Source organism: Asticcacaulis sp. P2_B1 (assembly GCF_056404915.1).
The window spans coordinates 1-57671 of sequence record NZ_JBFUDD010000014.1 but is presented as its reverse complement, the minus strand read 5'-3'; the positions used below and the strand labels follow the sequence as shown (position 1 = coordinate 57671).

Annotated in this window: 45 protein-coding genes and 1 tRNA gene (1 of these 46 running past the window's edge); 25 read left to right on the top strand and 21 right to left on the bottom strand. The window is 62.0% G+C overall.

What is annotated here, in order from left to right; all coding sequences use genetic code 11:
• Together metC and AC1DX3_RS20645 are read right to left on the bottom strand one after the other, a co-directional pair.
• Positions 1-785, bottom strand: the 5' portion of a protein-coding gene (gene metC, locus AC1DX3_RS20650) for a cystathionine beta-lyase (protein ID WP_476991230.1). 382 nt of this gene lie to the left of the window's left edge; the window shows 785 of its 1167 coding nt (coding positions 1-785); the start codon lies at positions 783-785; its stop codon lies off the left edge, out of view.
• Between the two features lie 82 nt (positions 786-867).
• Positions 868-2265, bottom strand: a complete 1398-nt coding sequence (locus AC1DX3_RS20645) for a pyridoxal phosphate-dependent decarboxylase family protein (RefSeq protein ID WP_476991229.1) — start codon at positions 2263-2265, stop codon at positions 868-870.
• Between the two features lie 113 nt (positions 2266-2378).
• Here AC1DX3_RS20645 and AC1DX3_RS20640 point away from each other — a divergent pair, with 113 nt between their 5' ends.
• Entirely contained in the window at positions 2379-3749 is a 1371-nt protein-coding gene (locus AC1DX3_RS20640; protein WP_476991228.1) for a tetratricopeptide repeat protein, read from the top strand.
• Positions 3750-3786: 37 nt separating this feature from the next.
• Here AC1DX3_RS20640 and AC1DX3_RS20635 read toward each other — a convergent pair whose 3' ends face one another.
• Together AC1DX3_RS20635 and AC1DX3_RS20630 are read right to left on the bottom strand one after the other, a co-directional pair.
• On the bottom strand, positions 3787-6006 hold the full coding sequence (locus AC1DX3_RS20635) for a 3-hydroxyacyl-CoA dehydrogenase NAD-binding domain-containing protein (protein ID WP_476991227.1): 2220 nt from the start codon (positions 6004-6006) through the stop codon (positions 3787-3789).
• A gap of 11 nt (positions 6007-6017) precedes the next feature.
• Positions 6018-7235: an acetyl-CoA C-acetyltransferase gene (locus AC1DX3_RS20630; protein WP_476991226.1), complete on the bottom strand. Its 1218-nt coding sequence runs from the start codon at positions 7233-7235 to the stop codon at positions 6018-6020.
• A 165-nt stretch (positions 7236-7400) separates the two neighbouring features.
• Here AC1DX3_RS20630 and dgoD point away from each other — a divergent pair, with 165 nt between their 5' ends.
• The 6 genes from dgoD to AC1DX3_RS20600 all read left to right on the top strand — a co-directional run bounded on the left by dgoD (position 7401) and on the right by AC1DX3_RS20600 (position 14320).
• Positions 7401-8582: a galactonate dehydratase gene (dgoD, locus tag AC1DX3_RS20625; protein ID WP_476991225.1), complete on the top strand. Its 1182-nt coding sequence runs from the start codon at positions 7401-7403 to the stop codon at positions 8580-8582.
• A gap of 281 nt (positions 8583-8863) precedes the next feature.
• Complete coding sequence (locus AC1DX3_RS20620; RefSeq protein ID WP_476991224.1) at positions 8864-9724, top strand: SMP-30/gluconolactonase/LRE family protein; 861 nt, start codon at positions 8864-8866, stop codon at positions 9722-9724.
• 32 nt (positions 9725-9756) lie between these two features.
• The gene (locus AC1DX3_RS20615) at positions 9757-10674 is read left to right on the top strand and encodes a 2-dehydro-3-deoxygalactonokinase (protein WP_476991223.1); all 918 of its coding nucleotides are present in this window, start codon (positions 9757-9759) and stop codon (positions 10672-10674) included.
• On the top strand, positions 10671-11309 hold the full coding sequence (locus tag AC1DX3_RS20610; protein ID WP_476991222.1) for a 2-dehydro-3-deoxy-6-phosphogalactonate aldolase: 639 nt from the start codon (positions 10671-10673) through the stop codon (positions 11307-11309). The genes AC1DX3_RS20615 and AC1DX3_RS20610 overlap by 4 nt, the downstream gene beginning before the upstream one ends.
• A 105-nt stretch (positions 11310-11414) precedes the next feature.
• Positions 11415-13787, top strand: coding sequence for a PAS domain S-box protein (locus tag AC1DX3_RS20605; protein WP_476991221.1), 2373 nt, complete (start codon positions 11415-11417; stop codon positions 13785-13787).
• Between the two features lie 149 nt (positions 13788-13936).
• Positions 13937-14320 carry a c-type cytochrome gene (locus AC1DX3_RS20600; RefSeq protein WP_476991220.1) on the top strand — a complete coding sequence of 128 codons (384 nt, stop codon included), beginning with the start codon at positions 13937-13939 and terminating at the stop codon, positions 14318-14320.
• A gap of 3 nt (positions 14321-14323) precedes the next feature.
• On the opposite strand, the gene AC1DX3_RS20595 is transcribed toward AC1DX3_RS20600, so the two are convergent.
• From AC1DX3_RS20595 to AC1DX3_RS20585, 3 genes are all read right to left on the bottom strand, one after another.
• Positions 14324-15931: an ATP-binding protein gene (locus tag AC1DX3_RS20595; RefSeq protein ID WP_476991219.1), complete on the bottom strand. Its 1608-nt coding sequence runs from the start codon at positions 15929-15931 to the stop codon at positions 14324-14326.
• A 1-nt stretch (position 15932) separates the two neighbouring features.
• Positions 15933-17495, bottom strand: a complete 1563-nt coding sequence (locus AC1DX3_RS20590) for an ATPase domain-containing protein (protein WP_476991218.1) — start codon at positions 17493-17495, stop codon at positions 15933-15935.
• A gap of 145 nt (positions 17496-17640) precedes the next feature.
• On the bottom strand, positions 17641-18087 hold the full coding sequence (locus tag AC1DX3_RS20585) for a winged helix-turn-helix transcriptional regulator (RefSeq protein WP_476991217.1): 447 nt from the start codon (positions 18085-18087) through the stop codon (positions 17641-17643).
• 97 nt (positions 18088-18184) lie between these two features.
• Between AC1DX3_RS20585 and AC1DX3_RS20580 the strand changes: the two genes are divergently transcribed.
• Both AC1DX3_RS20580 and AC1DX3_RS20575 read left to right on the top strand, forming a co-directional pair.
• Positions 18185-19054, top strand: coding sequence for an SDR family oxidoreductase (locus AC1DX3_RS20580; RefSeq protein WP_476991216.1), 870 nt, complete (start codon positions 18185-18187; stop codon positions 19052-19054).
• A 45-nt stretch (positions 19055-19099) separates the two neighbouring features.
• Positions 19100-19651 carry a GNAT family N-acetyltransferase gene (locus tag AC1DX3_RS20575; RefSeq protein WP_476991215.1) on the top strand — a complete coding sequence of 184 codons (552 nt, stop codon included), beginning with the start codon at positions 19100-19102 and terminating at the stop codon, positions 19649-19651.
• Here the strand turns inward: AC1DX3_RS20575 and AC1DX3_RS20570 are convergent.
• The 5 genes from AC1DX3_RS20570 to AC1DX3_RS20550 form a co-directional block, all read right to left on the bottom strand.
• Positions 19596-20039: an NUDIX domain-containing protein gene (locus AC1DX3_RS20570; RefSeq protein ID WP_476991214.1), complete on the bottom strand. Its 444-nt coding sequence runs from the start codon at positions 20037-20039 to the stop codon at positions 19596-19598. The two genes, AC1DX3_RS20575 and AC1DX3_RS20570, sit on opposite strands and share 56 nt — an antisense overlap.
• 1 nt (position 20040) lies before the next feature.
• Positions 20041-21045 carry a phospholipase C/P1 nuclease family protein gene (locus tag AC1DX3_RS20565; RefSeq protein ID WP_476991213.1) on the bottom strand — a complete coding sequence of 335 codons (1005 nt, stop codon included), beginning with the start codon at positions 21043-21045 and terminating at the stop codon, positions 20041-20043.
• Between the two features lie 113 nt (positions 21046-21158).
• Positions 21159-21488 carry a 2Fe-2S iron-sulfur cluster-binding protein gene (locus AC1DX3_RS20560; RefSeq protein WP_476991212.1) on the bottom strand — a complete coding sequence of 110 codons (330 nt, stop codon included), beginning with the start codon at positions 21486-21488 and terminating at the stop codon, positions 21159-21161.
• An 86-nt stretch (positions 21489-21574) separates the two neighbouring features.
• A complete protein-coding gene (locus AC1DX3_RS20555) occupies positions 21575-23626 on the bottom strand; it encodes a M13 family metallopeptidase (protein WP_476991211.1) in 2052 nt (683 codons plus the stop codon).
• Between the two features lie 254 nt (positions 23627-23880).
• Positions 23881-24234, bottom strand: a complete 354-nt coding sequence (locus tag AC1DX3_RS20550; RefSeq protein WP_476991210.1) for an Hpt domain-containing protein — start codon at positions 24232-24234, stop codon at positions 23881-23883.
• 133 nt (positions 24235-24367) lie between these two features.
• Between AC1DX3_RS20550 and AC1DX3_RS20545 the strand changes: the two genes are divergently transcribed.
• Positions 24368-24443, top strand: a tRNA-Lys gene (locus AC1DX3_RS20545).
• Positions 24444-24562: 119 nt separating this feature from the next.
• Here the strand turns inward: AC1DX3_RS20545 and pobA are convergent.
• A complete protein-coding gene (gene pobA / locus AC1DX3_RS20540) occupies positions 24563-25723 on the bottom strand; it encodes a 4-hydroxybenzoate 3-monooxygenase (protein ID WP_476991209.1) in 1161 nt (386 codons plus the stop codon).
• A 121-nt stretch (positions 25724-25844) separates the two neighbouring features.
• On the opposite strand from pobA, the gene AC1DX3_RS20535 reads away from it, so the two are divergent.
• From AC1DX3_RS20535 to AC1DX3_RS20495, 9 genes are all read left to right on the top strand, one after another.
• Positions 25845-26735, top strand: a complete 891-nt coding sequence (locus AC1DX3_RS20535) for a helix-turn-helix domain-containing protein (RefSeq protein WP_476991208.1) — start codon at positions 25845-25847, stop codon at positions 26733-26735.
• A 143-nt stretch (positions 26736-26878) separates the two neighbouring features.
• A complete protein-coding gene (locus tag AC1DX3_RS20530) occupies positions 26879-27250 on the top strand; it encodes a GntR family transcriptional regulator (RefSeq protein ID WP_476991207.1) in 372 nt (123 codons plus the stop codon).
• 2 nt (positions 27251-27252) lie between these two features.
• Positions 27253-28125 carry an ABC transporter ATP-binding protein gene (locus tag AC1DX3_RS20525; protein ID WP_476991206.1) on the top strand — a complete coding sequence of 291 codons (873 nt, stop codon included), beginning with the start codon at positions 27253-27255 and terminating at the stop codon, positions 28123-28125.
• On the top strand, positions 28122-29036 hold the full coding sequence (locus AC1DX3_RS20520) for a hypothetical protein (RefSeq protein ID WP_476991205.1): 915 nt from the start codon (positions 28122-28124) through the stop codon (positions 29034-29036). The genes AC1DX3_RS20525 and AC1DX3_RS20520 overlap by 4 nt, the downstream gene beginning before the upstream one ends.
• Before the next feature lie 48 nt (positions 29037-29084).
• On the top strand, positions 29085-29909 hold the full coding sequence (locus AC1DX3_RS20515; protein ID WP_476991204.1) for a DUF2306 domain-containing protein: 825 nt from the start codon (positions 29085-29087) through the stop codon (positions 29907-29909).
• 224 nt (positions 29910-30133) lie between these two features.
• Positions 30134-31540 (top strand): GntR family transcriptional regulator, encoded by a 1407-nt coding sequence (locus tag AC1DX3_RS20510; protein ID WP_476991203.1) that lies wholly within the window; start codon positions 30134-30136, stop codon positions 31538-31540.
• 169 nt (positions 31541-31709) lie between these two features.
• Positions 31710-33911: a TonB-dependent receptor gene (locus AC1DX3_RS20505; protein WP_476991202.1), complete on the top strand. Its 2202-nt coding sequence runs from the start codon at positions 31710-31712 to the stop codon at positions 33909-33911.
• Positions 33912-33953: 42 nt separating this feature from the next.
• Positions 33954-35675: a tannase/feruloyl esterase family alpha/beta hydrolase gene (locus AC1DX3_RS20500; protein ID WP_476991201.1), complete on the top strand. Its 1722-nt coding sequence runs from the start codon at positions 33954-33956 to the stop codon at positions 35673-35675.
• Between the two features lie 14 nt (positions 35676-35689).
• Positions 35690-36919: an MFS transporter gene (locus AC1DX3_RS20495; protein ID WP_476991200.1), complete on the top strand. Its 1230-nt coding sequence runs from the start codon at positions 35690-35692 to the stop codon at positions 36917-36919.
• Here AC1DX3_RS20495 and AC1DX3_RS20490 read toward each other — a convergent pair.
• On the bottom strand, positions 36888-37625 hold the full coding sequence (locus AC1DX3_RS20490; protein ID WP_476991199.1) for a GntR family transcriptional regulator: 738 nt from the start codon (positions 37623-37625) through the stop codon (positions 36888-36890). The two genes, AC1DX3_RS20495 and AC1DX3_RS20490, sit on opposite strands and share 32 nt — an antisense overlap.
• A gap of 130 nt (positions 37626-37755) precedes the next feature.
• On the opposite strand from AC1DX3_RS20490, the gene AC1DX3_RS20485 reads away from it, so the two are divergent.
• Complete coding sequence (locus tag AC1DX3_RS20485) at positions 37756-38808, top strand: aromatic ring-hydroxylating dioxygenase subunit alpha (protein ID WP_476991198.1); 1053 nt, start codon at positions 37756-37758, stop codon at positions 38806-38808.
• On the top strand, positions 38808-39752 hold the full coding sequence (locus AC1DX3_RS20480) for a PDR/VanB family oxidoreductase (protein ID WP_476991197.1): 945 nt from the start codon (positions 38808-38810) through the stop codon (positions 39750-39752). The genes AC1DX3_RS20485 and AC1DX3_RS20480 overlap by 1 nt, the downstream gene beginning before the upstream one ends.
• On the opposite strand, the gene AC1DX3_RS20475 is transcribed toward AC1DX3_RS20480, so the two are convergent.
• From AC1DX3_RS20475 to AC1DX3_RS20465, 3 genes are all read right to left on the bottom strand, one after another.
• Positions 39747-41885 carry an acetate--CoA ligase family protein gene (locus AC1DX3_RS20475; RefSeq protein ID WP_476991196.1) on the bottom strand — a complete coding sequence of 713 codons (2139 nt, stop codon included), beginning with the start codon at positions 41883-41885 and terminating at the stop codon, positions 39747-39749. The two genes, AC1DX3_RS20480 and AC1DX3_RS20475, sit on opposite strands and share 6 nt — an antisense overlap.
• A gap of 97 nt (positions 41886-41982) precedes the next feature.
• Positions 41983-42840, bottom strand: a complete 858-nt coding sequence (locus tag AC1DX3_RS20470) for a p-hydroxycinnamoyl CoA hydratase/lyase (protein WP_476991195.1) — start codon at positions 42838-42840, stop codon at positions 41983-41985.
• Between the two features lie 21 nt (positions 42841-42861).
• Positions 42862-44256: an aldehyde dehydrogenase gene (locus AC1DX3_RS20465; protein WP_476991363.1), complete on the bottom strand. Its 1395-nt coding sequence runs from the start codon at positions 44254-44256 to the stop codon at positions 42862-42864.
• 232 nt (positions 44257-44488) lie between these two features.
• Here AC1DX3_RS20465 and AC1DX3_RS20460 point away from each other — a divergent pair, with 232 nt between their 5' ends.
• On the top strand, positions 44489-44938 hold the full coding sequence (locus tag AC1DX3_RS20460; protein ID WP_476991194.1) for a MarR family winged helix-turn-helix transcriptional regulator: 450 nt from the start codon (positions 44489-44491) through the stop codon (positions 44936-44938).
• Between the two features lie 6 nt (positions 44939-44944).
• Here the strand turns inward: AC1DX3_RS20460 and AC1DX3_RS20455 are convergent, their stop codons facing one another.
• Together AC1DX3_RS20455 and AC1DX3_RS20450 are read right to left on the bottom strand one after the other, a co-directional pair.
• Positions 44945-45421, bottom strand: a complete 477-nt coding sequence (locus AC1DX3_RS20455; protein ID WP_476991193.1) for a helix-turn-helix domain-containing protein — start codon at positions 45419-45421, stop codon at positions 44945-44947.
• Positions 45422-45481: 60 nt separating this feature from the next.
• Positions 45482-47488, bottom strand: coding sequence for a DUF4231 domain-containing protein (locus tag AC1DX3_RS20450; protein WP_476991192.1), 2007 nt, complete (start codon positions 47486-47488; stop codon positions 45482-45484).
• 332 nt (positions 47489-47820) lie between these two features.
• Between AC1DX3_RS20450 and AC1DX3_RS20445 the strand changes: the two genes are divergently transcribed.
• Genes AC1DX3_RS20445 through AC1DX3_RS20435 form a run of 3 tightly spaced genes read left to right on the top strand, consistent with a single transcriptional unit; the run spans position 47821 to position 54534 of the window.
• The gene (locus AC1DX3_RS20445; protein ID WP_476991191.1) at positions 47821-50250 is read left to right on the top strand and encodes a tetratricopeptide repeat protein; all 2430 of its coding nucleotides are present in this window, start codon (positions 47821-47823) and stop codon (positions 50248-50250) included.
• A 4-nt stretch (positions 50251-50254) separates the two neighbouring features.
• On the top strand, positions 50255-53515 hold the full coding sequence (locus AC1DX3_RS20440; protein ID WP_476991190.1) for an nSTAND1 domain-containing NTPase: 3261 nt from the start codon (positions 50255-50257) through the stop codon (positions 53513-53515).
• The gene (locus AC1DX3_RS20435; protein WP_476991189.1) at positions 53488-54534 is read left to right on the top strand and encodes a DUF2272 domain-containing protein; all 1047 of its coding nucleotides are present in this window, start codon (positions 53488-53490) and stop codon (positions 54532-54534) included. Before AC1DX3_RS20440 ends, AC1DX3_RS20435 begins: the two co-directional genes overlap by 28 nt.
• A 58-nt stretch (positions 54535-54592) precedes the next feature.
• Here the strand turns inward: AC1DX3_RS20435 and AC1DX3_RS20430 are convergent, their stop codons facing one another.
• Together AC1DX3_RS20430 and AC1DX3_RS20425 are read right to left on the bottom strand one after the other, a co-directional pair.
• Positions 54593-56167 carry a type II secretion system protein GspD gene (locus AC1DX3_RS20430; RefSeq protein WP_476991188.1) on the bottom strand — a complete coding sequence of 525 codons (1575 nt, stop codon included), beginning with the start codon at positions 56165-56167 and terminating at the stop codon, positions 54593-54595.
• A gap of 223 nt (positions 56168-56390) precedes the next feature.
• Complete coding sequence (locus AC1DX3_RS20425; protein ID WP_476991187.1) at positions 56391-57116, bottom strand: glycoside hydrolase family 12 protein; 726 nt, start codon at positions 57114-57116, stop codon at positions 56391-56393.
• Between the last annotated feature and the right edge of the window lie 555 nt (positions 57117-57671).

Sequence of the window (57671 nt, the reverse complement as noted above, 5' to 3'; positions counted from 1 at the left end):
GCGCTGTCGCCGCTTTGCTTGAGGCGAAGATGCAGCGAGCGCAAACCACGCAGGCAGAGATAGCTTTCGTCGGCCGAGGTGAAGAAGCCCCACGCCTTGATGCAGTCGTAGATCTTCGTCGCCAGTTTCGGATCACTCACGCTGACCGAACCCATCAGGATATCCGAGTGCCCGCCGGCATATTTGGTCAGGGCCTGCATCGACATGTCGATGCCGTGCTCCAGCGGCTTGAACAGCACGCCGGCGCCATAGGTATTGTCGCACAGGGTCAGGATGCCGCGGGCCCTCGCCGCCCTGGCAATACCCGGCAGATCCTGGATATCGAAGGTCAGCGAGCCCGGGCTTTCGACATAGATCATTTTCGTCTGCGGCGTCGCCAAGGCGATAACCTCGTCGGCCGATAGCCGCGGATCGTAATAGCGCGTCGTCACGCCGTATTGCTTGAGCTGCGTTTCGACGAAGCGGCGCACCGGCTTATAGGCGGAATTGACGACCAGGATATCGTCGCCGGCCTTAAGACAGGCGAAGATCGGCACGGTCAGCGCCGCCAGGCCCGTCGGCAGGATAAAGGATTGCACCGCGCCTTCGAGTTCGGCCAGCAGGTTGCACAGGTCGCGCTGGGTCGACAGGCCGTCCGTGCCATAGGTCGGCTTGATGTCGTCATTGTAAAGGACTTCGGCGCTTTCCATCAGCACGGTCGAGCCGCGTTCGACGCCGGTATTGACCGGGCGGCGGCTATGCTGGCGGCCCAGGGTGGCGCTGGTCAGGCGGGTGCGTTCTTTCATGGTCGAGGCCTTTCAAATCCGCCCTTCTTCAACAGCGAAACGGCCGCCGTTGCAAGCCAGAAGAAGTTGCGCCAGCGATAAGTCAGGCTGCTTTGACCGCCCGCCACGCCGCGATGATGGCGTCAGCCGAGACATCGACATCGGCTTCGGTCGTCGCATGGCCGCTCAGCGACAGGCGGATGATCCACGCGCCCTGCCATTGCGCGCCGCCAACGAAACAAACGCCGTCCCGCTGGATGCGGGCAATGGCCTCTTTGGTCAGCCGGTCGGCCGTGGTGGTGTCGAGGTCGGTGCCCAGCCTTACCGCCACCTGGTTGAGCACGACATCATTCAGGATGGCGATGTCAGGCTCGGCCGCCAGGCGGGCGGCGAAGCGTTGCGCCAGGTCGCAGGCGCGCGTCACCATCTCGGCAATACCGTCGCGGCCGAGATGGCGGATCATCGCCCAGGTGGCGAAGCCCCTCGCCCGTCGCGACAGTTCCGGCACATAGTCCGAGGGGTTGCGCTCGTCGCCGTCCGAGGTCGGCAGATAGCTGGCGGCGATCTGCATGGCGCGGTGATGGGCGGTCTTGTCGCGGACGATGGCATAGCCACAGTCATAGGGAGTTTGCAGCCATTTATGGCCGTCAACCGCCCACGAATCGGCGCCGTCGACCCCAGCAGTCAGATGCCGGCGCGCCTTCGTCGCCCGCGCCCATAGCCCGAAGGCGCCATCGACATGAACCCACCCGCCCTTGGCATGAGCCATGGCCACGATGTCATTGAAGGGATCGAAGGCGCCGGTATTGATCTGGCCGGCCTGGGCAATGACGATCAACGGACCGGAGACCGCGTCCATAACGCGTTTAAAATCGCCGGCCAGCATGGCGCCGTTATCGTCGGTCGCCACGCGCACGACGCGCTTGAAACCCAGTCCGAGGAATTTCAACGCCGCGAAGACAGTCGAGTGCGCGTCGTCACCCATTACCACCGTAATGGCCGGCGCACCGAACAGGCCGTCGGCTTCGACATCCCAGCCGACACGGCGCAGGACTTCACCGCGCGCCGCGGCCAGGCAGGTGAAATTGGCCATGGTGGCGCCGGTGACGAAACCGACAGACGACTCACGCGGCAGGTCCATCAGCTCAAGCAGCGCTTGGGCCGACGCCTCTTCCGCCGCCGCCGAGGCCGGCCCGGCAAGATGATTGCCGGCATTCTGCCCCCAGATCGCCGTCAGCCAGTCGGCAGCCATGCCGACCGGGTGGCTGGCGCCGATCACCCAGCCAAAAAAACGCGGGCCTGTCATGGCGGCGAGACCCGGTTCGGCGCGTTGGCGTAAAGCGTCGATCACCGTCGCGCCGTCCTCGCCATCCAGCGGCAGATCGAACGCCGCCAGGGCCTCGGCATAGGTTTGCATCGGCCGGTGCGGACGGCGGGCATCGCCTTCGCGGCGAATAACGGCGTAGTCGGCGATATCCGATAAAACGGCGTGCAAATCCATGATGCCTCTCCCTGCTCTTCACCTGTTCAAACGCGAAACGCCGGTTCTGACAAGTCGCGAAAGTGTAGCGGATCGTTTGACCTGATCGCATGGCGGGGTTAGGTCTGGTCGTTATGAAACACTCGTCAGGCTTTTTTCGGCGCTACCAACAGTACGGCGTAACAATGCTTGCCTTGGCGACCTTCGCCAGTCCCGTGGCGGCGCGGCCGTTTCCCTTGCTATTGATGCCGGACGGTATCGCAACTCCTTACGAGGCGGCGAAGACTCGGTCGTCTCGAGGCGATGCCGCGGCAGAGTTCTGGATGGGTGAATATGCTGCGGGTTACGGAACGGATTTGAAAGAGCATTCTGCCGATTATGTTGCGGCACTTTCGTGGCTCATCAAAGCGGATACGCAAGGCTACAAGCCGGCCCGCGGGCCGCTGGCCTATCTTCAAGGTCAGCGTGCTGAGTATGAGAGCCATCTTGCGGCCGCGCAAACCGGCAATCCGCAGGCGGAATACGACCTCTCCATTTATATGCAGTCCGCCGACGAAGGTTGGCATATGAGGGACAACGCCCCACTGTGGCTAAACCGAGCGGCAGAACACGGACAGCCCGATGCCGAATATGCTGTCGGAACGGCAACGATTGACAAGTGGGCCGCTGGCGATCGCTCCGACATAACGTTTTTACAGACAGGATTTAGGTGGTTGGAAAGCGCCAGTCAGCAAGGCCATATCGACGCGCAAATGTACCTCACTGCCCTGTACGCGCAGGATACTCCTTACAAGAATGACGAGAAGGCCTTGGCCTGGATGCAGGTACTGTCGGCTCACAGTTTCACAGTGCCAAAGACGCGCGACGATAAGGAAGCGTGGGCGTTCTTCCGGATTGCCCGAACCACGGAAAACCTGTGCAACCATTACGAGGGCGCAAGCGTAGATCTGGCAGTTCGGGTAAACTCAAAGTATATCGAGACAAGCTTTCCAGGTGCTTACGACGTGACGAAGGCGTTTGCCTGTCATACGCGTTTGGCACAAACGACAAACTGGAAAGGCGAATACGCTCTGGGCTACGATTACCAGTACGGCCTTGGCACACCTATCGACAAGGATAAGGCGGTCGCGGCTTACTTAACTCAGACCACGGATAATGACGGCCGCTTGAATTACGGTGCCATGGAAGCGGCGATGATCAGGTTGGGGCTCATTTATGAAGAGCGCCAAGATTATGAGCAATCTTATCTTTGGTTACAGAGGGCACAACATGGTCGGAGCCATAAAGCCGGAGAACGCGATGATATAAGCCCTGAAGCTGCCCTGCCCTCGGTCTCGCCGGAGGTGGAATCCAGACTTCAGGTTTATGATCTGGGGTCCGCCGCACTGGTTAGGGTAAGCGACAAGCTTTCACCAGAGGTTCGCGCCGCCAAGGATGTCGAAGTCGCCAACACCATGCGGCAACGGTCCTACCAGGATAATATCTGGATAGTGCCAATCTATTAAAAAAATCCCCGCAGACGGACCTGCGGGGATCTTGATTTTACGCGGCTTTCGCTTCCTGTTTCCCGAAGCGGCCGTAGAAGGTCTCGCCCTTGGCCGCCATATCGCGCAACAACCGCGGCGGGGCAAAGCGTTCGCCATAGGTCGCCGTCATGCGGTCCAGTTCTTCGACGAACTTGGCGGCGCCAATCGCGTCGATCAGCGAGATCACCCCGCCCGACCACGGCGCAAAGCCCCAGCCGAGGATCGAACCGACATCGGCTTCGCGAGGGTCAGTAATGACACCCTCTTCGAAGCAGCGTGCCGCGGTTACCGCCTGGGTATAGAGCAGGCGCTTCTTCAATTCCTCGACCAGAACCGGATCGGCCTCCTCGACCTTGAGCGGGAACATGTCCTTGACGCCCTGCCAAAGGGTCTTGTTACCGCCGGCGGCCGGGTAGTCATAGAAGCCCTTGCCGTTCTTGCGGCCCAGACGGCCGTCGGCAACCATGCCGGCGACTTCCTTTTCGCCCGGCAGCGGCTTGTAGGACGCGCCTTCGGCCTTGGCAGTCTCCGAGGTGATCTTGACCATCAGGTCGAGCGCCACGTCGTCGAGCATTTCGAGCGGCCCGCGCGGCATACCGGTCATGCGGCCGACATTGTCGATAATGGCCGGCGCAATGCCTTCGGACCACATCATCATGCCTTCGGCGGTGAACGGAATGAAACAGCGGTTGGCATAGAAGTAGCGCGAATCATTGACTGAAATCGGCGTCTTCTTGATCTTCAGGACGTAGTCGATGGCCTTGGCCAGGGTTTCGTCGGACGTGTCCTTGCCCGAGATGATTTCGACCAGCAGCATCTTGTCGACCGGCGAGAAGAAGTGGATGCCGATGAAGTTTTCCGGCTTTTGCGAGGCGGTGGCCAGGATCGAGATCGGAATGGTCGAGGTGTTCGAACCGAAGATCGCGGTACCGGCCTTGTCGCCCGTGTAAAGGCGGGCCTCGGCCTGTTTGGTGACCGATTCTTTCAACTCGGTGTTCTCGAACACGGCCTCGATGACGAGGTCGGCACCCTTGATCTGGTCGTAGTCGGGCGTGGGGATTATCAGGTCGAGCGCGGCCTGACCGGCGTCCTTGCTCATCTTGTTGCGCGACACGGCCTTCATAATCAGGTCTTCGCAGTGCTTCTTGCCCTTGTCGGCCGATTCCTGGTCGCGATCGATCAGGATGGTCTGGATGCCGGCCAGGGCCTGGACGTAGGCGATACCCGCGCCCATCATGCCGGCGCCCAGCACGGCGACCTTGTTGAACTCGGCTTTCGGCACGCCGGTCGGGCGGCCCGAGCCCTTGCCGATCTGCTGCATCGAGAAGAAGAAGGTGCGGATCATCGCCTTGGCCTGGGGCGTCGCCAGGGTCTTGCAGAAGAAGCGCGATTCGACCCGGATGGCGGTGTCGAACGGCAGTTGCAGGCCTTCATAGACGCTGTGCATCAGGTTGATGACAGCCGGGTAGTTGCCGTAGGACTGCTTGCGCAACAAGGCATTGCCCATGATGAAGATCTGGGCGCCGGCGGGATGGTAGGGACCGCCGCCGGGGATCTTGAAATCCTTCTTGTCCCAGCGCGCTACCGGATCGCCCTTGGTCTTTATCCAGGTCTTGGCGGCCTCGACCACCTTGTCGTTATCGACGACTTCATCGACTATGCCGGCACCAAGCGCCTCGGCCGGCTTGAACGACTTGCCTTCCGACATGGCCATCAACGCCGCTTGGGCGCCGATCAACCGCGGCAGGCGCTGCGAGCCGCCACCACCGGGGAACAGGCCGATCTTGACTTCGGGCAGGCCGACCTGGGTCTTCGGGCTATTGGACAGGACGCGATAGTGACAGGCCAGCGACAGTTCGAGGCCGCCGCCCAAAGCCAGGCCGTTGATGGCCACGGCCACCGGCTTGCCGCAGGTTTCCAGCAGGCGATACACGCGGTTCATCTCGAACGCGGCGTCGAAGCTCGCTTTCAGCTTCGATTGCTCATCCTGCGGACCACCCTGGACTTCCCAGGCGCCGCCCAGCATTTCTTCCAGATCGGCGCCGGCGCAAAAGCCCGTCGTCTTGCCCGAGGTGATGACGACGCCCTTGACAGCCGCATCGCTCTTGGCCTGGTTGGCAATGGCTTCCAGGTCGGACAGGGCCGACTTGGTGAAGGTGTTCATGGTCTTGCCGGGCACGTCGAAAGTGGCGAGCAGGATGCCGTCGGCGTCGATATCGGTTTTGAAGTTTTGCATCAGATTTCCCCTTAAACGCGTTCGATGACGGTCGCGGTGGCCATGCCGCCGCCGACGCACAAGGTAACGAGCGCGGTCGACTTGTTCGTCCGCTCCAGTTCGTCGAGCACGGTGCCGAGGATCATCGCCCCGGTGGCGCCCAGCGGGTGGCCCATAGCGATGGCGCCGCCGCAGACATTGATCTTGTCGTGCGGAATATCGAGCACCTGCATGTACCGCAGCACGACCGCGGCGAAGGCTTCGTTCAATTCGTAAAGGTCGATGTCACCGACATTCATGCCCAGTTTCTTGAGTACCTTTTCGGTGGCGTAGGACGGACCGGTCAACATGATCGACGGCTCCGAACCGATCGAAGCGGTGCCCAGGATACGGGCGCGCGGCTTCATGCCGGTGACCTTGGCCGATTCGAGATTGCCGACCAGGACCGCAGCGGCGCCGTCGACGATCGACGACGAATTGCCCGGCGTATGGACGTGGTTGACACGCTCGGCTTCCGGGTAGCGTTGATTGATGACGGCGTCGAAGGCCATCTCACCCAGGCCGGCAAACGACGGGTTCAACCCGCCCAGAGTCTGCATGTCGGTCTTGGGGCGGATGGTTTCGTCGTGATCGAGTGCGATAATGCCCATCTGGTCCTTCACCGGCACGATGGCGCCCTTGAAGCGGCCTTCCGCCCACGACTGAGCCGAACGCTTATGGCTTTCAACCGAATAGGCGTCAACGTCGCTGCGCGAAAAGCCCCATTTGGTGGCGATCATGTCGGCCGAAACACCTTGGGGCACGAAATAGGTCGGAAAGGCCGCGCCGACATCGATCGCCCAGGCGCCGCCGTCGGAACCCATGGGCACCCGGCTCATGCATTCGACGCCGCCGCCGATGGCCATGGTCGCTTCGCCAGCGACCACCTTGCAAGCGGCGATATTGACGGCCTCTAAGCCCGAAGCGCAGAAGCGGTTGACCTGGATGCCGGCGGTCGACTGGGCATAGCCGGCAGCCAGAACCGCGGCGCGGCCGATATCGCCGCCCTGCTCGCCGACCGGAGTGACGCAGCCCCAGGCGACATCGTCGACGATCGCCGTGTCGAGGCTGTTGCGTTCCGCCATGGCGCGCAGCACCTGCGCCGACAGGTCGAGCGCGGTGATCTGGTGCAGGCTGCCGTCCTTCTTGCCCTTGCCGCGCGGCGAGCGCACATGGTCATAGATATAGGCTGAGTTTTCGGGACTGGGCATACAGACTCCTCCGGCATTTTTTGATCCGGCTTAGATGCGCTTTGTTTACGCGCGCGTCAAGATAATCGTGGAAATATTCTTCCCACCAATTCAATTATCATACAATTTGCTTGACCAATTTCGGCGAAAAGATTAGGTCATTTATAAGACAAATACGGACACGCCATGGACACGCTTTCTCCCGCCACCGAAACCCTCACCAAAACCGCTATCCGCAAGATCGAGACCTTCGCCGTCCCGCCACGCTGGCTGTTTGTCCGCGTCGAAAGCGCCGATGGCGCCGTCGGCTGGGGCGAGGCCTCGCTGGAAGGCCATACCGAGGCCACCCAGGCCGCCTTTGCCGAGATTCGCGAACGCTTTATCGGCCACGACAGCGAACGTATCGAAGACATGTGGCAGGTCTTTTACCGCCTCGGCTTTTACCGCGGCGGCCCGGTCCTGATGTCGGCCCTGTCCGGCTTCGATCAGGCCTTGTGGGATCTGAAGGCCCGCCGCCTCGGCGTGCCGGTCTGGCAATTGCTGGGCGGCCAGGTGCGCGACCGCGTCCAGGTCTATGCCTGGATCGGCGGCGACCGTCCGTCCGATGTCATCGATGCCGGCAAGGCGCGCCTCGCCCAGGGTTTCAAGGCGGTCAAGATGAACGCGTCGGAAGACATGGGCTGGCTCGATTCGCCCAAGGTCCTGGACGCCGTCTGTGAGCGCTTCACCTCGGTGCAGAGCCTGGGTCTCGATGTCGGGCTCGACTTCCACGGCCGCGTGCATAAGCCGATGGCCAAGCAACTGGCCCACGTTCTCGAACCGTTGCGCCCCTTGTTCATCGAAGAGCCTTTGCTCAGCGAACATATCGAAGCCATCGCGCAATTGTCGAAACTGACGACCACGCCGATCGCCCTCGGTGAACGCCTTTACAGCCGTTGGGACTTCAAGCCGTTCTTCGAGCGCGCCTGCGTCGACATCATCCAGCCCGATCTCAGCCACGCCGGCGGGATTTCGGAATGCCGCCGCATCGCCGCCATGGCCGAAGCCTATGACGTCGCGATCGCGCCCCACTCACCGCTCGGCCCTATCGCCCTGGCCTCGTGCATGCAGTTGGCGATCGCCACGCCGAACCACGTCATCCAGGAAATGTCGCTGGGCATCCACTATAACACCAACGGCCACGACCTGTTGTTCTATATGAAGAACCCCGAAATGTTCGACGTCGCCGACGGTTATGTCGAGGCCCTGACCGGCCCCGGTCTCGGTATCGAGATCGACGAGGATAAGGTGCGCGAAATGGCCAAGGATTGCCCGCCTTGGCGCAATCCCGCGTGGCGGGGACCGGATGGTTACGTCCGCGAGTGGTAGGGCTAAGGCGATTCAAGGGGCTGCAAAACGTCATCTTGCTGCGCTCCGGTGCTCACGTACTGAAGTACGCTCCGCTCCGGTGCTCCCAAGCTAACATTTTTCGCCGCCTCGTATCGCCTTATCCGCCGCCGGTGGGTGAAGGGGATGGAGGCGCCGAACAGGTCACAGGCACAAAATATCTGTTCTTATCTGGCTTATCTGTGGATCCCCTTTTCTGTCTTGCACCCGACACCGCCGCAGCCTAAGAAATCCCATAACTCAGACAATACGGGAAACGCATCATGACCGATATTATCCGCCGCTCAGAGCCGGGCGCCATCCTGGGCGAAGGCCCGCTGTGGTCGAAGCGCGACCAGGCCATCTATTGGGTCGATATCCTCAGCCACCGCCTGCATGCCTATTTCCTGAACGGCGAATCCAAGACCTGGCAATTCGACGAACCCATCACCTGGGTCATCGAACGCGAACAGGGCGGTTTCATCGCCGGCCTGATGTCGGGCTTTGCCGAACTGACGCTCGATCCGTTTACCCTCACCCACATCGCCACCCCCTACCCGCACGAACCGGAAAACCGCCTGAACGACGCCAAGGCCGACGACCTCGGCCGCATCTGGGCGGGCTCGATGCACAAGCCGATCCAAAAGGTCTCCGGCGCCTTTTACCGCCTCAATACCGACCGGACCTGGCAGGAGGTCGACGGCCCCTACAAGATCGCCAACGGCCCGACCTTCTCGGCCGACCATAAGCGCATCTGGCACACCGACACCGGCAGGAACGAAGTCTACGTCTTCGACGTCATCGACGGCGAACTGGCCAATAAGCGTCTATGGCTGACCTTCCCCGATGCCTGGGGCGGCCCCGACGGCATGACGACGGACGCTCAGGGCGGCATCTGGATCGCCCATTGGGGCATCGGCCGCGTCACCCGCTTCCATGAAGACGCCACCGAAGATTTCCATGTCGATCTGCCGGCCAAACAGATTACCTCACTGTGCTTTGCCGGCGACGCCCTCGATCGCGTTTTCGTCACCTCGGCGGCGGAAGGCCTGCCCGAAGATCGTGAAGCCGGCACGTTGTTTGAAATCCCAAGTGAGCTGTTGCGCGGCCATACCGGCCTTGAACCGCAACGGTTTAGGGGCTAGATGAGGCGCGACTGCAACCGATGGACCCAAGCATGACCTACGCCTCCCCTGCCCTGATCGCCTGCGACTGGGGCACGACCAATTTCCGCATGTTTTTGTTCGGCACCGACGGCCAGGTCATCACCAGCCACGCCAGTAATATCGGCCTGAAAAACCTCGGCGTCCTGACCTTCGAACAAGCCCTGAGTTCGGTCATGAAGCAGGAATTCGACCGCGTTGACCTGCCCATCCTGCTGTCCGGCATGGTTGGCTCGCGCCAAGGCTGGGCGGAGGCACCGTATGTCCCGGCCCCGGCCAGCGTCGCCGATATCGCAGCGAAACTGATCACCGCCCCGTCGGACAAGCTGAAGGTCAAGATCGTCCCGGGCCTGTCGGCGCAAGACCCCGACACCCAGATCCACAACGTCATGCGCGGCGAAGAAACCCAGATCTTCGGCCTGATGGCCAAGAACAGCAAGGACGGTGTCTTCATCCTGCCCGGCACCCATTCCAAATGGGCCAAGGTCGAAAGCGGCGTCATTACCACCTTCAACAGCTATATGACCGGGGAAATGTTCTCGGTCCTGAAGTCGCACTCGATCCTCGGCGCTCTGATGGCCGACGATATCGACGACGAAAAGGCCTTCCTGCTCGGCGTCGACCGCGCCATGCACGACAAGTCGTTCCTGTCCCTGGTCTTCTCGGTCCGCACCGAAGCCCTGTTCGGCAATATTGCGCCGGAAAGCCTGTCCTCCTACCTGTCCGGCCTGTTGATCGGCTCGGAAGTCCGCGCCGAGATCAATCGTCACGGCATTTCGCCGGTCGGGCTGATCGGCGACGGCACCTTGAGCAATCTCTATAAACGCGCCCTGGCCCACACGGGCTTCACGGACGTCACTGTGCACGACGGCGATGCCGCTTCGGCCGCCGGCCTGTGGTCGATCGCCCACCAAGGAAAGCTGGTTCTATGACTTTAAACCAACGTTGGCAGGACGCCCTGACCACCCTGCCCCTGGTCGCCATCCTGCGCGGCCTGCGTCCGGCCGAAGCGCTCGACATCGGTGAAATGGTGGTGAAAGCCGGCTTCAAGATCGTCGAAGTGCCGCTTAACTCGCCCGATCCTTTCGAGTCGATCAAACTTCTGGCCGATGCGCTGAAGGACCGCGCCATTGTCGGCGCCGGCACCGTCCTGACCGTTGCCGATGTGGAAACCCTGAAGGCCGTCGGCGGTGAAATCTGCATCTCGCCCAACAGCAATCCCGACGTCATCCGCCGCGCCAAGTCGCTGGGCATGATCTCCTTCCCGGCCTTCTTCACCCCGACCGAAGCCTTCGCCGCCATCGACGCCGGCGCCGACGCCATCAAGCTGTTCCCGGCCGAACTGGCGGGCGTCAAAGGCCTGAAGGCCATGAAGGCCGTCCTGCCGCGTCACATGCCGGTATTCCCGGTCGGCGGCGTCGATCCCGACGGCATGCAGGCCTATCTCGAAGCCGGCGCCACCGGATTCGGTATCGGTTCGGCCGTGTTCAAACCGGGCGACACGCCGCCCCAGGTCTACGCCAAGGCCAAGGCCTTCGTCGACGCCTGGGCGACTCTGCGGCATTAACCGCCGCCCTGAATCCGCAACCACATCGCAAACTTACAAATTAAAGCCGTTAGCTGATCCCGACGCCCCAGCCACGCCCGGAAACCGACTGAGGTTCGGATTATCATGACAATTCAACCTGTGCCGGCTCCCCCGGCCACCCTTGCGGACCACGCCGGTCGCAAAGCGATCAGCCATGCCCAGGAGGTTTTGCTGAAAGCGGACGCGCTGCAAGCCGCCATCTTCAACAGCGCCAATTTTTCGAGCATCGCCACCGACGCCAAGGGCGTCATCCAGATCTTCAATGTTGGCGCCGAGCGCATGCTGGGCTATGCCGCCTTTGAAGTCGTCAACAAGATCACGCCCGCCGATATTTCCGATTCCGAGGAACTGATCACGCGCGCCAAGACTCTAAGTGCCGAGCTGGAGACCGCCATCACACCGGGCTTCGAGGCCCTGGTCTTCAAGGCCTCGCGCGGCATCGAGGACATTTACGAGCTCACCTATATCTGCAAGGACGGCAGCCGCCTCCCCGCCGTCGTTTCGGTCACGGCGCTGCGCGACGCCGACGGCACCATCATCGGCTACCTGTTGATCGGCACCGACAACACGGCGCGCAAGGCGGTCGAGGCCGAGCAGAAACGCTCGGATCAGCGCCTGCGCGACCAGCAATTCTACACCCGCTCGCTGATCGAATCGAATATCGACGCCCTGATGACGACCGACGCCTATGGGATCATCACCGACGTCAACAAGCAGATGGAATCGCTGACTGGCTGCACGCGCGATGAATTGATCGGCGCCCCGTTCAAGGATTTCTTCACCGACCCCGACCGCGCCGAGGCCGGCATCAAGCGCGTGCTGCGTGAAAAATCGCTGACAGATTACGAACTCACGGCCATCGACCGCGACGGCAAGAAGACCGTCGTCTCCTATAACGCCACCACCTTTTACGATCGTTCGCGCACCTTGCAGGGCGTCTTCGCCGCCGCCCGCGATATCACCGAACGCAAGGCGGTCGAGGCCGAATTGCGCCAGGCCCGCGCCGTCGCCGAAAGCGCCAGCATGACCAAGTCGGACTTCCTGGCCAGTATGAGCCATGAAATCCGCACGCCGATGAATGCCATTATGGGCATAGCCGACCTGCTGGCCAGGACGCCGCTCAATGACGAGCAGAACAAATATGTCCAGATCTTCCAGCGCGCCGGCGACAACCTGCTCAACCTGATCAACGACATTCTCGACCTGTCCAAGGTCGAAGCCTCGCAGCTCGAGCTGGAACGCACGGGCTTCTCGCTGATAGGTCACCTCGAAAAGGTGCTGGAGATGGTGGCGGCGCGCGCCCAGGAAAAGGGCCTTGTCCTGCTCTTCGACATCGCGCCGAATGTGCCCGCGGACCTGGTCGGCGACCCGACGCGCCTGCGTCAGGTCCTCCTCAATCTGCTGGGTAACGCCATCAAGTTCACCACTGCCGGCAGTGTCTCCCTCTATGTCGACCTGGACGAAGCCGCCCAAACGCCGACGACCCTGCGCTTCGCCGTGACGGATACCGGCATCGGTATCGCCAAACAGAAGCTGGGGCCGGTATTCGAGCGCTTTACCCAGGCCGATTCCTCGATGACGCGCCGCTTCGGCGGCTCCGGACTCGGCCTGACCATTTGCAAACGCCTAGTCGAGCTGATGGGCGGCCGCATCTGGGTCGAAAGCGAAATCGGTGAAGGCAGTGTCTTCGCTTTTACCGTGCCCATGGAGATATGGGCCGTCGCCAACCGGCCGATGGCGACCCTGGTCGACGACGACGACACCTCACCCTTACCGGCCTTGCGTATTCTCCTGGCCGAGGATTCGCCCGACAACTGCGTCATCACCATGGCCTACCTCGAAGACACGCCCTATCACGTCGACATCGCCGGCAACGGCGCCGTTGCCTGCGACATGTTCGAAGCCGGCCAGTACGACATGGTGCTGATGGATCGTCAGATGCCGGTCATGGACGGACTGACGGCCACGCGGCAGATTCGTGCCTGGGAGAAGCAGAACGGCCGCGCGCCGGTGCCGATTCTCGCCCTCACCGCCTCGGCGCTGAAGGGGGATCGCGAAATGTGCATCGCCGCCGGCTGCACGGATTTTCTCACCAAGCCGATCAAGCAAGAGGTCCTGCGCCACGCCATCCGCGAGCACAGCCTGGCCGGACCGTTCGTCTATGCCAGGGAAGACTTCATCCGGCCGAAAAACGCCAAACTGGCCGACAGCATCCCCAGCTTCCTGCGCGACTGCCGCCTCAATGTCGTAGCTATGCTCCTGGCCGTCGACCAGGCCGATTTCGGCACGGTACAATTCATCGCGCACAATATACGCGGCGCTGGCGGCGGCTTCGGTTTTCCCACCATCACCAATATCGGCGCGGCCCTCGAACTGGGGGCGGTCAATGCCGATCCGGCGGCGTCACGGATGTGGATCGGCGAACTGTCCAGCTATCTTGGCACAATCGACGCCTGATCCTTATTTTTCCGGTAACGCACAGGCGGCCAAACCTGACGGCTATAGTGTGCCCATCACCAATGAATCGCGACCTTGGACCGCATGGTATTGACCGCTGTTTCCGGCCATGCTGAGGTGACGATCCAGTCCGACCTTAAAGGCAAACCATGACGACCGGTGATATTTTCCGCTGCGCCACAACCATATTGGCCGCGGCCGCCTTAATCGCGGCGCCGCAGGCTCAGGCTGCAGGTGACGCCTTGCGCGGCAAGGCGGCGTTCGCGGCTTGCGCCGCTTGCCATTCGGTCATCGCCAGCAAGAACGGTGTCGGCCCTTCCCTGTTCGGCGTGGCGGGGCGCAAGGCCGGCACGGCGCCGGGCTATAGCTATTCGGCGGCCATGAAGGCGTCCGGCGCCTGGACCGCACAACAGCTCGATGCCTATCTCGCCAATCCGAAGGCGGCCATACCGGGCAACAAGATGCCGTTCTCAGGCGTCAGCGACCCGCAAAAGCGCGCCGACATCATCGCCTATCTCGCCACCCTGAAATAGCCGTCAGGCGACCAGGGCCGCCAGCTTCTTTTCCAGATCGGCCGGCACGAACGGCTTCGACAGATATTCGTTCATCCCGGCGGCCAGGCACTTTTCGCGGATGCCGTCGAGAGCGTGCGCCGTCATGCCGATGATAGGCGTCTTGGCGTTGTGGCCGGCGCCGTTCATCTTGCGGATCGTGCGGGCCGCTTCGAAACCATCCATTTCCGGCATTTGGATATCCATCAGGATAATGACATACGGATTTTGCGCCGCCTTGTGCACGGCCTTGACGCCGCTTTCGGCCAGGTCGACCTCATAGCCGAACATTTCCAGGAACGTCTTGGCCACCAGAATATTCGGCGGGTAATCCTCGACCAGCAGCACGCAGCCGCGCGACGGGCGCGTCTCGTCCGGCGTCGAGTCTTCGCCGTCGCCGCTGCCGCCGTCCGCTGGCGGCGTCACCTCGGGCAAGGGCAGGATCACGGTAAAAGCCGAGCCCGAACCTGGGGTGCTCATGACGCTGATCGCACCGCCCATCAATTCCGCCAGGGTCTTGCTGATGGCCAGGCCGAGACCCGTACCGCCGAATTTGCGGCTGATTGTATTGTCGGCCTGGGTGAACTTGTCGAAAATCTTGTCGAGCTTGTCCTGGGCGATGCCGATACCCGTGTCGGCCACCGTGATGGCGATACGCCCGCTGGTATCCTCGGCCAGCACGGTTTCGATGCTGATAGAGCCGCTATCGGTAAACTTGATGGCGTTGCTGCACAGATTGCTCATGATCTGATGGACGCGGGTCGGATCGCCGCTGAACCACTTGCCCCGGATATTGTCGATATTGAGCTGAAGGCCCAGCGCTTTCTCGCCGGCCCGTACCGACGCCACGTCGATAATGGCCTCCAGCAGTTTGTCGAGTCGAAACGGTACCTGTTCGATTTCGATGCCGCTGGCCTCGATCTTGGAAATATCGAGCAGGTCGTTGATCAGCATCAGGAGACTTTCACCGGATGTGGCCAGGGTCTCGATATATTTCCTCTGGTTGGCGGTCAAAGGCGAACTGCGCGCCAGAATGGTCGACAGGCCGATAATGGCGTTCATCGGCGTGCGGATTTCGTGGCTCATATTGGCGAGGAATTCCGACTTGGCGACATTGGCCGCCTGGGCCTTTTCCGCCGACGCCTGCAAGGCCTCCGCCTGGCGGGTCCGCTCGGCGAGAAAATCGCGAATGCCGTATTGCCTTTGCCGGTCGCGCAGGGCCGAACGGATAGTCGTCATGAAATTGTTGAGCTGAACCGGCCGCTTGATCAGGGTCATGTGGCCGACGGCCTCCAGTCTTTTCAAACTGGCCAGCGTGTCCGGCCCCGGCGGCGTCAGGACAATGATCGGCAGATCGGACCAGTCTTCCTGTTCGAACAAGGCCGATTGCAGCAGATTCTCGCGGTCGGCCAGCACGTGTTCCTGGGTCAGGATCAGGGCTGCCGCCCCCGCTTTCATCTCGGCGCAAATTTCGGCCAGGGTCCGGTAGACATGGACATCGATACCGTCCTGCGCCAGCAGGCTAGCAGTCACTTCACCGTCCTTCTGCGTCGGCGGCAGAATCAGCACACGCTCTTCCAGGGCGTCTTGCATATCAATGACCGAGTTGGTCGAGACGGGTCTGATCCAGCGCGCCGGAGTCCGGCTTGTCGTTATTCATGCGTTCGATCAGCGGGTCCGCGCCGACGACAAAGGGCGTGCCCGACAAGACGCCCTGGAACTGACGTAACGGCTCACCGATGCGGATGCCTGTTTCCGTCATGGTAAACTCCCGAATCGTCCGTTCATGACGGCCGTTGCGCTTTTTCACGACCGAGATCAGTTGTTTGACCTCGCCGTGAGCTTCGAAATAACGAAACAGGATGACCGTATCGGCCAGGTAGCTGGTGTCGATAACGGTTTGCATGGAGGTCCCCAATAAACCGTGCTGCGCGACCACCAGGAAGGTGATCACCCCGAGGTGGCCGAGATAGGTCAATAATTCATGTAGCTGCGCCGTCAGGAAGCGCTCCTGCGGCATGGCGTTGAGATAGCCGTTGAGGCTGTCGATGACGACGATCTTGACCGGCTTGCCGTTTTGCCCCTCGGCCGCCTTGCGGACCTTGTGGGCGAATTCACCGGGCGACATTTCCGCCGGATCGATGGCGCGAACTTCAATGAGGCCGCTTTTGACATATTTGCGCAGATCGATGCCGAGGCCATCGGCGCGCTGGTACATGGTCTCCACCCGCTCATCGAAGGCGAAGATGATACTGGCCTGGCCGTTGCGCGCCGCTTCGGCCGCATACTGGATGGCCAGGGTCGATTTGCCGACACCGGCGGGTCCGAGCAGCAAGGTGCTGGTGCCGGAAGTCAGGCCGCCGCACAGCAAGGTGTCCATTTCAGCGACACCGCTTTTGACAATGCTGTCGTCGCCGGGCTTGAGATGTTCGCTGGCGATAATGCGCGGATAGACGCTCAATCCGCCCGGAACGATGGTGAAATCGTGATAGCCGCCGCGATAGCGTTGCCCGCGCAGCTTGGTGATCGACAGACGCCGGCGTTCGGCGCCGTAATCGGGCGACAACTGCTCCAGGCTGATGACGCCGTGGGCGATACTTTCCAGCTGCAGGTCGTCCTCGCCTTGGGCCGTCTTGTCGTCGAGAAACAGGACAGTGCAGTCGCGGCCGACAAAGAACTGTTTGAGGGCCAGGACCTGACGGCGGAAGCGCAGCGCGCTTTGCGCCAGCAGCTTGATTTCCGATAAAGAGTCGATGACGACACGGCTGGGCTTGACACGTTCGATCTCGTCGATAATGCGCCGGGTCGTGAGATTGAGCTCGATCTCCGACGGCTGAAACATGGTGTACTGGTTCTCGGGATCGAGGTCGCGCTCCTCGGCGACCAATTCGAATATCTCGACGTCCTGCAGCGACATATTGTGCGATTTGGCGACCGCCAGAAGCTCCGACCGGGTTTCGGACAGCGTAACGTACAGCACCTTCTCCCCATGGCCGACGCCTTCGAGCAGGAACTGAAGCGACAGGGTCGTCTTGCCCGAACCGGGCGTGCCATGCAGCAGATAGACCCTGTTCGCCGTCAGGCCGCCGCCTAAAATATCATCGAATTCAGCAATACCGGTCTTGATAATTTTGATGGTCGCTTCGAGGTCGGTCACAGGTGCTTCCTGAAAAATTATTTCGGAAGACTATTGGATAAAATGAGGAATAAACTTTCAATGATGATGTCCCGATGGTCCGCAGCGGCAGGTCGTAAATTCAAAGCGCCTGCCACGTAGCCATTATCAGGCGGCCACGGTCCGATTATACCTGGGCCTCGAGCGCTTCACGAAACTGGACGCGCGCCTGCCTGATCTGCGGGTGATGGGTTGCCGCCCAGTCCATCAGCCCCATCAGCGGCGGCATCAGGCTCTCGCCCAACTCGGTCAGGCGGTACTCGACGCTGGGCGGCGTCGTAGCGAAGACGTGCCGGCTGATCAGCCCGTCGGCCTGCAGATCGCGCAGGGTCTGGGTCAGCATGCGCTGGGAAATATCCGGCACCGAACGCTTCAATTCGCCAAAGCGGTGCGGCCGCGCCCCCAGCGCCATCAGCAGCAAGCTGCTCCACTTGTCGCCGATATGATCCAGCACATCGCGTATCGGACAATTGTCGGCGTTCATCTCACCGCAGGTCGTGGCGGCGATGACCTCGCGCATCACCGCCCGCATGGCGTCCGTAATCTGGGGTTCAGTGATCTGGGGTTCCCTCAAGGTAACTATCTCCCGTCAAACTGCCGTCTTTACAGCGGCACAACACTCTCTATTTTAGCTATAGTCTATTTTTGAGACTAATGCAAAGGACACTCCCATGACCCATATCCTCGTCACAGGCGCCGCCGGCCATCTGGGCCGCCGCATCGTCGAACTTTTGCTCGACAGCAAGCCCGGCCATATCATTGCCGCCACGCGCGACACCACCAAATTGGCCGATCTCGCGGCTCGGGGCGCCGAGACTCGCCGCGCCGATTTCGACGACGCCGCGTCGCTGGATATCGCCTTTGCCGGAGTCGACCGCCTCCTCATTATCTCGACCGATTCCCTGGGTGAGGAAGGCAAACGCCTGAAACAGCACCTGGCGGCCCTCGCCGCAGCGAAAAAAGCCGGCGTCAAGCATATCGTCTATACGTCCATGCCCAATCCGGACAACTCGCATGTGACCTTTGCGCCCGACCATCTCGGCACCGAGAACGCCGACAAGGCCAGCGGCATTCCGTACACCATCCTGCGCAACGCCTGGTACATGGAAAACCTCGCCATGGCCCTGCCCGCCGCCCTGGCGTCCGGCCAATGGTACAGCTCCGCCGGCGACGGCAAGAACGGTTACATCGCCCGCGAAGACTGCGCCCGTTCGGCGGCCGCCGTCCTGGCCAATCCGCCTGTCAACCAGACCCTCACCCTGACCGGCCCGCAAGCCGTCAGCACCACCGAAGTCGCCGCCCTGGCATCCGAGATCTTCGCCAAGCCGCTGACCGTCATCGATGTGACGGACGAGCAGCTGGCCGGCGGCATGAAGGCGGCGGGCGTCCCGGAATTCCTCATCCCCATGCTGGTCTCGTTCGACACGACGACGCGGGCCGGCGGCTTCAATGTGCAGACTGACGCCGTCGAACACCTGACCGGCCGCCAACCGCAAAACCTGCGCGATTTCCTCACCGCCAATACGGCGCTGTTTGGCTGATCGCACAGGCTTTTCTTTGCCGAAAAACCTGCTAAAGGCGGGGGCATGATCCGCTCTGTTCCCGTCACCGCCGACCTCGTTCCGGCCCTGTCCAACCTGGCCACGGCCAGTTTCAGTGAAACCTTCGGCCATCTCTATCCGCCCGAGGACCTGGCGGCCTTCCTGGCGAAAAGCTATACGCCGGAGAAACTCCTCGCCGAGACCTCGGACCGGACGCAATATTGGCGGATGTGGTTCGACGGCGATCACGCCATTGCCTATGTGCATCTGGGTCCGGTCACCCTGCCCCACGCCGAAGCCGATCGCCAGCGCCACGGCGAAATCAAGCGCATCTATGTCCTGCAAAGCCATCAGGGCCAGGGCCTCGGCCGCATCGCGCTAAGCCATGCCCTGGATTACCTGACCGGGACCTATGGCGATGCGCCGCAATGGCTGGGCGTGTGGAGCGGCAATACCAAGGCCCAGGGGCTTTACGCCAAGTACGGCTTCGAACGCGCCGGCGAATATGTCTTCCCGGTCGGTCAAACCATGGACGACGAATTTATCTTGAAGCGCGTAACCACAACAGAAACGCCCAGGCATAGCCCTCGTTCTTGAGGTTGGTGAAGACCTGTAGCGGATTGAGCCAGACCAGTTCGTGGTCGGGCTCGACCTTGGCCGACGGCTCCTCGCCGAGCCAGGCCATCTCATAGAAATAGCAGTGGTTGTTGTAGGGCGTACCGTCGTCGTGGATGAAATAATGCAGCAGGTCGGTCACCGGCCGCACGACCTTCGCCTTGATGCCGGTCTCTTCACGATATTCCCGCACGACCGCCTGTTCCGGCGTCTCGCCCGGGTCGACGGCGCCGCCCGGCAGGTCGTAAGTAAAATCGCTGTAGCCGATGCGCGCGCAGGCGATCCGGCCGTCACGCTCGAGGATACCATAGGCGCCCGTCCGCGGCAGGTAGTCCAGGCCCGGCTTCTTTTCACCGAACTGCTTCAACACGCTAGGCACCGTGCAAAAGTGCGTACGGGTCTACTACCTTGTTGGCGACAAAGTCGTCATAGGTCGTCGCCGGATAACCGACACCCATCGACTTCGAATCGCGCCAGGCATCGAGGATTGCGTCACGCAGATTGCCGGCGCCCAGTCCCAACTGCTTGGCGATAAACGCCTTCCCACGCGGATCGCCATCGGCAAAGCCGCCGTCCTTTTGCAGCTGATACATCTGCACGACCAGGGCGTAGCTGACCTTCAGGCGCGAGGTGAAACACTTCATGACCGGATCGGTACATGGGACATAGGCCGGCTCATTGGCGCGAACATCGGCCTCGCTGATATTGCGGTCGACATAGGGACCTTCCAACGGCACGTGGATCTTGTCGTTGGTAAAACCGTTCGGGTTGGGGAAATCGCCCCAGCCGTTGTAATGGACGCTGAGATGCAGGGGCTGGGTGGCGTCACCGACATAGTGGGCCATGACGCCGATATCGAACTTGATAACTTCCTCGCGGCGTACGCGGTCGGCGTGGTACCACGCCTTCTTGACCTTGTCGGTTTCGCGCGTTTCCAGCAGGTTTACGACGCGCCAATAGGCGAAGTCCTTGGTCACCTGCTGATAGGTGTCGACCAGGGCATAGGGCAGATAGCCGGCACGGTCGGGGTCCTGCCCCTTGGCGCGCACGGCGGCGGCATAGTCCGAGCGGGTTTCGGGCAGGTTGTCGAGCGAGACACCGGCAAAGGTGTTGCCATCATCGTCGAGATCGATGAAATGCAGGGCGTCGCGTTCGGAGTGGACCTTGCCGGCGCCGCGCCAACGGTCGGGCTCATTGGCATATTCGCCGATATCGGCGATGGCCTGAGGCGTGCGCAGGAAGTCCGGCGTATAGTCCGGCAAAGCGCGGATGGCCTCTTCGCCGATAAAGCGGTGACCGGTCGTCCCCCAGGCCAGGGCGGCGCCGGCGATGACCGAACCGGCCGCGACGCACATCAACAAAGACTTTAAGCGCATAGCATTCCCTCGAATTTACATCTCTCGGCTCAAACGCCGCATGGCTCCTCGCATAAGCTCGGACGGGCGGTCGCTCTTGCCAACGGCCATTGGCCGTTGGATTGAACGCGCGATCAATCGGTTTCCGGCGCCAGGGTCACTTCCAGACCGTTCAGGTCCGGCCGCATCAGGATCTGGCACGACAACCGTGAATTACGTTTGACCATAAAGGCTTCGTCTAGCTTCTCGTCTTCCTCGTCGCTTTTCGCCACCAGTTTATCGGACCACGAATCTGCGACATAGACGTGACAGGTGGCGCATTCCAGGCAACCGCCGCACTCGGCCTTGATCGGCAGGCCGTTGTCGCGGATGATTTCCATGATGCGCCAGCCGTCGAGCGCCGGCAAGGTGTGCGCCACGCCGTCGCGGTCGGTACAGATGATGTGCAGCTCTTCGTCGGACATGATGTTTCCAGAGATGGTGGTTTTGCCGTGCGTTTAAAGGGCACAGCCTTCCCTGCCAAGCGGAAATGACGATCCGGCAAGCTTTCTTACCACACCTGGACGCGGTCTTCGGGGGCCAGGTACATCTTGTCGCCCGGCTTGACGCCGAACGCGGCATACCACGCGTCGAGATTACGCACGGTATCGCCGCGATATTCCGCCGGGGCGTGACCGTCCGTCTGGACCTGCTGACGCAAGGCCGCCTCGCGTTCCGTCTGGCGCCAGCTTTGGGCGAAGGCCAGGAAGAAGCGCTGATCGCCCGTCAGGCCGTCCTTGACGACGTCGGGCTTGCCGTGCAGCGACAGGACATAGGCGTCATGGGCCGCCGACAAACCGGCGACGTCGGCGATGTTTTCGCTCAAGACCTGATGACCGTTCAGGCACAGGTCGGTGAACGGGCAATAGGCGTCATATTGCTTCGCCAGCTTCTCGCCAGCCGCCTGGAAATGCGCCAGGTCTTCCGGCGTCCACCAGTTGAGCAGACGGCCCTGGGCGTCGAACTGGCTGCCCTGGTCGTCGAAACTGTGGCTGATTTCGTGGCCGATCGTGGCGCCGATCGAGCCGAAATTATAGGCGGCATCGGCCTGCGGGTCAAAATAGGGCGGCTGCAGGATGCCGGCCGGGAAGTTCAGCGCATTGGCCATGGGCAGGTTCACCGCATTGACGATCTGCGGCACCATGACCCATTCGCCACGGTCGGGTGTCTGGCCCAGCTTGGCCAGGTTTTTCTTGTAGTTGAACATTTCGGCGCGGCGGATATTGCCGTAGGCGTCGCCGCGGACGATGTCGAGGCTGGAATAGTCGGTCCACTTGTCGGGATAGCCGACGCCGACCTTGAGCGTGCCCAGCTTGGCCAGCGCCTTGGCCTTGGTGTCGGGCGACATCCAGGTCAAATTGGAAATGCGGGCGTGGTAGGCCGTCAGCATCTCGGCGACCATGTCATTGATCTCGGCCTTGGACGAGGCCGGGAAATACTTGTCGGTATAAAGCTTGCCGACGACTTCGCCCAGGGCGCCATTGGTGGCATTGACGGCGCGTTTCCAGCGGTCCTGCATCTGCGGCGTGCCGGACAGGGCCGTGCCGTAGAAGGCGAACCGTTCGGCGACAAAGGCCTTGGGCAGGACATTGGCATAGTGGTCGACGGCGTGGAAGGTCAGCCAGGCCTTCCAGGTGTCGATCGGCTCGCTGGCGACCAGGGCCGACAAACCGGTGACGGCGGACGGTTGCCAGACGATATAATCCTGCTGCGCGCCAAGGCCGGCCGCGGCGAAATAGGCGGTCCAGTCGAGCCCCGGCGCCTTGGTGGCAAAGTCGGCGGCCTTCCACGGATTATTCGCCTTGTGCACGTCTTCGGAATCGACACGGCTGACATGGGCCTTGGCCATCTTGGTTTCGAAAGCCGTGATGGCGGCGGCCTTGGCGTCGGCGTCGGCGACACCGGCCAGTTTCAGCACATTGGCGATATGGGCCTGATAGGCGGTGCGGATCGTCGCCATCTTGGGCGAGTCGCTGAGATAGTAGTCGCGGTCGGGAAGGCCCAGCCCGCCCTGCAGGATATAGGGCACATTATGGTCGGGGTCTTCGAAGCCCTGGGTGATCCAGACGCCGAAAATATGGTCGGTGTAGAAGTTGGTGGCGTTGAGCGCGTCGACATCGGCGCGCAAGGTGGTGCCGAGATAGGACGACAGGGACGCCTTGTCCGTGATGGCGGTAATGGCCGCCAGGTCGCCGGCCAGCGGCGTCAGCCCCTTGGCCTCGATACCCGCCTCGTCCATATAGCTGGCATAGTAGTCGCCGACCTTCTGGGCGTCGGAACCGGGCGCCGGGGAGCCGGCGGCGGCGTCCTCGATCAGCCCCTTGACCTGCTGGCTGGTCTTTTCCGTCAGAACGGCGCCGGGGCCGTAGCTGGAGCGGTCGGCCGGGATCTGCGCCTGTTTGATCCAGGCGCCATTGGCATAGGCGTAGAAATCGTCGCCCGGCTTGACCGACTTGTCGATACCGGCTTGGTCGACATTATGGTCCGTGGTTTGAGCAAAAGCGGCGCCGGTCAATCCGGCGGTGAAGATGACCGCGAGCGCGGTGGTGCGAAGCAAGGACATGAGGCGTTTCCTTTGGCGCGAAGATTTCATACGTAACGAAGCAGTCGAGACCTCCGGCCGCGCGAAGTCAAGTTACAACATAGCAATGTCGGGAACGGACACGTTGCAGCGCGCCCCCGGTCCCGAGATTCGGAGTGGTTTCCGGCATATTCAAGATGCACTCGGACGCTCCGAATACACAACCATCTGTTTTCATTATATTTTTATCCACATTCGGAGTGTCGCTGCATTTTTTTCACAGCGATTCCGTGCCCTCATGCCTTGAGGCCGCGCAGTTGCAGTTCGTGAAGATAGGCGCTGACATCCATCAGGGCTGCGTTCATGGCGGTCTTGACCTTTTCCAAACGGCCGGCGGCGCCCTCGACATCGCCCTTCTCGGCAGCGCCCGCAGCTTCTCCCAGGGCGTTGGCGCCGATGCCCAAGGCGGCCCCCTTCAAGGTGTGGGCAGCGTCGCGCCAGCCTTCGTGGTCGGTGGTCAGCAACGGCGCCCACAGGTCGCACTGTTGCTGGAACAGGCGCAGCACCTCTTCCATGACCAAGGTGTCGTTCAGCGTGTAGGCTTCGAGATGGCCAAAATCGACCGCCCCGGTCACGTCGCGCAAAGCCATGTTTATCCTCCAAATCGGCGCCAAATTAAAAAATGACGCTAAACTGATTTTGCGCTTGAAACCCAGAAGAAAATGGCTATGTTCCGCGCCTCACCGCCGGGGTCACCAAGCCCTGCGCGTTACGAATTGGTTCGGGTGTGTAGCTCAGTTGGTAGAGCAGCTGACTCTTAATCAGCGGGTCCACGGTTCGAGTCCGTGCCCACCCACCAATTTCTCCCCTTTAAATGGCTAAGCTTTCCCCTCGGGGTTATCGGTCCAAATGCGGTGTGCCGACGCACAGGCCGCGTATTTCGCTACACCGGCGCGGATATGGCTCTGACAGCCCCCCTCAGTACGGCAGGCCGATATAGTTTTCGGCGATCGAGGTCTGCGCCGCATGGCTGTGGCGAATATAGCTGAGATCGGCCTTCTGCATCTTGCGATCGAAGGCCGACATCTGTGGAAAGCGATGCGTCAGTTGCGTCATCGACCAGGAAAAGCGCTCGGCCTTCCAGATGCGGTTGAGGGCGCGTTCGGCATAGCCCTTCAGCCCGCTCTCATCGCCATTCTTGTAATGCTCGATCAGGGCATCGGCCAGATAGGAGACATCCGACGCCGCCAGGTTGAGGCCCTTGGCGCCGGTCGGCGGCACGATATGGGCGGCGTCGCCGGCCAGGAACAGACGGCCATGCTGCATCTTTTCACAGACGAAAGAACGCAGGGGCGCGATGCTTTTTTCCAGCGACGGCCCGCGCGTCATTCGGCCGTCGTCGCCCAAGCGGATCGCCAGTTCGTCCCAGATGCGTTCGTCCGACCAGTCCTCGATCTTCTCGCTCGCGTCGCACTGGATATAGTAGCGACTGCGCGTGGCCGAGCGCTGGCTGGCCAGGGCAAAGCCGCGTTCATGATTGGAATAGATCAGTTCGTGATCCATCGGCGGCACATCCGACAGGATGCCGAGCCAGCCGAAGGGATAGACCTTTTCGACGACATGGGCGGCGGCATCGGGCATGGACGGGCGGCTGACGCCGTGGAAGCCGTCGCACCCGGCGATGAAATCGCAGTCGAGCCGCTGCGTCCGGCCGTCCTTCTCATAGGTGACATACGGCGCGGACTCGATATCGTGCAGCGCGACGTCCTTCGCCTCGAACATCAAGGGAATGCCGCGCTCCGCGCAGGCGTCCATCAGGTCGATGGTGATTTCGGTCTGGCCGTAGACCATGACATCCGTGCCGGTCAGGTCGTGCAGCGGGATGCGCATCGGCTCGCCGTCGTCCATCAGGGCAAAGCCCTGGTGCCGCAGCCCCTGGCTGTCCATGCGGGCATTGACACCGACCTTGCGCAACAGATCGACCGTGCCCTGTTCCAGCACGCCGGCGCGAATACGGCCCTCGGTATAGGCCCGCGTCTGGCGCTCGAGGATGACGCAGGCAATGCCTTCGCTATGCAGGAGATGCGACAGCATGAGACCGGCCACGCCGCCGCCGACAATGGCCACTTGGGTTTTCATAGACATTTTCCTCACCATGTATGCGCTCAAAGTGCCGAAAACTCCGTTTGAATGCCATGGAGGAAAGCGTTATTCTTATGGACAAATCTGAGAATGACATCAGGGACGACAAGACACCCATATGACGACCATGATCGAAAAAAAGCCATCGATTACAAAATTTTACCTCTACGGAGAGGCGCCGCGCGAGGTCGACCACAACTTCCTGCATGTCGAGAAAATTGCGGATCGCTCGGCGCCCGTCGACGGCCATATCCGGCCGCACATGCACGCGGATCTCAACCATTTCTTCCTGATTACCCGTGGGTCGGGGCGCATCGTCCACGACGACCGGCAGACGCAGTTCGCGGGCGCCTGTGTCGTCTTCATGCCGGCGGGAGTCGTCCACGGCTTCGACTTCAGCGACGATATAGCCGGCCTGGTGCTGACCGTCGCCACGACCTATCTCCAGGACCTGACCGAAGGCCGGGACGAGATCGCGGGCCTGGGCGACCATCTGGTCGTCTGGCCCATAGCCGAACGGCATGGGCTCAACGGCCTGCGCCAATGGGTGTTGCGGCTGGCGCGCGAACTGGTCTGGCAAGCGCGCGCGCGGCGCATGGCGATCGAGGCCAATATGCTGGGCTTCCTGGCCGATGTGCAGCGGCTGCCCCAAGGCGGTGAAAGCCTCGACTCAGGCCCCGCCTCCCCGCAACGCCTGCTAGCGCGCTTCCGCCGCGAGATCGAGCGTCATTTTCGCAGCGGCCGCCCTTTGTCGCGCTACCTGCGCGACCTCGGCGCCAGCGAGGCCCAGTTGCGCTATGCCTGCCAAAGCCTGGGCGACAAGCCGCCGCGCCAGATGATCATCGACCGCCGGCTGATCGAGGCCAAACGGCTGCTGCTCTACACCGGCATGACGGTGAGCGAATGCGCGATCGCCTCGGGTTTCGACGATCCAGGCTATTTTTCGCGCCTGTTCACCCGGCATACCGGCCGGCCGCCGACCACATTCCGCCTCAATTCACCTCTGTGACCGCGTCGGTTCGGGCTGCTTGCCGTAGTGCTTGCCACAAAAAGAGCTTGCAATTGCTTTGGTGTTATAGTTCACTATAACACTAGGCGGGCGAGCAGACGCATGATAGGCCGTGCGGGTTGCGAGCATGATAGGAACAGGCTTTGGATCGAGAGTGGAATGACAACCAGCCCATTTACCGTCAGATACGCGACCGGGTGGTGGCCATGATCCTCGACGGACTGCTCAATGAAGGCGACGCCCTGCCATCGGTGCGCCACGTCGCCGCCGAATATCGCGTCAATCCCCTGACCGTCCTGAAAGGCTATCAGGAACTGACCGACGAGCAACTGGTGGAAAAAAAGCGCGGCCTCGGCCTCTTCATCCGCAGCGGCGCCCGGCAGATGCTGATGGCCGACGAGCGGCGGAAATTCCTCGACGAACAATGGCCCCCCATCCGCCAAACCATCGAACGGCTGGGGCTGAGCCTGGACGATCTGATAAAGGCCGATCCCACCTCGGGCGGGGAGAGTTAGCCATGACCATTATCGAAGCGCGGGGTCTGCGCAAGACATTCGCCGCGAAATCCGCGCTCGACGGCATCGACCTCACCGTCGCCGCGGGCCGTATCGTTGGCCTGATCGGGCCCAATGGCGCCGGCAAGAGCACGCTGTTGAACGCCCTGGTCGGCCTGACGCCCTTCGAAGGCCGTTTAAGCGTTCTCGGTCTCGATCCGTGGAAGGACCGCGACCGGCTGATGCACGACGTGTGCTTTATCTCCGATATCGCCGTCCTGCCACGCTGGATGAAGGTGTCGCAGGCACTCGACTATGTCGAAGGCGTTCATCCCCGTTTCGACCGCGCCCGGGCGGAAGACTTGCTGACCCGGACGACCATCACCCCCGGGGACCGCATCAAGGCCCTGTCGAAAGGGATGGTCACCCAACTTCACCTGGCCCTGATCATCGCGATCGACGCCCGGCTGATGGTGCTGGACGAACCGACCCTGGGACTCGACCTGATCTACCGCAAAGCCTTCTTCGATGCCCTGCTGGGCGATTGTCTCGACCGTCCGCGCACGGTTATCGTGGCCACCCACCAGGTCGAGGAAATCCAGCACGTCGTCACAGATGTCATATTTCTCGATCGCGGCCGCGTCGTCCTCGACGCCAGTATGGACGCCCTGGAGATGCGGTTCGTCGAACTGACGCCGCGTATAGACCAGGTAGCGGCGGCGCGGGCCCTGAAGCCGATCCACGAACGCCAGGGCCTCGGTTTGCCGGCCTTGCTGTTCGACGGCGTCGAGCGCCAGCACCTTGCCGCCCTGGGTGAGGTCCGCACGCCCGGCCTGGCCGATCTGTTCGTGTCCGTCGTCGGCGGCCAGAAGTCTGCCCACGGAGTAAAGGCATGATCCCGCCCGCCCATGATGTCACACCGGATGATAAGGCCACCCCGAGACGCCACCGAGTCCGCCCATTCTACTGGTCGCTGCGCCGCGAATTGTGGGAAAACAGCTGGCTGTGGCTGGCGCCGCCGGTCGCTGCCGGTCTCGCCCTGATCGGGTTTTTGATCAGCACGGTCGGTTTGCCGGCCACCGTGCGCCACGCTGCCCTGCTCGCGCCGTCTGCCCGGACCGCCGCCCTGATCACACCCTACAATATGGCGGCCATGGCCCTGATCATCGTCATGGTGCTGGCCGGCGCCTTCTATTGTCTGGGCGCGCTGCATGGCGAGCGCCGCGATCGCAGCCTGCTGTTCTGGCGATCCCTGCCCGTACCGGACGTCACCGCGGTGCTGGCCAAGGCGAGCCTGGTCCTGTTCATCCTGCCGGCGTTCGTCGATATCATTATCATCGCCACCCAGCTGGTCATGCTGGTCGTTGCCACCGTGGTCCTGTGGATCAACGGCCTGGACGCCGCGATCTTGTGGACGAATATCCCGATCCTTACCCGCGCCCTGGTCCTGCCCTACGGCCTGCTCACCCTGTCCCTGTGGTATGCCCCGCTCTTCGCCTGGCTGCTCGTCGTCTCGGCCTGGGCGCGACGCGTACCGATCCTGTGGGCGGTCGGCGTGCCCCTCGTGCCATGCGGGCTCGAACGGATCGCCCTCAATACCGGCCACCTGACCGATCTACTGAAGGACCGCCTGATCGGCAGCTTCGGCCGGGCCTTCACCGTCACCGCCGACACCGGCTCAAGCCAATTGTCAGAGCTCGATCCGGGCAAGTTTCTCAGTAGTCCCGACGTCTGGGCCGGGCTGGTCCTGGCGGCGGTTTTCCTCGCCACGGCCGTCTGGTTGCGGCGGAGACGCGAACCGGGCTGACGGCCGACAAACCCTTCCTCTCTTTCTTCACCCCCTCAGGACGACATCATGATGACCACAGCCGTATCAACCGGGCTGGGGACGCGATCCCTTGCGAGCAAAATTCTGACGGCCTCCGGGCTTCTCTGGTACCTGATGGCCGTGACGGGCCAGGGCCTGTTTATCTGGTTCATCGTCAGCTTCTATTACGGGCCGACCCTGGCCGGCCATTTCGAGTCATGGAACCGCAAGGATTTGATCACTGGCTATGTCGCCGGCGACCACACCGGCAATCTGTTCTTCGCCGCCCACGTACTGGTGGCGGCCCTGGTAACGGCCAGCGGCGCACTGCAGCTCATTCCGCAGATCCGCAAACACTTCATCGCCTTCCATCGCTGGAACGGCCGGTTTTACATCCTGGTGGGCATGCTGATGGCGCTGGACGGCCTGTGGCTGGTCTGGGTGCGCGGCACCTATCTCACGGTCTGGGGCCTGGTGAGCAGCCTCATCCTTGGCGGCTTGATCCTCGGCTGTGCCGCCATGACCCTCCGCCATGCCCTGGCCCGGCGAATCGACATCCACAAAAAATGGGCGATGCGGACCTTCCTGGCGATGAACGCCGTATGGTTTCAACGCGTCGGCTATATGGCGTGGATCATCCTCAATCAAGGCCCCGCCGGCATGGGCAAGCGCATGGATGGGCCCTTCGACATCGTGTTGGGCTTCGCGGTCTATGTCGTGCCGCTGACCGTGCTGGAAATCTACCTGCGTGCGCAACAGTCGCCTTCAGGCCCGGCCAGGATCGTCGCGGCGGTTGGGCTATTGCTTCTCACAGCGATCATGGGGCTGGGCATTTTCGGCACCTTTGCCTTCATGTGGCGGCCGTATCTTTAGCACCTGGTGGAAATGGCCGGGCCTGTGAAAGCCTCGCTTCACGCCCACCGCCCCACAAGGCGGCCCGCCCGCCTGGCGGGCCGGACGGTAGCCGTCCAAAATACGGCCAAATACGCCACGCCGGATTGCAGGTCCGAAGCCGCCATGTTAAAGGTATAATCTATAACAAATTCCACCGCCGCAAATCGCGTCGCGCGTGGGTTCCGCAAAGCCGGACAGGGACGATGCCGATGCCGCAAGCCATGGCCTTGCAACCGAATGAGACCCTGACCCGGGCATGGATCGACCGGCCCTATTTTGAGTCCGTCGCCTTCGACAAGGAGGAGGCCGCCAAGCTCGGACTCTATACCGCCTATGCCATCGAGGACGCCCTGGCCGATCATGGCTGGCCCGAGGGTACCGTGTGCGGGCCGGACGAGGTCCTGGCCTATAATTTCGACGTCGATAGCCGCCGGCTGCGGCAGGCCTATCGATTGCTCGAGGCGCGCGGGGTTTGCCGGATTCAACGCGGACCTTCCGGTGGCATCGTGGTTCTTAAGCCGCGGCGGCGGGCAGCGGCGACGGCGGTCTTTCGTCACCTGACCTTCACGGGCGTGAGCGACAGGGAGTTATGGCAGGCGCGGCGCGTCATCGAACCCCTGATATTGGACGCCTTGCTGGTCAGTCCGGCCTTCCTGTCCCGGCGCGAGGTCGGCCATTCCGAAGACCTGATCGATTGCCTGGACAATCCATCCCTGGCGCTTTGCTTCGAGTCCGTGGAGTGCTTTCCGCTGGGCTTCATGCAGGGCGATACCGCCACGGCCCTGCGGATCCTGCACCTGCTCAGACTGGGTGCCCGGGAACAGGCCCACGACCTGTGGCACGATCATATCGATATCCGCCAGGTCCGCCATGCTGCGGGGAGCGAGCGCAACGGCGACCGCGGGATGGGCCCCGCGGTAGAGGGGCACAGCCTCGCCTCAGCGACCGCCACACGGCTGAACGCCGACTTGACGCGGGAAAAATGCCGCCCCGGCGATCATGTCGGTTCGCTCGCCGACCTGGCGGAACGTTACGGCGTCGGCTTGCCGGTCATGGTCGAGGCCGTCCGTCTTCTCGAGGATTCCGGCGTCCTGAAAAGCCAGCGCGGACGGGGTGGCGGCGTGTTGAGGGCGACACCTTCGCAGTTGAATGTCTTGCGACTGACCCACAGCTATCTGGCCTCGACTCAGAAAGAGGAGGACGACAGCTTTCTCACGACGTGGATGTTGAATCGCGCCACTGTCTGCCTGTCCGCCGATGCTTCGCGGGGCAACCGGGCCGTGGCGGCGGCACGAATCGTACCGCCGGCGGGACTGCCGTTCCTGCAATCCTGGTTCCTCGTCATGCGCGACATTTATGACGGGGCGGACAACGCCATCCTGCATACCCTGGTGCGCTGCCTTGTCGGTTACGAAGTGCGCAGGAATTCCGCCACGATTCCCGATAGCCTGGCGCCGGCCAATGCCCATCGACTGATGTCACAATCGCATGCCCTGATGAGCGAGATTCGGGCAGGCCACAGCGGGCGGGCCGTCGACCACTTCGAAACTTGCCATCAACTGTTGCGGAAATGTAACGCCGCAAAATACAAGACCCGGAATTTAATCTAATGATTTTATTAGGTTATTTTTCAGACCGCCAAGGAATTTGCCCGTCCGGCCAATAATTCTGAGCCCTATTTAAATAAGTAGCTTTCAGTATTGTTATCACTCATAACTGTTTCGCAAGAGGCAGGTCATAAGGCCACACAAAAGCGGCCAAAAACAGATGAGGAAACAAATGAAAAAGATCCTGCTGAAGGCCACCGCTTCCGTATTGGGTTGCGCACTTGCCTGTGCCGTCCCCGCCCATGCGCAAACGACAACGGCGCAAACCGCACCGGCGCCAACCAGCGCCACATCGGATGACACCGTCACGGAAGTCATCGTCACCGGCCAGAGACGGTCGGAAAAGATGCAGACGGTGGCGATCGCCGAAACGGTGTTGTCGGGCGACCAACTGAAGGACAAGGCGGTCACCCGCGTCGCCGACCTGCAAACCGTCGCTCCCGCCCTGACCATCGCCGACAACGGACTGACCTCCTCGGTCAATATCCGCGGCATCGGCCTGTCCAGCGGGTCGCCCCAGGTATCGAACGGCGTCGCCACCTATGTCGACGGCCTGTTCCAGCCACCGATCGTCCAATCGAACAGCTTTTACGACATCGCCAATGTCGAAGTGCTGCGCGGACCGCAAGGCACCCTGGTCGGCTCGAACTCCACCGGCGGCGCCGTCCTGATCACCACGCAAAATCCCAAACTGACCGGCATCGAGGGTTATCTGGCGGGCAGCGCCGGCAGCTTCAATGCCAAGGGCGTCAACGGCGCCGTCAATCTGCCGCTCGGCGATCACCTGGCGATCCGTCTGGCCGCCACGGCGGACGACCGCGACAGCTACTATACCGACCATGGCCCCTTCCACAACGACGCGGGCTCGTTGAAGGAAGACGCCGTTCGTCTCGGCGTGCTGTGGAAATACGGTAACTTCCAGGCCCTGCTCAAGACCGAACAGTCGCAGCGCCAGACAGGCGGCTCGGCCTATAAACCCATTCCCGGCACCTTCTACGCCGCCTCGTCCCTGCCCGGCGCCTTCGACCTCGATTACAACAGCCCGACCAGTTTCAATGAGCGCGCCTGGATCCACGGCCTGGAACTGAAATACCAGTTCGACAACGGCATCACCATCCGGTCGCTGACCGGGTACCAGGACAAGAAGTTCCACGGTCTGTGGGACATCGACGCCAGCGAGGCAACGGACGTCGCCAATGATCAATTGGTCCGGGAAAAGCAGACGACCCAGGAATTCAATATCATTTCGCCGACCACCGGCCGCTTCAACTGGATCCTCGGGACCTACTACCAGCACAATGTCATTACCGTCGCCATCCTCCAGACGGCGGGCGGCTTCCCGACCAATATCGAACCGGATAACGACAAGGTGACGAAGGGTGCTTTCGTCCAGCTCGGTTACAAGCTGACCGACCGTCTCGATGTCCAGTTGGGCCTGCGCCAGTCGAGTTTCGAATCCTCCGGCACCGGCGGCGTCTTTATCGGCCGCGGCATCCCGGGCTTCCCGCCGGGCGGATTGCAGGTCGCCAGCACGGCCGGCAGACACGCCGACAACCGTCCGACGGGCAAGCTGTCCTTCAATTATAAACCCGACGCCAACAACATGATCTACGTCTTCGCGGCGCGCGGTTACAAATCCGGCGGTTTCAACTCGTCGACCTCGGAATTCGCGCCGGAGACCGTGACCAATTACGAAGCCGGTTGGAAATCGACGCTTCTCGGCGGGCACCTGAAAACCCAGGTCGACGCCTTCGCCAATAATTACAAGAACTTCCAGCTCGACGTCCTCGACGTCACCACCGGCGGAGCCGGTGTCGCCAACTTACCGCCGGCCACGATCAACGGCGCCGAGGGCCAGTTCCAGGCCCGTTTCGGCGCCTTCAACCTGGACGGCGGCTTCGCCTATGTCGATTCCCATCTCGGCGCCGTGACCCTGGTCGATGTCCGGGCCCTGCCGGCCGGCAATCTCGGGCCGCAATGCCCCGCCGGCACGGCGTCCAACCCTCCGCTGTGCTTCGACTATGTGCCGTTTACCGTGACAGGCAACGGCGGCCCGAACCTGCTGTCCCCCAAATGGACCTACAATCTGAGCGCCGCCTATACCTTCAATCTCGGCAATGACATCACCCTGACGCCGCGCCTCAGCATGTCGCACCAGGACGCCAGCTACAGTTACGTCACCTATGCCGCCGATGCCTATATTGCCGGCCGTACCCTGTATTCGGGTGTGTTATCGCTGCAGACGGCGCATTGGACCGCCGATCTCTACGGCACCAACCTGACGGACGAAACCTATGTCGTCGGCCAGGCCGGCCTGAACCAGTTCTACGGCGCTCCGCGCGAAATCGGCGTCCGCGTGCGCCGTGATTTCTAACCCTATTGTCCCCCCTTGCGATGCGATGACGGTGAAAAGACCATGCTGAAAACAACCCTTGCGACCGCCCTGGTCCTCTTCCTGTCCGCGACGGCCGCCACCGGCGCCCATGCGGCGGAAGGCGCCGCCGGCTGCACCGCCCTGAGCGGCACGACGATCACCTTCGGCACGGAAACGGCGCGGATCGTCTCCAGCCAGTTCCATCCGGACGGCACCGTGGTGACGACGCCGTCGCCCGCCGGCCCGCCGGCGTCTACCACGACGCCGGCCCATTGCGAGGTCACCGGCGTCATGCACGAACGCCAGGGTCTGAACGGACAGGCCTATGCCATTCGCTTCCACCTCCGCCTGCCGGCCAACTGGAACAAACGCATGGTGTTCCAGGGCGGCGGCGGCAGTAACGGCGAGCTCGGCGACGCGCTCGGCCGTCTGTCGGCAGGCGGTCCGGGCGCCCTCGTCCAGGGCTATGCCGTGGTCAGCCAGGACAGCGGCCACGACAACGCCACCAATAGCGATCCCGCCCATAACAGCGCCCTCGCCTTCGGCTTCGACCCGCAGGCGCGCGCCGATTACGGCCACACCTCGCTCAAGGTCACCGCCGACGCCGCCAAGACGATCATCCGCACCTTTTACGGCCAGGCCCCGCGCTACAGCTATTTCGTCGGCTGCTCCAAGGGCGGCCAGGAAGGCATGACCTTCGCTCAATTCTATCCGGACGAGTTCGACGGCATCATCGCCAGTGCGCCGGGCTTTTCCCTGCCGCGCGCCGCCCTCGCCGAAGCCTGGGACGTCCAGGCGGTCTCCGCCCTGCTCCCGCGCGACGCTTCGGGACATTTAGCCGTCGGCGACATCTACAAGACCTTCTCGCAAGGCGACCTCGCCCTGGTACGCACGGCCATTCTCGATGCCTGCGATAAGGACGATGGCCTCAAGGATGGCATGGTCGGCGACTTCCTGCACTGCACCGACGCCAAGGTCCTGCCGCAACTCCAGGCGCACGTCTGTGCCGGCGACAAGGCCGAAGGCTGCCTGAGCACTGGCCAGGTCACGGCGCTCGTCCGCATCATGGGCGGTGTGAAAAACAGCGCCGGACGTTCCCTCTATGCCGGCTGGTTCTGGCCCTCGGGTATTGCCGGTTTCGATTGGGCGCTGTGGAAGATCGGCTCACCGGACGGGCGCATTCCGCCGCTGAACGTCGTTCTTGGCGCCGGTTCCCTGGCGGCCGTCTTCACCACGCCGCCGACCGTACTCGGCGATCCGCAATCCATGGCCGATTATCAGGCAGGCTTCGATTTCGACCGCGACGCTTCGAAAATCTACGCTGTCGCCGCGCCCTTTACCCGCTCGGCCTGGCAGGACGTCGGTTCGCGCTCGGCCGACCTGTCGGCCTTCCGCGCCCACGGCGGCAAGCTGATCGTGCCGCACGGCGAATCCGATCCGGTCTTTTCGCTGAAAGACACCCTCGCCTGGTTCGATGAGGTCGACGCCCGCAACGGCGGCAAGGCGGCGGGCTTCGTCCGCGTCTTCCCGGTGCCGGGCATGTGCCATTGCGGCGGCGGCCAGGCCACCGACGATTACGATGTCTTCACCGCCCTGGTGAACTGGGTCGAGCACGGCCAGGCGCCGGACGCCATCGTCGCCACGGCCGGACCGCGGTCGCCCTGGCCGGGACGCCAGCGCCCCCTGTGCGCCTATCCCGAAATCGCCCGCTATACCGGCGGCGATTCGGAAAAGGCCTCCAGCTTCGCCTGCCAAGCTTCCTAAAACAGAGAGTGACCATGGACGTGACACCAACGACTTCGGCCGCGACCGGCGCAGCCCCAAGACAGGGGACCTTATGGGGCGTGATCCTTATCTGCGCCGCCGTCGCCATCCTCGAAGGCTTCGACATTCAGGCCATCGGCATCGCCGCGCCGAAACTGGTGCCCGCCCTTGGGTTGACACCCGCCCAGGCCGGACAGGCGTTCGGCCTGGGGCAGTTCGGCCTGGTCGCCGGCACCCTGATCGGCGGCTGGCTGTCCGACCGCATCGGCCGCAAGACGGTCTTGATGGCCTCGGTGATCCTCTTCGGGATCTTCACCCTGATGACGCTCATGGCGAACTCCTACGAGATGTTGGTCGCCGTCCGCGTCGCCACCGGCCTCGGTCTCGGCGGCGCCATGCCCAACATGATCCGCATGGCGCTCGACGCCGCCGGTCCGAAAAACCGCGCCTTCATGGTCACCCTGGTCATGGCCGGCACGCCGTTGGGCGGCGCCCTCGTCTCGCTATTCGCCCGCCTCTATATGCAGCAACTCGGCTGGCACAGCCTGTTCATCCTGGGCGGCGCCCTCCCCCTGGTCCTGGTGCCGCTGGTCGCCCTCCTGCCGCGCGAGCCCAAGCCCGTCACGCCGGCCGCCGCGTCCGAGCGCATCAACGGCTTCAAGGCGCTGTTCGGCGAAGGGCGAGCCCTGACGTCCCTGCTGCTGTGGATTGCCAACTTCTTCACCCTGATCGTGCTTTACCTCTTCCTGAACTGGCTGCCCAGCCTGATGGGCGGCCTCGGCCTGCCGCCCACCGTCGGCCAGGACGCCTCGCTCGGCTTCAATCTCGGCAGCGTCCTGGGCGCCCTGATCATCGGCTGGACGACGGATCGCCTGGGCGCCCGTGGCCCGATCAGCATCGCCTATATCGGCCTGATCGCGGCCGTGGCAGGTCTGGCCATATTCCGCGAGATCGACCAGATGCTGGTCTGCGCCGCCCTGACCGGCTTCTTCCTGCTGGGCGCACAATACAGCCTGGCCGGCGTGGGACCGATGTACTATCCGCGGTCGGCGCGCGGCCTGGCGACCGGATCGGCCCTGGCGATCGGCCGGGTCGGTTCGATCCTCGGGCCGATGATGGCCGGCGAGGTCCTGAGCCGCGGCTACGGACCGTCGGGCGTGCTGACCCTGCTGGTGCCGGTGGCGATCCTGGCCGGCCTCGCCGTTTTCATCGTCACGTCGCGGGCCCGTCCGCTGGCGGAGTGACAGCCCGCCGTATAATCGCCAGGTCGTGCGCCTCGGACGGCTTGAACAGATCGGTATAGTTGAGGACCGCATTGGCGTGTTCGCGCATCATCGCCTCCGCACGCGCGCCATGGCCCTGCGTCAAGGCGTCGAACACGGCGTGATGCTGCATGTGGGCATAGTTGAGGCGCCGGTATTCCCGGGCCATCCGGTTGCGGTCGATAGCCAGCGCATTGACCGAAGCGAACGGCAGATGATCGTTGCGCGCCAAAGCCTCGGCGATCGCCGGATTGCCGCTGGCCGCGACGATGATCTGATGAAAGCGAATATTCATGTCGTGATAGGCAATCACGTCGTCTTCGGTCAGATAGCCCTTGACCATCAAGCCGTCGCCAGCATCGAGACAGGCCTGCAGACGCGCCCGGTCGGCCGCGCTCAGCCCGCGTTCGGCGGCCTGCCGGGCAGCCAGCCCCTCCAGCACGCCCCGCACTTCCACCGCCCCGTTGATCTCCTCCGCCGTAAACGCCCGGACCGTATAGCCGCGGGCGCCGAACTTGATCAGCAGGCCTTCCTGCTCCAGCTCGCGGAACGCCATGCGCACGGGCATGCGCGATACCCCGAGGCTGTCCGCCGTCGCCACCTCGCCTAGGCGCTCTCCGGGCACCAGTTCGCCCGACGCAATCATCTTGCGCAGCGTGACCAGAACGTGCTGTCCGGGCTTGCTCATCGATCGTCTCCAAACATGTCCAACCAAATACACCAGATCGATTATTGGATCCAATAAATAACATTTCGCGTTGACTTTAGCTATAAATTATAACTATTGTATCCAAAATAAACTATCCAGCGAGGCGACGATGTTTCTGAAAAATGCCTGGTACGTGGCCTGCACACCCGATGAAGTCGGAAACAAACCGCTGGGCCGGCAAATTTGCGGCGAACGCATGGTCTTCTACCGCGGCGCCGAAAACCGCATAGCCGCGCTCGAGAACTTCTGCCCGCACCGGGGCGCCCCGCTGTCGCTCGGCTTCGTCGAGGACGGTAACCTCGTCTGCGGCTATCACGGCCTGAAAATGGGCTGCGAGGGCAAGACGGTCGACATGCCCGGGCAACGCGTGCGCGGCTTCCCGGCCATCCGCGCCTTTCCCGTCGAGGAACGCTACGGCTTTATCTGGGTGTGGCCCGGCGAAGCCCACAAGGCCGACCCGGCCCTTATCCATCACCTGGAATGGGCGGAAAATCCCGACTGGGCCTATGGCGGCGGGCTCTACCACATCAACTGCGACTACCGCCTGATGATCGACAACCTGATGGACCTGACGCACGAAACCTATGTCCACGCCTCCAGCATCGGTCAGAAGGAAATCGACGAAGCCGCGCCGACAACCAAAATCGACGGCGATCAGGTCGTCACCAGCCGCCACATGGAGAACATCCCGGCCCCGCCCTTCTGGCGCATGGCTCTGCGCGGCAACGGCCTGGCCGACGACGTCCCCGTCGATCGCTGGCAGATCTGCCGCTTCAGCGCCCCCAGCCACGTCATGATCGAAGTCGGCGTCGCCCACGCCGGCCACGGCGGCTACGACGCTCCGGCCGCGGTCAAGGCGTCCAGCATCGTCGTCGACTTCATCACGCCGGAGACGGAAACCTCGATTTGGTATTTCTGGGGCATGGCGCGCAATTTCAAACCCGATGATGCAGACTTGACCGCCAGCATCCGCGAAGGCCAGGGCAAGATCTTCAGCGAAGATCTCGACATGCTGGAGCAGCAACAGCAAAACCTGCTGACCCATCCCGGCCGCAACCTGCTCAAGCTCAATATCGACGCCGGCGGCGTCCAGTCCCGACGCTTGCTCGACCGGCTGATCGCTGCCGAAACGGCGCCCGCCAACGCTACGATTGACGCCTGATGCTCAAGGTTCGCATTGCCGCCAAAACCGTCGAAGCCCAGGATGTCTGCGCCTTCGACCTGGTCCATCCCGACGGCCTGCCCCTGCCGGAATTCGCCGCCGGCGCCCACATCGATGTCCATCTGCCGAACGGCCTTGTCCGGCAATATTCCCTGTGCAACAGCCCCACGGAGCGCGATCGCTACCGCATCGCCGTCCTCAAGACGCCGGACTCGCGCGGCGGCTCGGCAGCCATGCACGATAACGTGCAGACGGGCGACATTCTGGACATCAGCTCGCCGCGTAATCTCTTCGCCCTGTCCGAAGACACCAACGCACCCGCCCTGCTGTTCGCCGGCGGCATCGGCATCACACCGGTCCTGGCCATGGCGGAACATCTGACACAAATCGGACAGGCCTTCTCGCTGCATTATTGCGTGCGCTCCCCGGATCGGGCCGCCTTTCTGCACCGCATCATGGCCTCGGCCTATGACGCCTCGGCCTATTTCGACGACGCCCGCGACAAGCTCGACACCGCCAATGTCCTGGCCAAGGCGGCCCACGGCACCCATCTCTATGTCTGCGGCCCGACCGGCTTCATGGATCACGTCCTGCAGACGGCCCGCGACCTCGGTTGGCCGGAGACCCGACTGCACCGCGAATATTTTACCGCCGCCCCGATCGATCACACGTCGGATGGCGCCTTCAGCCTCCAAATCGCCGGCACGGGTGAGACGATCGCTGTGCCGGCGGACAAAACCGCCCTGGAAGTCCTGATCGCCAACGGATTCGACATCCCCATGTCGTGCGAGCAAGGCATCTGCGGCACCTGCCTGACGCGGGTTCTGGACGGCATTCCCGACCACAGGGACCAGTTCCAGACCGACGAGGAACAGGCGCAAAACGACCAGTTCACCCCGTGCTGTTCGCGGTCCAAGACCCCGGTTCTGGTGCTCGACCTATAACCCTTCGATCAGCATCAGCGCATCCAGCGCCACGACGCCCTCGCCTTGCGGATAGACGATCACCGGATTGAGATCGAGCTCGCGGATGCGCGGCTCGGCCAGCAGGACACGCCCCAGGGTCGCGATCAGTTGCGCCACCGCCGCCACATCAAGCGCCGGCGAACCGCGGAAACCGCGCAGGATCGCCGCGCTCTTCAGCAGGTTCAGCTCACGCACAATGCCGTCGACGGTCAGGTCCGGCGTCAACAGCCGCACATCCTGCAATATCTCCGCCGTCACCCCGCCGAACCCGGCCAGGATAACCGGCCCCCAATCGGGATCGACCTTGGCGCCGATGATCAGCTCGACGCCGCGGCGGCCCATCTTTTCCACCAGCACACCGTCGAGCACCAGGCCCGGACGGTGCAGCGCCACATCGGCATGGAGCTTCATCCAGGCGACCGCCAGGCTCTCCGCGTCGGCGATGGCGATGATGACCCCACCGACATCGCTCTTGTGGCTGAGATCGGGCGACTGCGCCTTGATCGCGACCGGATAGCCGAGCGCTTCCGCCGCCGCCAAGGCTTCGTCCAGGGTGACGGCAAAGCGCCCCTCGGGGAACGGGATGCCGAGCGGCGCCAGTATCTGCTTGGCCCGGTATTCCGGTACGACACCGCCGGCTTTCGGCAGGCCGGCTGGCAAGGGCGGCGCCTTGGCCTTGGCGAAATCGCGCGCCGACAAATCGTTCAGGCGCTTCAGGGCGCGGAAAGCCCGCTCGGTCGACGGGAAGCAAGGAATGCCCAGAGCCCGCAATTGCGCGATATGCTCCGGCGGCACAGCGGCGCCTTCGTCCAGCCCGGCGAAAATAACCGGCTTGGCGGGTTTCAGCTCACGCATGGCGCGCAGCACCGGCGGCACCTTGATGGCCATGGTGACCGGATCGGTCTGGATAATGCCCATGACGATACTGCCGAAGCGATCGTCACCGAACAGGGCTTCGAGCGTGCGATAATAGAGATCGGGATCGACCAGGCCCTGGGCCGTCAGATCGAGCGGATTGCTGACGCCGACAAACTCCGGCAACGCCGCGCGCAGGGCCGGCGCATTGCGGTCGTCGAGTTTCGGCAGGTCGACGCCCAGATCCTCGCACAGGTCGAGCGTCAACGCCTTGAAGGCGCCGGATTCGCCCAGAACCGCCGTGCCGCCGGCCGGCAAGGTCGGGCAACGGACGGCGATCTCGGCAATGTCGGCCAATTCCTCAAGAGTCTCGGCGAACACGACGCCGGCGCGTTGCACCTTGACGCGCATGAGCTGGTAATCGCCCGCCATGGCGCCGGTATGGGTCGCGGCAGACTCTCGCGCCGCGCCGCTCTTGCCGGGATGCAGCAGGACGATGGTCTTGCCGGTGGCCCGCGCCCGGCGCGCGGCGTCGAGGAACCGCCCCGGCTTGCGGAACTGCTCGACGATCATGGTAATGACGCGGGTCGCAGGATCATTGACCAGGTAATCGACATAGTCCTCGACGCCGCTGCCGGCCTCATTACCGGTCGACACCGAATAGGACAGGCCGAGGTCGCGGCTGGCTATGGTCACGGCCAGCACGCAGGCCATGGCGCCACTTTGCGACACGATACCAATGCCCGGCCGATCACCCGGCGCCTTGATGTGCGTCTCGATAAAGGTCAGCGGAATGCCGGCGACATAGTTGACCAGGCCGAGGCAATTCGGCCCTTCGACGATCATGCCCGCTGCGTCGGCTATGCGGGCGATCTCGCGCTGTTCGGCGAGGCCCGCCTCGCCGCCCTCGGCGAAACCGGCCGAGAAAATGATGACCGCGCCGCATCGACGGGCCGCCAGATCGCGGACGGCATCCAGCACGGCCACGCGCGGAATGGCCAGGACGGCGACATCGACGCCTTCCGGCAGGTCGGCGATGGCCGCCAAACAGGCCCGTTCGCCGATCGTGGCGCGTTTGGGATTGATCGGATAGATGTCGCCGGCAAAACCGCTGCGCTCGAGATTGGCCAAAACCGAAGCGCCAAGCGCCCCCGGCTTGTCGGACGCGCCGACGATCGCGACCGAGCGCGGCCGCAGCAAACGGTCAAGAGGGCGCAGCGCTGCTGTCGCCGGTTGGATAAGCGTATCGACCGTCATGGTGTTCTTCCTGCAGGTTGAAGCCTATCATGGTTTCGACATCGCGAAACCGGCTTCGAATAGTGTCTGTCTTTATGCCGCGTCAGCCTGAGCTCGATCAGGCTTTCGTCTTTTGCTTGCTCTTGTCGTAGGCGCCCAGGCCCGGCTTATAGGTCTTGTCGTCGATGAACTGCTTGATGCCTTCCTTGCGGCCGTCATTGTCGTAGGAATTGGCGGCCTCCTGGGCGCGGATCAGGTAATCCTCGGCGTCGTCATAGCTCAGGAGACCGACCCGGCGCACGGCGTCCTTGGTCGCCTTCAGCGCGACCGGGTTCTTTTCGAGCAGAACCCTGGCCACGGCGGTGACCCGCGCCTCCAGTTGCGCCAGCGGCAGGGATTCGTTGACCAACCCCCAATCGGCCGCCGTCTTGCCGTCGATATTCTCACCCATCATGGCGTGATACATGGCCTTGCGGAACGGCAGCAGTTCGGTGGCGACCTTGGTGGCGCCGCCGCCGGGCAGGATGCCCCAGTTGATTTCCGACAGGCCGAACGTCGCTTCATCCGCGGCAAACGCCAAATCGCAGGCGAACAAAGGGCCGTAGCCGCCGCCGAAACACCAGCCATTGACCATGGCGATGGTCGGTTTCTGATACCAGCGCAGGCGCTTCCACCAGCTATAGGCTTCGCGCTGGGCGCCGCGCGTCGCGCCCAATCCCTTGGCCTCGTTCTCGCGGAAATATTCCTTGAGATCCATGCCCGCCGACCAGGCCGTGCCTTCGCCGGTCAGCACCAGAACACCGACATCGTCGCGGAATTCCAGGTCTTCGAGCACACGCAACATCTGCCGGTTCAGCTTCGGGCTCATGCAGTTGCGCTTTTCCGGGCGGTTGAACTTCACCCAGGCGATGCGGTCCTTGACCACGAAAGCAACGGTTTCAGCTTCGGAGCGATCCGGGGAGACGACTTCATTCATAATATTCTGGCTTTCGGGAAATTAGATAGGGAAATGGCCCGGCAGGGTCTCGATCGTGATCCAGCGCAGGTCCGTGAATTCATTGATGCCGGCCTTGCCGCCGAAACGGCCGTAGCCGCTGTCCTTGACGCCACCGAACGGCATCTGGGCTTCGTCGTGCACCGTGGCGCCGTTGATGTGGCACATGCCCGACTTGATGCGGGCGGCGACGCTGAACGCTTCGGCGATATTGGTCGTGAAGACCGACGCCGTCAGGCCGTATTCGGTATCGTTGGCGATGCGGATGGCGTCTTCGGTATCCCGGGCGCGCACGATCGAAACGACCGGCCCGAAGGATTCCTCGCCATAGATGCGCATGTCAGGCGTCACGCCGTCCAGCACCGAGGCGGGGATCAGCACACCCTCCCCGTCTCCGCCGGCGACCAGCTTCGCGCCTTTCGCGACGGCGTCGCGCATCAGGTCGCGCACCTTGTCGGCGGACCGGTTATCGACCACGGCCCCCAACGGCGTGCCCCCGACACCGGGATCGCCCGCCACCATGGTGCGGGCCTTGGCCGCGAACTTTTCGACAAAGGCGTCCGCCACGGCATCGACGACGATGATGCGTTCGGTCGACATGCAGATCTGGCCCTGGTTCATGAAGGCGCCGAAGGCAGCGGCCTTGACGGCCTCATCCAGGTCGGCGGCTTCGAGGATCAGCATCGGCGCCTTGCCGCCCAGTTCGAGCAGGACGGGCTTGAGCTGCGCGGCCGCGCGCACAGCAATGATCTTGCCGACAGCGGTCGATCCGGTGAAATTGATACGGCGCACCGCCGGATGGTCGATGAGCGCGCCGACAACATCTGCGGCGTCTTCCGGCGCATTGGTCACCAAAGACACGATGCCCTTGGGCGCGCCGGCGCGATTGAAGGCTTCGGCGATCAGCCAATGCGTCCGCGGACAGGCTTCCGACGCCTTCAGCACGACCGTATTGCCGCAGGCCAGGGGCGTGGCGATGGCGCGCACCCCCAGAATCACCGGCGCATTCCACGGGGCGATGCCGACCACAACCCCCACGGGCGCGCGCACGGCCAGGGCCATGCAGCCCGGCTTGTCGGACGGAATGGTCTCGCCCGCCACCAGGGTCGTCAGCGACGCCGCTTCGCGCATCATATTGGCCGCCAGCATGCAGTTGAAGCCGGCCCATCCGGCGGTCGAGCCGGTTTCCGCCTTCATGGCGGCGATGAATTCGGGCGTCATGGCGGCCAATTCGTCGGCCACCTTGTTGAGGACGGCGCGGCGCGCGTTCGGTCCCATGGCGGACCAGGCCGGGAAAGCGGCGGCGGCGGCTTCGGCCGCCTTGTTGGCGTCGCCGATGCCGGCCGCGGCGGCCTGGGTCGCCAACTGGCCGGTGATGGGGTTGAGGCGTTCGAACATGCGGCCGCCCTCCGCCTTGACGGCTTCGGACCCGATGATCAGGTCGAGGTTCGTGGCTTTCACTTGGTCAAGCATGATCTGTTTCCCTGTCATTGTGTCGGCCTGCTCTTATGGGCCTGACATGCATTTTAGATATATTACATACCTATTATGGTTTGTCATTATTATTTTGAGCCTTGCCACGGTTTTCTGATATGAGAAAAGACGTTGAATCAGCCAAGAGACCCTTCCCTTGCCAAAAACCAAACAGATCCACACCGCCCAACTCGACAATCAGATCGGTTTCCAGCTGCGTTTAGCGCAACTGGCCGTGTTCGGCGACCTGATCGAGGGGTTGAAAGTCTATGATCTGCGCCCGGTCGACCTGTCCGTCCTTCTCCTCGTCGAGGCCCATCCGGGCTTGCGTCAGCACGTCATCGGCGACCAGCTCAAGATCGCCCGGCCCAATGTCGTCTCTCTCGTCGACTCGCTGGCGGCGCGCGGCCTTGTCGAGAGAACTGTCGACAGCAAGGACCGCCGCGCCAATCAGCTCGGCTTGACCGCGGCGGGAACTGAAATGGTAACCCTGGCCAAGCAAGTCCAGGACGACCACCGCGAACGCCTGCTCAAGGCGCTGGACGGCATCGATCTCGATAATTTCATGCAGGGCCTGATGCGGCTGTCCCGACTCGGCAAGGCGTAGCGGGTCTTAGTTGCTGGGGCCGCGCTCCGTCGTCACGCCGCAATAGCCGCGCGGCGACACGCCGAAACGGCGCTTGAAGCTCTTGCTGAAATAGGTCAGGTCGCTGAAGCCGAGATCATAGGCCAGTTCCGTAATATTGGTCGCGCCGTTCATCAGGCGGGCGGCGGCCAGTTTGAGGCGCTGCATGACGATATATTCGGTCGCCGTCATGCCGGATTTGGCGAACATCATCTGCATGGAACGGCTGGAAACGCCGGTGGCCCTGGCGACCGTCGAGGCGCGCAAGGCCGGGTCGCTGATATGGGCATCGATATAGGCACGGATGCATTTCGACCGGTCGTCAACCCGGTCGCCGCCGCTGGAATCGTTGCCCGCCTTGAACGCGCCGGCCATCATATCCAGGATTATGCCGGGGATGGCCTCTTCGAAATCCGCGCCGACGTCTTCAAACGGCGCCCTCGGTTCGTTCCTCCAGAATGACAACAGAATGCGTCGGCACGACAGATCGATATGGCTTTCAGCAACCGATCACACGCTGTGGCATTATGCAGTGGGCTGCGGCCGATCCACGAACATGACACGCCAATCCACGACTTCCTGCACCATGATTTCGGTGATCTGCCCGGACAGCCGCAGAACGCTCTCCGACCGCAACGGTGCCTGCGCCCCCTGTAAATCCTGAATACGATTGCTGAGTCGCGCCAGACCGTCGACCATGGCGGTCGAGCGCTTGGCAAGCCGTTTGAATTCTCCCTGGTTGTTGATACCGGCCAAGGCAGCGCTCAACGCCGGGAAGGTTGCGGAAACCAAAACCAGCCAATGATCGGCCAGAGGCGCCCAGGCGTGGAACAGGCTCGTGGGCGACGCCAGGTAAAGGTGGAATCCGATACCCATGAGGGTCAGGAAGAAAATGCCGATGGCGATCCACTCCAACCGCTGATGGATATGTTCCGACCGCGTCCTGGTCGTTTCATGGAATCCCCATTGACCGGTCTGCTCGGTCCCTACCACGGCCGCCATGTGTTCAAGGCAATCGCGAATATAGTCCTGGGTAACCACCGCGTTCGGAAGATTGGTATCCCGGGTAATGCCCCGCATATGCCAATACATCCACGACAAAGTGGGATCGCCGTAAAGGGCAAGGTGCTCCTGCACGTGTGGAAATGGTCGGCCGCCGCCCAGCGGCACCAGAAAACGCAATTGCCGGACAAGCTCGGCCAACAGGCGGTAATCGGTCCACCGGTCATGCCAATGCCGGACCAGAGCCCAGCCGACAAGGATCAGAACGGATGAGAGGACGGCCAATTCTGCGGCAATACAGAAACGATCGGCGTCTCCCTCCAACTTCATAGCCAAAGGCAGGAGAGCGATGAACACGGCCAGGACCGAGAAAAGATAGGAGAGCACATAGGTGCTCCGATACGCGTCGGCATAGAGATCGGCCAGCTTGTCGGACCAAGCGTAGTGGCCGCGCAACCGCGAATTCACCCAGATGGCGAGGGACGACGGCGGCGCCATGCGAGGCGGGTTACGACTGCCGGCAGGAAAATCATCCTCCCCCACCGGCCAGTCGTGCCGTATTTGTTCGACGAAGTTGGGGACCGAAATCGCCGGAACGACCGGCCAGCCAAGATTGACCAGATCGCGGAACATCTTCCACACAACCGCGAGATTTAGAGCCGGCTTCCGTTCGCGAAAATATTCGTTCACGCCGGACAAGGTCGGCGGCCGCCTCTTCTCATGGCCACGGGTATGACCTTGCGCCGCCGGCAGGCCCAGTTCACTGTCGACGATATGCCGGACGACCTCGGCGATCCGCGTCCGTTGCATCTCGGGCTTTCCGACATCCGCCTCATTGAGCGCGTAGCGGCCATCGCGTTTGAGGCTTTCCAGTTCCTCCTCCGAGGCCAGGTAGCGCCAAAGCCAGGGCTGCAAGGCATCGACCCAAATCGTTGGCACGTGATAATGCAGGGCCTTCACCAAAGTGTCGCGTGTTCCCCCGACTCCGGCAGATGCCCCCCCATCCCAAATGACGATCAGGAGGTCCGATTGATTGAGAACCACCTGCCCGGCGGCCGCGTAGGCCTTGGCCTCGTTATCGGGCTCCGTCTTCGTGTTGCGCCTGCCGTCAAGCTCAAACCTGACCAGCCCCGTCTCCTCCCCCGCTCGCGCCAGCAGAGTGCGAAAGTCGATGACGGAAGCCACGTCGAAATCCCCTTCGAACTCCGTCTGAAAAAATGGCATGGGACAGCAGAGCTCATACCCCAGGTTGAGGGCCTCTTCCGCCACGAGTCTGTCGGCCCCCTCCGCCAGGGGGGAAATTGCGCGCATGACAGGTGTTGTATCGAGGTAGAAGGATGCGTGATGTTTGTCTTGCTGAAAGGCCGTAACGGCGATTTTGGCCTCATCGAGAATCGCCGTGACGACACCGTGCAGCTCGTCGAGTGTTCGTTGGTCCTTGGGAAGCCGGTTGGGACGGTGACCAATGACGCCGACGCGGAAGGTCAATCTTACCTTGGGCGGGGATGTCCGTGCATCTGATTGGCTCATGAGTTAACCTTATAGCGCGCCTACTTCAGTGACAACGCCCAATGCTATAAAGGGACAACACCACTCTTGCGGGAAGCGATGTCATTTTTTGCAGACCTCAGCACCATATGTCAATCAAAGATTGAGCCAATGTCCGGACTTGGCGAAAGTTCTCAGTTTCTATCCAACCTGATGTTCAACCTGCGGGTAAGCTTATCCGTCAAGACTCAGCCATATGTTGCATTTCAGCAACAGAACTCAACAATAAAGCGCGCTGAAATCGTTATAGTGGAGACGGCACACGGCATAATGGTGTTAACCTTATTGTGACATTTCGCGCCGGGGGCGAAGACATGAGGCAGGGATTACTGATAAATCTGCGGTTTGTGCCGCTGTCGGCCATGGCTGCCATGTTATTCGGCCTGCTAATCGTCGCGTCATCGTGCGGACCGAAACCGTCGGCGCAGGAAAAGCACTTCGCCGGGCAGGAACCTGTTCGGGTCGATTACGCCCCCAGCCTGGAATTGCGGCCGGCCTACCAGCTTTTGCGCGAGCGCCACTATGACGAGGCGCGAACCATGCTGCAGAACCAGCTTAAATCCATCAAGAAACAGCCATTGCGTGACGAAACCATAGGCCTGGTCACGGCGACCTATTATGGCGCGGGAATGGACAGGGACGGCCTGGCCTTTCTTTGTACGGCCTATGGCGGCCTGCCGGCGGACGATCACCGTTTTCTCTTTCAGGCTCACGCGCATATTCGCCGGATACGAGAAAAGGAAGGGCTCGTCGCGGCGTTGACGGCCGCGGCGCAGGCGCGCAACGCATGTCGCGGCCGCTCGGATTTCGCCGATATTTGGGCCAGTATTCCTCTGGTCCTGATGGAAAATTTACACGACCACATGACCCGGACAAACATCTATGGCGGCTATTACACGGACGAGCACGATGAAGCCGAATTAAGCACCTATATCGAGGCCTACAAGCGCGGTCAGGATGCGCCTTTTGCGGAATATGCCTTCTACATGATGCGCCGGTACGACGAACACGTGAAGACCTTTCCGCAGTCGAAATTTCGCGACCTGTCCATGGCTGCGCGCGCCCGCGACAATCCGGACCAACCTGAATTTCTGGCTGAATTTCTTAAGGCCTATCCCAATTCCCTGGACCGGGAGGACGTCCTGTATGCCATCTCGAAATACGTTCTGGATAATGAAGGCGCCGTTGCCTACGGCGCCTTCATCAAGAACTACGGACTGAATGGTAATAATTTCAACTTCGAGCACTACGCCAGTGTGGTGCAGGAAGAAACCAACGCCTTGTTTGACAAGGGGCAGTATCAGGCAGGCATAGATCGCCTGACAGAAGGCAGGAAGAACCTGCAACGTTGCCAGGGCGACGATGACTGCGCGTTGCGCATAAAGTCGATCAGCGGCGACATCAATAACGCCAAACGGTTGCTGCTCGGAATCGACGACCTGCCGCCGGCGGAGATATTCAAACGGCTTTTGGTCATCCGCAAAGAGCTTTATTGGGACAGCGTCGCCTTCAACATCCTGACCCGCATGGTCGATTCGAAACCGATGACGTCGGAGGATCGCGGCAAAGCCCTTTACCTCCTGGGGCGCATGGGTTGGGGCGATAATTCCGACGGTTACTATCAGCAACTCATCGCCAACTATCCCGATCATCCGTTGGCGGATGACGCGATGGCCGAACTTGGCCTGAGCGCAGAAACCAACAACTCCGACGACGAGGCCCTGCGCTTGTATGACTTGGTGGCCCTCAGCTATCCCGGGCGCAACGCCGTCGACGACGCCCTTTGGCACAAGGCCCACATCCTGAGCAGCGATGGCGACGATGCCCAGGCCATGGCCATATATGCCCAGATCGCCGCCTTCGAAGGACAGAACCGGCTTGAGCTTGCCGCCCGGCGGCTTCTTTCCGGGGAAAGCGAGCCCGCGGCAAGCTATGCCGACTATGAAGTGCCGTCCTATGAGGCGTCACCGGACCAAACTGCCGCGGCGGCCGCAGCCAGGCAGGCTCGCGCCGTGCTGACCATGCAAAACGGCGCGACATTGCAACCCGTGCCTGCCGACTATGTCATTACAGGCGCAGACTGCGGACCGAATGTGGTCGAACTCGACGCGAACCGCATTCATTTCCTGACCAGCAATCTTGGCGGAGAAGGCACTGACACCCTGGAACAAGCCTCCCCCGGCGCCTATTGTGACACCGTGTTGAAGGCCGAGCTTAAGGAAGTGCCGCTCGACTTCACCTGGGAGGACAAACTCTTCTGCCGCATTAAGCGCTCCCCTGCCGGCCCCTTCGTAGCCGACGGCGCCTGCGTCCGGCGCGACGAAGCTCTGGCAATCGATCCCCCTTCGCGCGCGGTCCTTCGCTCACGCAACTTTTCCGGGCTGGGGCTTGCCGTACACAGCGGCGTCAGCGGCGATGGCGAGGAACGCGCCTGGTCCTCAACCATCAAGATTCAAACAGCGCCCAAAACGTCGGCCGGATACAAGGCAGGCATCCGCGAAAATTGGGATATTCTGGAGATTTGCGGCAGCCCGGTGACGTTTGATGCCGGTACGTTGGGACGCGCCGAGCCGGCGAAGACATGTGTCCTGACCTTTGCCCGTTACCCGGATCATCGCCATCCCGACAAGATCGACTATGTGACCTGCAAGGCCCGTATCACACTCAGCAGCGTCGAGGTCCGCGGATTTTGCCGGCGCCGCCATTCCCTGCTCGATGTCTTTCTGAATCTTTTTGGCGCGTGAAGGGATGGCGCGAATTTTCATAAGCCATTCCTCGAAACAAAATTCGGTTGCCCTGCAGTTGTGCGAATGGCTGACGACCCAGGGATGGGGACCGGTTTTTCTTGACGTCCACAGGGTAGACGGCCTGCGGCCCGGAGAGGAATGGCGGCAACAGCTGGAAAGAGCTCTCGACGCCTCGGTCGCCGTCATATGTCTGGTATCCACATCCTGGCTCAAGAGCGAGGAATGCTGGAGGGAATATCGGCGCGTACGCGAACAACCTCTCAATCGTCGGCGCAAATTCATCATCCCCATCCTGCTTGGTAAAGTCGCTCCGGTGCAGCTCGAACACGGCTTGGCCGATTACCAGGCGATCAAGGCCGGCACCTGGGACGACGCGGCTCTGAAGGCCGTCGAGGCCAGCCTGTCCCATTCCGGCCTGTCGCCGGATAGTTTCCAGGTCAACCCGAAAGGCGAGGCCGATTACAGCGTTTTCCGCGGTCTTGCGCCGCTGGCGGAAGCTGATGCCGGCATATTTTTTGGCCGCGACGCCGATATCGCCGCAAGCATGCGGGCTGTTTCGCACGCGCAAAAATCCGAGGGACGCCAGCAGCTCATTACCTTGCGCGGAGATTCCGGGAGCGGAAAATCATCCCTGATGCATGCCGGTCTGGTGGCGCGCCTTGAACGCCGCTACGGCGAATTTATCGTCCTTCCGTCCATTCGCTTGCAACCCGCGGGCCTCACTCAGGTTCCGGCGGACAAGGATGACCGGCGGGGGCTGATCGCTTCCGTCGGCACGGCTTTCGATGCGATTGGGTGCGGCAGTGACGGCGCGCAGAAACGTTTTGCCGGCGCACCGGCCGGCGATACCCTGCGCGACAGCCTTCGTGCCTTGCGCGAAGCCTACGATACGCTTTACGGCCAGTCCGACACGCCTCGCATGGTCCTGTTACCCATGGATCAGGCCGAAGAGGCGCTGACCGATAGTCTGGAATGCGCCCAAGTCCTGGCAATACTCGACGAAGTCATTCGACAGGATCTGTATTTCGCACTGCTGATAACCGTCCGCTCTTCGGATCACCCGAAATTGCAGGCCTTGCCGCTGTTTGCAAGGGAGGAAATCCTCGTCAAGGTCGAAGCCATTCCGCCGGAGAATCTGAGCCAGGTTGTCGAAGGGCCGGCGTCAAAAGCGGAGCCGCCCTTCCAAGTCGGGCCGGACTTGCTGGCGGCGATCATTTCCGACCTCACCGATGGGCGCACCACCCTTATCACCGGCGATGCCCTTCCGGTCCTCGCCCTGACGCTCAGCAGAATGGCGGAAGAGGCCCGTAACGACCGCCTGTTGAATGTCGAGCGTTACACGACGGTCGGGCGCGCGACCGGCATCGTTCAGAACCTTATCGACCTGGTCATGGCGAAAACCCGGTCGCAGGAATCGCGATTGGTCGCAGCTCTGGTGCCCGATTTCGTCGCTCTTGGTCGAGACGGTCAGTATATCCGGCGCCAGGTGCGAGACACCACCATCAGTCCGGACGATCTTCGCATTGTCGAGGCGATGGTCGACGTCAAACTAGTCCGCAAGAGCCGCGGCGAAACCCAGTCGGGCGGCACGCAGGTCGTCTACGAAATATTCCACGAAAGCCTTGCGCGGTTATGGCCGGCTATGCGCGCCGCCGTCGAATTGCTGCGTGGTCCCTTACAGGTCCTGGAGCGCCTGGAAACCAGTGCCGGACTTTGGCGGAAGGGCGCAGTGACCGCCACCTATCGCGGCCGGGCCCTGCGCGATGCCCAAACGGTGTCGTTGCGGCCGGAATTTCAATTCTATATCTCCGATGACGCGCGATGCTTCCTCGAGGCCGGTAAAGCCTCTCAGTTGCGCGCGCGCGCACTGGCAGGCGCCGTCGCGGTGGCGGCCGTTCTCGCGACATGGGGTACTTTCTCCTTGTTTAGTAACCAGGCGACGCGCGAATGGGCGGCGACCAGCATCAAGACGGCAACCATGCCGCCGGCGAATCTCGCCTTGGCGGCGGGCTTCAAGCCGGGCGCCCTGGCGTCCGTATTCGCAGCAAAGCTCCCCTGCGAAGTCGCCGGCACGGCGACGTTTTCCGATTGCGCACTGCGGCGCAGCGGCTCGGTCGAGCCTCTGACCGTTTACAAGCGGCTGGACCCGGGCAATACGGACAAGACCGCGCTGTTGGCACCGGATAACGCCTCCGTGCTCGTCTATTCCCGCGACGGCAAGGCGGTTCGGTCGGCGCTCAACGTCGCCGCGCAGCCCGAGATGTTCCGTCTCGGCGTCCCGATTACCGCCGGCATTGTCACCCCGGCAAACGATATCGCTCTCGGAACCACGGACGGCCGCCTCATTTTTATCGGCCAAAACCAGGAACGAGAAGAGCATTCGGGAACGGGCGCACGCATCGACCACGTCCTTTATGATAACGGGCGAACCTATTACGCCTTTGCCGACGACGGAACGGTAACCGCCTGGCGACGGGGAACATTTGCCCCCCTTTTCAAAGTCATGACGCCAGTGTCGCCCGCCGAGAGCGCTGTCTTCAGCGAGGCTCGTCATGTCATTGTCGCCTTCGGCAACGGACATGTCGTCGTGTTCGATGCCAAAACCGGCGCGCAGAGATGGGAGAAATTCGCACCGGGACTTCCCTTTGGCGCCGTCGCCGACCGGGGAAATCTGGTGGTAGTGGCCGCTACGGATCAGCCGGTCCGGGTCTTTCGTATGGATGATGCAGCGAGGGTCGCCCTGTTTTCAGGTCATGACAGACCGGTCAATTTCACCGCCGCTTCGGACACAGACGACATGGTCATAACAGCCGATGCGAGAAACGTGGCGTGGATCTGGCACGCCCGCAGCGGACTGCCCGTCAGCGGCCCTATTCAGCTGGGCGCGGCGGTGGTCAGTGCGGCGTTCGCTCCGGACGGATTGCATATCGCCGTCGGCACCAACGATGGCGCCGTGCATTACCTGGACCTGCAAAACGCCAAGGAAGTCACGCGCCTGGGCGGCATTGCGGAAAAGCCCGTCATGGTAAAGTTTCTTGACAACCAGCATATCGTCATTGTTTCCAGTAAAGGCAGCGTTCAGGTCCGGGTGCTGGAGGAACTGGGCAAGGACGATGGCGACCGCCTGCGGGCGCGCTTGTGCAAGGTCAAGCTCAATCGATTTGCTTATGTCATCCCGTTTAAGCCAGCCGAGATGGAAAGCGACCCAGGCTTCATGCCGGAGAATCCCAACCCATGCCGGCGTCGAAGTTTCATCTTTTGACATGGAGGCCGGCCGCGTGCCTTGTCGTCCTGGCCATGGGCGCGGGACTCACGCTCGCCGGTTGCCAGCGCGACCTGCCCGTCGAAACACTGTCGATCGAGACGTCCGTCAGCCCCCTGCTTCCGGATGCGCGTGTTGCCATTTCCGATGCCGGTCACGTAACCGTCGTGAAGACAGGCTGCCCCAAGGAACCGCGCCCTTCCTATATCCGGCAACGCATCGTCGATTTGGCGGTTTCGCAGTGGCGGCGGTTTGGTTATCCGGTAGTGAACAGGTCGTCTCGGTTTAAGGGTCTGACAGACGCACAATTACAACGCCTTGTTATGCAACGAGTACCGGCACTTCGCTTGAGTTCAGGGGCCGAACCCGCCGTCGCAACCGAACGTGAAAACAGTGTCGATGGCGCGATTGCCGGCTATTGGAGCGTTGTCGATCCATGGCCTTCCAAAGCCGGTGACCCGGCGCCCCGCTCCCGTCTGCGCTACAGGAACGAACATTTGTTTTCCAGCCGGTCGTGGAACGAGCCATGGTCGGCGGCCTTCGTTTCCTGGGTATTATGCGAGGCCGGCGCGGACGACATTGCCTTTCCAAAGTCTTCGTCGCACATCCAGTTCTTAATAGATGCGCAAGATATGGAGCGGTCACGGCTGGGTTGGTATCGCAGCGTGCGCCCCGATCTACCTGCACCGATCGAGGCCGGGGACATCATATGTTCGGCGCGCGGAACGACGGACCAACAAAAAATCTCGGGCGCGCTCGATTCCACAATGCCGGCACATTGCGATATCGTCGTTGCGACCGACACCGGCCAGGGCATCCTTCTGGCCATCGGAGGAAACGTCCGCGACAAGGTGGCGCTTTCAATAATTTCGGCCCGGATAACACCCAAGGGCACGGTTCTTCAGCCGAATCTCAACACTTCCGTCCCCATGCCCTGGTTGCGGATTCTCCACCTCAAAGCCCATTCAGCACACGCGACATTCGAAAACAGCTTCCACGTAGAGAAATGGAGCCGATAACGCCGGCTTCAACCTTATGCGTCGGACGGACAATCTGCCCTGCTCGTCGTACATATCCCTACTGCGGACCACTGTTCGGAGCCCCATGCTGCACGATATGCGGCGTGATGACGATGTAGAGATCCGTCTTGGTCTTGCTGCTTTTTTCCGTCCCGAAAGCCCGCCCAAGGAACGGCAGGTCGCCCAGGAACGGCACGTGGAAATAGGACTCCAGCACCGCCTCCTGGCTCAGCCCGCCGATGATGAACGACTCGCCGTCGCGCACCGTGGCCGAGGTTTCGGCATGCCGCTGGCTGATCGTCGGATAGCCCTGGCTATAGCCGGTCACGCTCGATACCACGCAAAACACGTGCGAATTGACGAAGCCGTCGCCGCTGACCCGGGGCGCGATCTGCAAGGTCACGCCGACATTGACATATTGCACCTGCTGCGACACGCCATTGACCCCGGACAAGGTGATCGAGGTCAGGATCGGCAGGGCGTCGCCGGTAATGATCTTAGCCGAAGCCCCGCTCTGGGCGGCAATCCGCGGCTGCGACACAATGCGTCCCTGGCCGTTCTGGATCTGGGCGTTCAGCGCCGCCTGGAAACTGAGGCTCGTCGCCTGGCTCCGGTCATTGGCATAGTTCAGCCCCGGCAGGAACTGGCCGCTCTGATAGGTCGCCACGCCGATCTGCCCGGCCGAATTGGTAAAGTCGATACCGACATTGCGCGCCCCGGCCTGGGTCAGCTCGACGAACTGCGTCTCCAAAATCACCGTGTCGACCGGCACGTCGATCTGCTCGATCTCGTCCCTCACCCGGGCGATATGCTCCGGCGATCCCTTGACCCAGACGGCGTTCAGCCGGCGATCGACGCTCAGCGACGAATCGACGGCCTGGCCCAGCGGCGGGTCCTCGTCCTGGGGCTGGCTTGGGACCGGACTATAGCTGTTGCCGCCGCTATTGCCCGGCGAGCCGAAGCCGGGCTCCAACGGCGTGAACGAGTCGTTCGACTTGATCGAAACCCCGTTGGACAACAGACCGACGATCTCGCTGACATCGGCATATTTCAGCTTGATCAAGGCATAGCCGTCCTCACCCGCCGGCGGATCGACGGCCAACGGCAGGACCGGCCCGGCACTCGCCAGGAGGCCGGAGCCGATGCCCGCGTCGGCCGTCGTGATATTGCCGGCGTCCGGCCCCGGCCCCGCCCCCGTGACCACCGCCTCGTCAATGGTCAGGACCAGGCGCCGGCGCTGGGTCGTCGATACGCCGATATGCAGCGGCGCGTCGGCATCCATGACCAGAACCAGGTCCTGGCCGTCGGGTCTTAACTGCACGCCGCGCGCCAGATAAAGGTTCAGATTGTTCCTGGGCGCGCCATTGGCGTCGATCGCGACATTGCGCGTATTGCGCAGGCGGAATTCGACATGCGGCCGGTCATTGCCGTCGATGCGATAGGCCGGCGCCTCGGCCCCGAAGTTCAGGGACAGCCGCGCCTGGTTCGACGTCACCTGGGTCACCGCCGCATCGGTGAACAGGTTCTGCGCCTGCTGTTGCGCCGTGGCCGGTCCCGACGCGACGGCCAGCGCGGCCAACAGCATCAGGGCCGGCTGCCGCAACAACCCGCCCGAGCAAAATAGTGTGTACATGACGCGATGCACTTTCCCTGACATCGGTTGAACGTAGAGCGGAAGGCTGGTTTAGAGGGAATAACCTTAGATAAAATCGTTCCACTTACCCCCTCTCCCCACCTGAGGGGAGAGGGTGGCAGGCTTTAGCCTGCCGGGTGAGGGGTCCTTTCTTTCGACTGACGGTTCCGACCAAAGCCATCACGCTCCAGCCAGCCAAGCCCAGCCTCCCGCTCCTGCTGTATTACTTCGACGTCACGGTATAGTTGTTCATCGTGAAGGTCTGGGTGCCCGACGTCGTCGTGGCTTCGACGCCGTATTGCACCTGGCCCACGGTGATATTGCCGAAATAGCCGATCGACTTGATCCACAGCAGGACCGCCTTGAGGTCGGTCGTGGCATTGTTGGTCTTGGTGGTCCGCAGGAACGAAATGACGGGGTGGCCGACATTGCCTTCGTAGACGTTATAGGTCACGCCGCCGATGCTGACATTGGTATAGACGGGCACGGCATTGCCGGTGCTGCTCCAGTTGAAGGAAGCCGGTTTGACATTGCCGCCACCGGTCGACGTGCCGGTATAGTTCATCCAGATCATGACCTCATAGGCGTTGGCGCTGTCCCAGATGTCGTAGGCCGCATCCCACGCCCCGCCGGACGGCGTGGTTTCGCTCAGGGTCGACGACAGGGTGGAGATGCTGGTCAGCGACTTGCCGACATAGTAGCTGGCATTGCCGTAGGCCTTGATGCCGCTGGTGTTCGGCTGATTGGTGGTGATGTACCAATTGCTCGCCGAATTGGCGCAGATGGTTTGCGCGCCGGCGCCGGAGCCCCAGATGTCGTTATAGAAGGTGAAACTGCCGATGACAAAGTTGCCGTATTGAGCGGAAGTACAGGTTGCGGCTTCAACTGAAGCAGCACCCAATAAGGCGCAGGCCATTACAGCCGGCGTGAGCCAGTTTACTATTTTCATGATGATTTCCCTGTGACGGTTTATTGTTTCTATTGCATCTATAGTCGGCAAAACTACCTCTAAGGTAGATGTTTGCGGTAACATGCATAACAAATTACAAGATCAGGTCAATTGTTTTTTTATATAGTAACATTTTTTCAAGTATAAAATGACGCGCCGCGAAGTTTTCATAAATTCCAAAATATATCGATTTGGAATTACCGTTTCAAGTTCTGGGATTTTTGAGTGTTCACCAACCTGGGTTTGCGGAGACATTGGGGTGCAAAGCACAAAATCGTGGCTTACCCGTGCGATTTGGCGCCGCCAATAGGCCCTGCTGACCCCCCGCTAAATGGGTGAAAATGGGTGAACGAACGCCGACAGGCGCTTTCGCCCCCCGTCTAAATGGGTGGAAATGGATGAACGAAGACAAATAACAGGCTATAAGTCCCCATGTTCACGGTCCCGCCCTTCGACATTACCCCCGAAATCCTCAATTTCGTCGGCGCCATCGACGAGTTTAAAGGTGCCTGGCAGGCCTCCAGGCCCCTCTCGGCCGACCGTTTCCGACCGTTT

Bases quoted from the DNA above. Each gene is read 5' to 3' on its own strand.
- AC1DX3_RS20645 (WP_476991229.1), bottom strand. From the start codon at position 2,265: ATGGATTTGCACGCCGTTTTATCGGATATCGCCGACTACGCCGTTATT.
- AC1DX3_RS20640 (WP_476991228.1), top strand. From the start codon at position 2,379: ATGAAACACTCGTCAGGCTTTTTTCGGCGCTACCAACAGTACGGCGTA.
- AC1DX3_RS20635 (WP_476991227.1), bottom strand. From the start codon at position 6,006: ATGCAAAACTTCAAAACCGATATCGACGCCGACGGCATCCTGCTCGCC.
- AC1DX3_RS20630 (WP_476991226.1), bottom strand. From the start codon at position 7,235: ATGCCCAGTCCCGAAAACTCAGCCTATATCTATGACCATGTGCGCTCG.
- dgoD (WP_476991225.1), top strand. From the start codon at position 7,401: ATGGACACGCTTTCTCCCGCCACCGAAACCCTCACCAAAACCGCTATC.
- AC1DX3_RS20620 (WP_476991224.1), top strand. From the start codon at position 8,864: ATGACCGATATTATCCGCCGCTCAGAGCCGGGCGCCATCCTGGGCGAA.
- AC1DX3_RS20615 (WP_476991223.1), top strand. From the start codon at position 9,757: ATGACCTACGCCTCCCCTGCCCTGATCGCCTGCGACTGGGGCACGACC.
- AC1DX3_RS20610 (WP_476991222.1), top strand. From the start codon at position 10,671: ATGACTTTAAACCAACGTTGGCAGGACGCCCTGACCACCCTGCCCCTG.
- AC1DX3_RS20605 (WP_476991221.1), top strand. From the start codon at position 11,415: ATGACAATTCAACCTGTGCCGGCTCCCCCGGCCACCCTTGCGGACCAC.
- AC1DX3_RS20600 (WP_476991220.1), top strand. From the start codon at position 13,937: ATGACGACCGGTGATATTTTCCGCTGCGCCACAACCATATTGGCCGCG.
- AC1DX3_RS20595 (WP_476991219.1), bottom strand. From the start codon at position 15,931: ATGCAAGACGCCCTGGAAGAGCGTGTGCTGATTCTGCCGCCGACGCAG.
- AC1DX3_RS20580 (WP_476991216.1), top strand. From the start codon at position 18,185: ATGACCCATATCCTCGTCACAGGCGCCGCCGGCCATCTGGGCCGCCGC.
- AC1DX3_RS20575 (WP_476991215.1), top strand. From the start codon at position 19,100: ATGATCCGCTCTGTTCCCGTCACCGCCGACCTCGTTCCGGCCCTGTCC.
- AC1DX3_RS20565 (WP_476991213.1), bottom strand. From the start codon at position 21,045: ATGCGCTTAAAGTCTTTGTTGATGTGCGTCGCGGCCGGTTCGGTCATC.
- AC1DX3_RS20560 (WP_476991212.1), bottom strand. From the start codon at position 21,488: ATGTCCGACGAAGAGCTGCACATCATCTGTACCGACCGCGACGGCGTG.
- AC1DX3_RS20555 (WP_476991211.1), bottom strand. From the start codon at position 23,626: ATGTCCTTGCTTCGCACCACCGCGCTCGCGGTCATCTTCACCGCCGGA.
- AC1DX3_RS20550 (WP_476991210.1), bottom strand. From the start codon at position 24,234: ATGGCTTTGCGCGACGTGACCGGGGCGGTCGATTTTGGCCATCTCGAA.
- pobA (WP_476991209.1), bottom strand. From the start codon at position 25,723: ATGAAAACCCAAGTGGCCATTGTCGGCGGCGGCGTGGCCGGTCTCATG.
- AC1DX3_RS20535 (WP_476991208.1), top strand. From the start codon at position 25,845: ATGACGACCATGATCGAAAAAAAGCCATCGATTACAAAATTTTACCTC.
- AC1DX3_RS20525 (WP_476991206.1), top strand. From the start codon at position 27,253: ATGACCATTATCGAAGCGCGGGGTCTGCGCAAGACATTCGCCGCGAAA.
- AC1DX3_RS20520 (WP_476991205.1), top strand. From the start codon at position 28,122: ATGATCCCGCCCGCCCATGATGTCACACCGGATGATAAGGCCACCCCG.
- AC1DX3_RS20515 (WP_476991204.1), top strand. From the start codon at position 29,085: ATGATGACCACAGCCGTATCAACCGGGCTGGGGACGCGATCCCTTGCG.
- AC1DX3_RS20510 (WP_476991203.1), top strand. From the start codon at position 30,134: ATGCCGATGCCGCAAGCCATGGCCTTGCAACCGAATGAGACCCTGACC.
- AC1DX3_RS20505 (WP_476991202.1), top strand. From the start codon at position 31,710: ATGAAAAAGATCCTGCTGAAGGCCACCGCTTCCGTATTGGGTTGCGCA.
- AC1DX3_RS20500 (WP_476991201.1), top strand. From the start codon at position 33,954: ATGCTGAAAACAACCCTTGCGACCGCCCTGGTCCTCTTCCTGTCCGCG.
- AC1DX3_RS20495 (WP_476991200.1), top strand. From the start codon at position 35,690: ATGGACGTGACACCAACGACTTCGGCCGCGACCGGCGCAGCCCCAAGA.
- AC1DX3_RS20490 (WP_476991199.1), bottom strand. From the start codon at position 37,625: ATGAGCAAGCCCGGACAGCACGTTCTGGTCACGCTGCGCAAGATGATT.
- AC1DX3_RS20485 (WP_476991198.1), top strand. From the start codon at position 37,756: ATGTTTCTGAAAAATGCCTGGTACGTGGCCTGCACACCCGATGAAGTC.
- AC1DX3_RS20480 (WP_476991197.1), top strand. From the start codon at position 38,808: ATGCTCAAGGTTCGCATTGCCGCCAAAACCGTCGAAGCCCAGGATGTC.
- AC1DX3_RS20475 (WP_476991196.1), bottom strand. From the start codon at position 41,885: ATGACGGTCGATACGCTTATCCAACCGGCGACAGCAGCGCTGCGCCCT.
- AC1DX3_RS20470 (WP_476991195.1), bottom strand. From the start codon at position 42,840: ATGAATGAAGTCGTCTCCCCGGATCGCTCCGAAGCTGAAACCGTTGCT.
- AC1DX3_RS20465 (WP_476991363.1), bottom strand. From the start codon at position 44,256: ATGTTCGAACGCCTCAACCCCATCACCGGCCAGTTGGCGACCCAGGCC.
- AC1DX3_RS20450 (WP_476991192.1), bottom strand. From the start codon at position 47,488: ATGAGCCAATCAGATGCACGGACATCCCCGCCCAAGGTAAGATTGACC.
- AC1DX3_RS20445 (WP_476991191.1), top strand. From the start codon at position 47,821: ATGAGGCAGGGATTACTGATAAATCTGCGGTTTGTGCCGCTGTCGGCC.
- AC1DX3_RS20440 (WP_476991190.1), top strand. From the start codon at position 50,255: ATGGCGCGAATTTTCATAAGCCATTCCTCGAAACAAAATTCGGTTGCC.
- AC1DX3_RS20435 (WP_476991189.1), top strand. From the start codon at position 53,488: ATGCCGGCGTCGAAGTTTCATCTTTTGACATGGAGGCCGGCCGCGTGC.
- AC1DX3_RS20430 (WP_476991188.1), bottom strand. From the start codon at position 56,167: ATGTACACACTATTTTGCTCGGGCGGGTTGTTGCGGCAGCCGGCCCTG.
- AC1DX3_RS20425 (WP_476991187.1), bottom strand. From the start codon at position 57,116: ATGAAAATAGTAAACTGGCTCACGCCGGCTGTAATGGCCTGCGCCTTA.